Source organism: Bacillus sp. ILBB4, assembly GCF_035064545.1.
Classification (GTDB): Bacteria; Bacillota; Bacilli; order Bacillales; family Bacillaceae_H; genus Priestia.
Window position 1 is genome coordinate 980,024 of the sequence record NZ_JAIQVD010000001.1, and the last position, 57,671, is coordinate 1,037,694.

The 57,671-nt window shown below is 38.9% G+C and carries 59 protein-coding genes, 1 tRNA gene, 1 riboswitch and 4 other annotated features (2 of these 65 running past the window's edge); of the genes, 6 read left to right on the plus strand and 54 right to left on the minus strand.

All coding sequences use genetic code 11. The features are described 5' to 3' along the window. Positions 1-183 (minus strand) — a binding site (T-box leader); it reaches 71 nt to the left of the window's first position. Between the two features lie 324 nt (positions 184-507). From LAV82_RS05220 to LAV82_RS05270, 11 genes are all read right to left on the minus strand, one after another. After that, positions 508-581, minus strand: a tRNA-Arg gene (locus tag LAV82_RS05220). Positions 582-706: 125 nt separating this feature from the next. Further along, the gene (locus LAV82_RS05225; RefSeq protein ID WP_013059377.1) at positions 707-1,219 is read right to left on the minus strand and encodes a metallophosphoesterase; all 513 of its coding nucleotides are present in this window, start codon (positions 1,217-1,219) and stop codon (positions 707-709) included. 15 nt (positions 1,220-1,234) lie between these two features. Continuing rightward, the gene (locus LAV82_RS05230) at positions 1,235-1,828 is read right to left on the minus strand and encodes an XTP/dITP diphosphatase (protein WP_025601437.1); all 594 of its coding nucleotides are present in this window, start codon (positions 1,826-1,828) and stop codon (positions 1,235-1,237) included. Positions 1,829-1,837: 9 nt separating this feature from the next. After that, on the minus strand, positions 1,838-2,584 hold the full coding sequence (gene rph, locus LAV82_RS05235; protein WP_211077237.1) for a ribonuclease PH: 747 nt from the start codon (positions 2,582-2,584) through the stop codon (positions 1,838-1,840). A gap of 134 nt (positions 2,585-2,718) precedes the next feature. Continuing rightward, positions 2,719-3,804, minus strand: coding sequence for a GerMN domain-containing protein (locus LAV82_RS05240; protein WP_025601439.1), 1,086 nt, complete (start codon positions 3,802-3,804; stop codon positions 2,719-2,721). Between the two features lie 113 nt (positions 3,805-3,917). Beyond that, positions 3,918-4,712 carry a glutamate racemase gene (gene racE / locus LAV82_RS05245; RefSeq protein WP_025601441.1) on the minus strand — a complete coding sequence of 265 codons (795 nt, stop codon included), beginning with the start codon at positions 4,710-4,712 and terminating at the stop codon, positions 3,918-3,920. Positions 4,713-4,722: 10 nt separating this feature from the next. Next, the gene (locus LAV82_RS05250) at positions 4,723-5,166 is read right to left on the minus strand and encodes a MarR family winged helix-turn-helix transcriptional regulator (protein WP_013059382.1); all 444 of its coding nucleotides are present in this window, start codon (positions 5,164-5,166) and stop codon (positions 4,723-4,725) included. 211 nt (positions 5,167-5,377) lie between these two features. Beyond that, the gene (locus LAV82_RS05255) at positions 5,378-5,992 is read right to left on the minus strand and encodes a PH domain-containing protein (RefSeq protein ID WP_013059383.1); all 615 of its coding nucleotides are present in this window, start codon (positions 5,990-5,992) and stop codon (positions 5,378-5,380) included. Positions 5,993-6,105: 113 nt separating this feature from the next. Continuing rightward, positions 6,106-7,104 (minus strand): inorganic phosphate transporter, encoded by a 999-nt coding sequence (locus tag LAV82_RS05260; RefSeq protein WP_013059384.1) that lies wholly within the window; start codon positions 7,102-7,104, stop codon positions 6,106-6,108. Between the two features lie 15 nt (positions 7,105-7,119). Next, positions 7,120-7,752, minus strand: coding sequence for a DUF47 domain-containing protein (locus tag LAV82_RS05265; protein WP_029711160.1), 633 nt, complete (start codon positions 7,750-7,752; stop codon positions 7,120-7,122). A 442-nt stretch (positions 7,753-8,194) separates the two neighbouring features. Continuing rightward, positions 8,195-10,213 (minus strand): penicillin-binding transpeptidase domain-containing protein, encoded by a 2,019-nt coding sequence (locus LAV82_RS05270; RefSeq protein WP_211077236.1) that lies wholly within the window; start codon positions 10,211-10,213, stop codon positions 8,195-8,197. A 240-nt stretch (positions 10,214-10,453) separates the two neighbouring features. Here LAV82_RS05270 and LAV82_RS05275 point away from each other — a divergent pair, with 240 nt between their 5' ends. Next, positions 10,454-10,660 (plus strand): hypothetical protein, encoded by a 207-nt coding sequence (locus tag LAV82_RS05275; protein ID WP_013059387.1) that lies wholly within the window; start codon positions 10,454-10,456, stop codon positions 10,658-10,660. Between the two features lie 66 nt (positions 10,661-10,726). On the opposite strand, the gene ssuD is transcribed toward LAV82_RS05275, so the two are convergent. From ssuD to LAV82_RS05340, 13 genes are all read right to left on the minus strand, one after another. Continuing rightward, on the minus strand, positions 10,727-11,851 hold the full coding sequence (gene ssuD, locus LAV82_RS05280; protein ID WP_016765674.1) for an FMNH2-dependent alkanesulfonate monooxygenase: 1,125 nt from the start codon (positions 11,849-11,851) through the stop codon (positions 10,727-10,729). After that, positions 11,848-12,402 (minus strand): NADPH-dependent FMN reductase, encoded by a 555-nt coding sequence (ssuE, locus tag LAV82_RS05285; RefSeq protein WP_499715709.1) that lies wholly within the window; start codon positions 12,400-12,402, stop codon positions 11,848-11,850. Before ssuE ends, ssuD begins: the two co-directional genes overlap by 4 nt. A gap of 69 nt (positions 12,403-12,471) precedes the next feature. Then, a complete protein-coding gene (locus LAV82_RS05290) occupies positions 12,472-13,206 on the minus strand; it encodes an ABC transporter permease (RefSeq protein ID WP_372585231.1) in 735 nt (244 codons plus the stop codon). Positions 13,207-13,336: 130 nt separating this feature from the next. After that, on the minus strand, positions 13,337-14,323 hold the full coding sequence (locus LAV82_RS05295; RefSeq protein ID WP_013059391.1) for an aliphatic sulfonate ABC transporter substrate-binding protein: 987 nt from the start codon (positions 14,321-14,323) through the stop codon (positions 13,337-13,339). A 33-nt stretch (positions 14,324-14,356) separates the two neighbouring features. After that, complete coding sequence (locus LAV82_RS05300; RefSeq protein ID WP_499715739.1) at positions 14,357-15,100, minus strand: ABC transporter ATP-binding protein; 744 nt, start codon at positions 15,098-15,100, stop codon at positions 14,357-14,359. Positions 15,101-15,287: 187 nt separating this feature from the next. Continuing rightward, positions 15,288-16,502: a cation:proton antiporter gene (locus tag LAV82_RS05305; RefSeq protein WP_057233281.1), complete on the minus strand. Its 1,215-nt coding sequence runs from the start codon at positions 16,500-16,502 to the stop codon at positions 15,288-15,290. Continuing rightward, positions 16,503-17,003, minus strand: a complete 501-nt coding sequence (locus LAV82_RS05310; RefSeq protein WP_013085158.1) for a cation:proton antiporter regulatory subunit — start codon at positions 17,001-17,003, stop codon at positions 16,503-16,505. Between the two features lie 148 nt (positions 17,004-17,151). Beyond that, positions 17,152-17,478, minus strand: coding sequence for a hypothetical protein (locus LAV82_RS05315; RefSeq protein WP_057237334.1), 327 nt, complete (start codon positions 17,476-17,478; stop codon positions 17,152-17,154). 203 nt (positions 17,479-17,681) lie between these two features. Then, complete coding sequence (gene gerE / locus LAV82_RS05320) at positions 17,682-17,906, minus strand: spore germination transcription factor GerE (protein ID WP_013059396.1); 225 nt, start codon at positions 17,904-17,906, stop codon at positions 17,682-17,684. A 173-nt stretch (positions 17,907-18,079) separates the two neighbouring features. After that, positions 18,080-18,529 carry an acyl-CoA thioesterase gene (locus LAV82_RS05325; protein WP_057233279.1) on the minus strand — a complete coding sequence of 150 codons (450 nt, stop codon included), beginning with the start codon at positions 18,527-18,529 and terminating at the stop codon, positions 18,080-18,082. 63 nt (positions 18,530-18,592) lie between these two features. Further along, a complete protein-coding gene (gene sdhB, locus LAV82_RS05330) occupies positions 18,593-19,366 on the minus strand; it encodes a succinate dehydrogenase iron-sulfur subunit (RefSeq protein WP_013059398.1) in 774 nt (257 codons plus the stop codon). Positions 19,367-19,369: 3 nt separating this feature from the next. Beyond that, on the minus strand, positions 19,370-21,157 hold the full coding sequence (sdhA, locus tag LAV82_RS05335) for a succinate dehydrogenase flavoprotein subunit (protein ID WP_211077234.1): 1,788 nt from the start codon (positions 21,155-21,157) through the stop codon (positions 19,370-19,372). A 29-nt stretch (positions 21,158-21,186) separates the two neighbouring features. Further along, positions 21,187-21,795, minus strand: a complete 609-nt coding sequence (locus LAV82_RS05340; RefSeq protein ID WP_013059400.1) for a succinate dehydrogenase cytochrome b558 subunit — start codon at positions 21,793-21,795, stop codon at positions 21,187-21,189. A 489-nt stretch (positions 21,796-22,284) separates the two neighbouring features. Here LAV82_RS05340 and LAV82_RS05345 point away from each other — a divergent pair, with 489 nt between their 5' ends. Next, entirely contained in the window at positions 22,285-22,812 is a 528-nt protein-coding gene (locus tag LAV82_RS05345; protein WP_013059401.1) for a YslB family protein, read from the plus strand. A gap of 51 nt (positions 22,813-22,863) precedes the next feature. Here LAV82_RS05345 and LAV82_RS05350 read toward each other — a convergent pair whose 3' ends face one another. The 8 genes from LAV82_RS05350 to LAV82_RS05385 all read right to left on the minus strand — a co-directional run bounded on the left by LAV82_RS05350 (position 22,864) and on the right by LAV82_RS05385 (position 32,186). Further along, the gene (locus tag LAV82_RS05350; protein WP_211077617.1) at positions 22,864-24,096 is read right to left on the minus strand and encodes an aspartate kinase; all 1,233 of its coding nucleotides are present in this window, start codon (positions 24,094-24,096) and stop codon (positions 22,864-22,866) included. A 141-nt stretch (positions 24,097-24,237) separates the two neighbouring features. Then, a riboswitch (Lysine riboswitch) is annotated at positions 24,238-24,415 on the minus strand. Between the two features lie 65 nt (positions 24,416-24,480). Next, positions 24,481-26,247, minus strand: coding sequence for an excinuclease ABC subunit UvrC (gene uvrC / locus LAV82_RS05355; RefSeq protein WP_055992447.1), 1,767 nt, complete (start codon positions 26,245-26,247; stop codon positions 24,481-24,483). A 224-nt stretch (positions 26,248-26,471) separates the two neighbouring features. Beyond that, entirely contained in the window at positions 26,472-26,786 is a 315-nt protein-coding gene (trxA, locus tag LAV82_RS05360) for a thioredoxin (protein WP_013059404.1), read from the minus strand. Positions 26,787-27,131: 345 nt separating this feature from the next. After that, positions 27,132-28,112, minus strand: coding sequence for an electron transfer flavoprotein subunit alpha/FixB family protein (locus LAV82_RS05365; RefSeq protein WP_013085165.1), 981 nt, complete (start codon positions 28,110-28,112; stop codon positions 27,132-27,134). A gap of 33 nt (positions 28,113-28,145) precedes the next feature. Further along, positions 28,146-28,919, minus strand: coding sequence for an electron transfer flavoprotein subunit beta/FixA family protein (locus LAV82_RS05370; RefSeq protein WP_016765685.1), 774 nt, complete (start codon positions 28,917-28,919; stop codon positions 28,146-28,148). Positions 28,920-28,937: 18 nt separating this feature from the next. After that, positions 28,938-29,711 carry an enoyl-CoA hydratase gene (locus tag LAV82_RS05375; RefSeq protein WP_013059407.1) on the minus strand — a complete coding sequence of 258 codons (774 nt, stop codon included), beginning with the start codon at positions 29,709-29,711 and terminating at the stop codon, positions 28,938-28,940. A 79-nt stretch (positions 29,712-29,790) separates the two neighbouring features. Beyond that, positions 29,791-30,375 (minus strand): fatty acid metabolism transcriptional regulator FadR, encoded by a 585-nt coding sequence (gene fadR, locus LAV82_RS05380; RefSeq protein WP_013059408.1) that lies wholly within the window; start codon positions 30,373-30,375, stop codon positions 29,791-29,793. A gap of 113 nt (positions 30,376-30,488) precedes the next feature. Continuing rightward, complete coding sequence (locus tag LAV82_RS05385) at positions 30,489-32,186, minus strand: AMP-binding protein (RefSeq protein ID WP_499715710.1); 1,698 nt, start codon at positions 32,184-32,186, stop codon at positions 30,489-30,491. Positions 32,187-32,398: 212 nt separating this feature from the next. Between LAV82_RS05385 and LAV82_RS05390 the strand changes: the two genes are divergently transcribed. Continuing rightward, complete coding sequence (locus LAV82_RS05390; RefSeq protein ID WP_499715711.1) at positions 32,399-33,505, plus strand: 5-methyltetrahydropteroyltriglutamate--homocysteine S-methyltransferase; 1,107 nt, start codon at positions 32,399-32,401, stop codon at positions 33,503-33,505. Positions 33,506-33,656: 151 nt separating this feature from the next. On the opposite strand, the gene LAV82_RS05395 is transcribed toward LAV82_RS05390, so the two are convergent. The 5 genes from LAV82_RS05395 to zapA form a co-directional block, all read right to left on the minus strand. After that, positions 33,657-34,064 carry a DUF350 domain-containing protein gene (locus LAV82_RS05395; RefSeq protein ID WP_013059411.1) on the minus strand — a complete coding sequence of 136 codons (408 nt, stop codon included), beginning with the start codon at positions 34,062-34,064 and terminating at the stop codon, positions 33,657-33,659. A 181-nt stretch (positions 34,065-34,245) separates the two neighbouring features. Further along, positions 34,246-36,609, minus strand: a complete 2,364-nt coding sequence (locus tag LAV82_RS05400) for an endonuclease MutS2 (protein WP_211077231.1) — start codon at positions 36,607-36,609, stop codon at positions 34,246-34,248. Positions 36,610-36,628: 19 nt separating this feature from the next. Further along, positions 36,629-38,341 carry a DNA polymerase/3'-5' exonuclease PolX gene (gene polX / locus LAV82_RS05405; protein WP_057233269.1) on the minus strand — a complete coding sequence of 571 codons (1,713 nt, stop codon included), beginning with the start codon at positions 38,339-38,341 and terminating at the stop codon, positions 36,629-36,631. A 198-nt stretch (positions 38,342-38,539) separates the two neighbouring features. Beyond that, positions 38,540-39,097 carry a CvpA family protein gene (locus LAV82_RS05410; protein WP_014458067.1) on the minus strand — a complete coding sequence of 186 codons (558 nt, stop codon included), beginning with the start codon at positions 39,095-39,097 and terminating at the stop codon, positions 38,540-38,542. Then, positions 39,094-39,354, minus strand: a complete 261-nt coding sequence (gene zapA, locus LAV82_RS05415) for a cell division protein ZapA (RefSeq protein ID WP_013059415.1) — start codon at positions 39,352-39,354, stop codon at positions 39,094-39,096. The genes LAV82_RS05410 and zapA overlap by 4 nt, the downstream gene beginning before the upstream one ends. 143 nt (positions 39,355-39,497) lie before the next feature. Here zapA and rnhC point away from each other — a divergent pair, with 143 nt between their 5' ends. Beyond that, positions 39,498-40,412: a ribonuclease HIII gene (gene rnhC / locus LAV82_RS05420; protein WP_013059416.1), complete on the plus strand. Its 915-nt coding sequence runs from the start codon at positions 39,498-39,500 to the stop codon at positions 40,410-40,412. 33 nt (positions 40,413-40,445) lie between these two features. Here rnhC and pheT read toward each other — a convergent pair whose 3' ends face one another. The 3 genes from pheT to LAV82_RS05435 form a co-directional block, all read right to left on the minus strand. Continuing rightward, a complete protein-coding gene (gene pheT, locus LAV82_RS05425) occupies positions 40,446-42,860 on the minus strand; it encodes a phenylalanine--tRNA ligase subunit beta (protein WP_499715712.1) in 2,415 nt (804 codons plus the stop codon). Positions 42,861-42,873: 13 nt separating this feature from the next. After that, positions 42,874-43,908 (minus strand): phenylalanine--tRNA ligase subunit alpha, encoded by a 1,035-nt coding sequence (gene pheS, locus LAV82_RS05430; protein WP_014458064.1) that lies wholly within the window; start codon positions 43,906-43,908, stop codon positions 42,874-42,876. Positions 43,909-43,962: 54 nt separating this feature from the next. Then, positions 43,963-44,198, minus strand: a binding site (T-box leader). A gap of 48 nt (positions 44,199-44,246) precedes the next feature. Further along, complete coding sequence (locus tag LAV82_RS05435) at positions 44,247-45,011, minus strand: TrmH family RNA methyltransferase (RefSeq protein ID WP_499715713.1); 765 nt, start codon at positions 45,009-45,011, stop codon at positions 44,247-44,249. Positions 45,012-45,151: 140 nt separating this feature from the next. Between LAV82_RS05435 and sspI the strand changes: the two genes are divergently transcribed. Further along, entirely contained in the window at positions 45,152-45,358 is a 207-nt protein-coding gene (sspI, locus tag LAV82_RS05440; protein ID WP_013059420.1) for a small acid-soluble spore protein SspI, read from the plus strand. A gap of 63 nt (positions 45,359-45,421) precedes the next feature. Here sspI and LAV82_RS05445 read toward each other — a convergent pair whose 3' ends face one another. Both LAV82_RS05445 and LAV82_RS05450 read right to left on the minus strand, forming a co-directional pair. After that, positions 45,422-46,507, minus strand: a complete 1,086-nt coding sequence (locus tag LAV82_RS05445; RefSeq protein ID WP_016765694.1) for a M42 family metallopeptidase — start codon at positions 46,505-46,507, stop codon at positions 45,422-45,424. A gap of 77 nt (positions 46,508-46,584) precedes the next feature. Continuing rightward, a complete protein-coding gene (locus LAV82_RS05450) occupies positions 46,585-47,073 on the minus strand; it encodes a dUTP diphosphatase (protein ID WP_211077228.1) in 489 nt (162 codons plus the stop codon). 132 nt (positions 47,074-47,205) lie between these two features. Here LAV82_RS05450 and LAV82_RS05455 point away from each other — a divergent pair, with 132 nt between their 5' ends. Then, positions 47,206-47,583: a hypothetical protein gene (locus LAV82_RS05455; protein WP_016765696.1), complete on the plus strand. Its 378-nt coding sequence runs from the start codon at positions 47,206-47,208 to the stop codon at positions 47,581-47,583. 18 nt (positions 47,584-47,601) lie between these two features. Here the strand turns inward: LAV82_RS05455 and LAV82_RS05460 are convergent, their stop codons facing one another. The 12 genes from LAV82_RS05460 to LAV82_RS05515 form a co-directional block, all read right to left on the minus strand. Continuing rightward, complete coding sequence (locus tag LAV82_RS05460) at positions 47,602-47,862, minus strand: DUF1294 domain-containing protein (RefSeq protein ID WP_013059424.1); 261 nt, start codon at positions 47,860-47,862, stop codon at positions 47,602-47,604. A gap of 60 nt (positions 47,863-47,922) precedes the next feature. Then, positions 47,923-48,282, minus strand: a complete 360-nt coding sequence (rplT, locus tag LAV82_RS05465) for a 50S ribosomal protein L20 (RefSeq protein WP_013059425.1) — start codon at positions 48,280-48,282, stop codon at positions 47,923-47,925. Between the two features lie 39 nt (positions 48,283-48,321). Continuing rightward, a complete protein-coding gene (gene rpmI, locus LAV82_RS05470; protein WP_013059426.1) occupies positions 48,322-48,522 on the minus strand; it encodes a 50S ribosomal protein L35 in 201 nt (66 codons plus the stop codon). Positions 48,523-48,543: 21 nt separating this feature from the next. After that, positions 48,544-49,047, minus strand: coding sequence for a translation initiation factor IF-3 (infC, locus tag LAV82_RS05475; RefSeq protein ID WP_013059427.1), 504 nt, complete (start codon positions 49,045-49,047; stop codon positions 48,544-48,546). Between the two features lie 69 nt (positions 49,048-49,116). Then, positions 49,117-49,239 (minus strand) — a sequence feature (ribosomal protein L20 leader region). A 171-nt stretch (positions 49,240-49,410) separates the two neighbouring features. After that, positions 49,411-51,369, minus strand: coding sequence for a threonine--tRNA ligase (thrS, locus tag LAV82_RS05480; RefSeq protein WP_194719240.1), 1,959 nt, complete (start codon positions 51,367-51,369; stop codon positions 49,411-49,413). 44 nt (positions 51,370-51,413) lie between these two features. Next, positions 51,414-51,662, minus strand: a binding site (T-box leader). Positions 51,663-51,722: 60 nt separating this feature from the next. After that, positions 51,723-52,583, minus strand: coding sequence for a sporulation protein YtxC (gene ytxC, locus LAV82_RS05485; RefSeq protein WP_013059429.1), 861 nt, complete (start codon positions 52,581-52,583; stop codon positions 51,723-51,725). Positions 52,584-52,679: 96 nt separating this feature from the next. Beyond that, positions 52,680-53,612, minus strand: coding sequence for a primosomal protein DnaI (dnaI, locus tag LAV82_RS05490; protein ID WP_013059430.1), 933 nt, complete (start codon positions 53,610-53,612; stop codon positions 52,680-52,682). Between the two features lie 32 nt (positions 53,613-53,644). Beyond that, on the minus strand, positions 53,645-55,072 hold the full coding sequence (locus LAV82_RS05495) for a replication initiation and membrane attachment family protein (protein ID WP_499715714.1): 1,428 nt from the start codon (positions 55,070-55,072) through the stop codon (positions 53,645-53,647). Positions 55,073-55,144: 72 nt separating this feature from the next. Next, complete coding sequence (gene nrdR, locus LAV82_RS05500) at positions 55,145-55,606, minus strand: transcriptional regulator NrdR (RefSeq protein WP_013059432.1); 462 nt, start codon at positions 55,604-55,606, stop codon at positions 55,145-55,147. 243 nt (positions 55,607-55,849) lie between these two features. Next, positions 55,850-56,236, minus strand: a complete 387-nt coding sequence (locus tag LAV82_RS05505; RefSeq protein ID WP_211077225.1) for a cytosolic protein — start codon at positions 56,234-56,236, stop codon at positions 55,850-55,852. A 93-nt stretch (positions 56,237-56,329) separates the two neighbouring features. Beyond that, the gene (gene speD, locus LAV82_RS05510; RefSeq protein WP_013059434.1) at positions 56,330-56,710 is read right to left on the minus strand and encodes an adenosylmethionine decarboxylase; all 381 of its coding nucleotides are present in this window, start codon (positions 56,708-56,710) and stop codon (positions 56,330-56,332) included. A gap of 424 nt (positions 56,711-57,134) precedes the next feature. Continuing rightward, positions 57,135-57,671, minus strand: partial view of a glyceraldehyde-3-phosphate dehydrogenase gene (locus tag LAV82_RS05515; RefSeq protein ID WP_013059435.1) — the 3' portion only. It continues 495 nt past the right edge of the window; 537 of the gene's 1,032 nt are visible here — the last part of the coding sequence; its start codon lies beyond the right edge, outside the window; its stop codon occupies positions 57,135-57,137.

The window sequence follows — 57,671 nt, forward strand, 5'->3', positions numbered from 1 at the left end:
AATGTATACTGTACATTCTTTTTGATAACGAGTGCTTTGGAAGTACACTCGGTCGCCCTTACTGAATTTCAGGGTGACACTCTGAGGTGAGTTCATTTTGAGTTGGTAACGTCGGCTTCCAGCAACCCGACTCTCTGTTGATACCTAAACATCAAAACTACTTATCCTCTTCAACGTTTTAAAACGCTATATGCTTTTTGAACAATGCTTTACACATCATATTTTAAATTAATTACAATTAATTAAAATTTTTAGAAAACTTATATTTGAGGACTATCTTACGCCCATTTCTATGCATAGTCAACCACTTTTCGAGATTTTTTTAGACAATTTAGACTAAACAGAATATTTGAATGCGTTTTCATTATTGATGTAATAAGGGTTTACAGCAGTTCAAAAAGTTTTTCTGAAACGTTCATTTGTACACACTGAATGAACAAACATTCACTTTGAAGATAAATAAAAAAACCGGCTTTTACTAAAAAGTAAAAGCCGGTTTTTTCCGGACGTCCCAGGAGAGATTCGAACTCCCGACCGACGGCTTAGAAGGCCGTTGCTCTATCCTGCTGAGCTACTGGGACATAATGTTAAAGTGTATCAAAGACAATACTTATTATATTCAAATATAATTTAAAAGTCAACGTTTTTTTGAAATTTTATGAGAAGAGAGGTAAAAAACCTTCTCTTCTCCCTATATTTGGCTATATTATGCTGAAAGTGTACAGGTTAACTGCATGCTAGGAATATGTTTACCGCTTATATCGTAAAACTGCACGGTAGCTTCTGTACCATCCATTACTAGTATAGCATACGTACGCTCTTTTCTCATACGAGGAAGTAACATACTTCCTGGATTAATAAATAAAACTCCGTCCATGAGCTCAGCTCCCGCTATGTGAGAATGCCCAAAACAAACAACGTTTGCCCCGACTTCTCTCGCTTTGTAATGCAAATTCATCATAGACATTTTAACATTATATAAGTGACCGTGTGTAACCAGACACGTAGCTTCTCCAAGCGACTCTACTCGATCATTAACGTAAGATGCATCGTAGTCACAATTTCCTCGAACGCCTAAAAACGCAGACATTTCTTTGCTGTCTTGCGGCAACTCAGAGTCCCCACAATGGATCATCTTATCTACATCAGCATGTCTCTCTCTGATAGTGAGCAGCTCTTCTTGTAACCCGTGGCTATCGCTTACAATTAATAGTTTCACACGTCATCACTCCTTCTAAAATTGCGCATCAATTAGCGGTGCTAGTTTTTTTAACGCATTTGCTCGGTGACTAATCTGATTTTTTTGCTCTTTGGTCAATTCTGCCATAGAGCATCTCCATTTTTCTACAAAGAAAATGGGATCGTACCCAAAACCGTTTTCCCCTCTTTTTTCCTCCAAGATGTGCCCTTCACACGTGCCTTCTACAATTTCGGTTCTCTTTCCGGGCACTGCAATAGCAAGAGCACAATGAAAGCGTGCCGTGCGCTTTTCAAACGGCACGTCATTTAATTTTTGAAGTACCTTCTCTATATTAGCATTATCATCTTTATTTTCACCAGCATAACGCGCGGAATAAACGCCTGGCTCCCCGTTTAAGGCATCAATAGCAAGCCCGGAATCATCGGCAATGACCGGCTTATTTAATGCGGATGAAATGGCCTCTGCTTTTAGCGTGGCATTCTCTGCAAATGTAACGCCCGTTTCTTCCACGTCTTCAATCTCAGGAAAATCAAGAAGCGATTTTACTTTAAATCCCTTCGGTGAGAAAAGTGTTTCAAAATCTTTTACTTTGCCTGCGTTTTTAGTTGCAATAATGATTTCACGCACGTTAATCCCTTACCTTTCTTTAACCGGAATGTAGGCAGCCAGATGATCAAGAACTTCCTTTTGCTGTTCAATCAATTGATAAACACCCTTTTCCCCTAAATCTAGAAGATGGTTTAACTGTTCTCTCGAAAACGTCGATTCCTCTCCCGTTCCCTGTAATTCTACAAACTGTCCGCTTCCTGTCATCACAATATTCATGTCAACTTCCGCTGTCGAATCTTCTTCATAATTTAAATCTAAAATTGAATTTTCTCCATGAATACCTACTGAAGTCGCAGCTAAGTAGTCACGAATAGGAATTTCTGTTAGCTTGTTCCCTTCAACCAGCTTTCCAAACGCTAAAACCATAGCCACAAAAGCACCTGTAATCGATGCCGTTCTTGTACCGCCATCTGCTTGAATAACATCACAATCAATCCAAATTGTCTTTTCTCCGACCTTTTCCAGATCGACTACAGAACGAAGAGCTCGTCCGATTAGACGCTGAATTTCCATTGTTCGTCCTGTGACTTTACCTTTTGATGATTCACGTATATTTCTTTGTGCCGTAGCTCGAGGCAGCATAGAATATTCAGCTGTAATCCATCCTTTTCCTTGTCCACGCATAAAAGGAGGCACTCTGTCGTCTATGCTTGCTGTACAAATAACCTTTGTGTCTCCTACCGAGATTAATACAGATCCTTCTGGATGCTTTAAGTATGAAGTATGAAGAGATACAGGTCTCAATTCATTAAATTCCCTACCGTCCAAACGCATTAAGCATGTCCTCCTATTCATTCATTTATATGTAATATTCTCTTCCATTTTAACTATAAAACAGCGGAAAGAGGTCGCTATTTCAGCAGACCTCTTTCTACTTAGTCCTTTACTAGTATAACAAAAATTTGTTTTTAAAAACTACCTGTGTTCACATTTTTAGGTCTTGAAACTGGTTCCGTTAATTTTTTCCCTTTTTCATCTTTTAGCGTTTTTTTGCCATTCACCTTAATGGCAACGCTGTCTACGGCTTTTTGTTCCGTCAGCGATAACACTAAGGAGTCGAGAACATGCTGAGAAATTTCCGTTCCTTTTAAATTCCCAAAGATGTTTTTATTAAAGTTCAGCGTTAACTCACCGTCCGCATACTTTGGAGCTGCTACGAGCTTTGCATCAGGATTAAAATCTGTCACTAAACCTGATGCAGGTGCAGGTCCTTCTACAAGCTCGTTCACAATTGCAGTGTACATATCTTTGTCATCAGAAGCAATTCGTTTTGTGACAGGAACATAGTAAGTTTGTTTGCCCTCTTGAGCTAAGTAATAAATCGTAACTGGCTTCGTTTGAGTTACGTCAACTACTCCAGTATTATCAAAGTTAATGCCATCTGCTCTGCTCAACCCTTTACTGATTGGCGTATGATTTACAGGCATCTCATCTTTATCATAGCCGTTAATGCGAATTTTAACTTTATTTACGCCTTCAAACTGCGTCAGCGTCCAAGTGACGGCCTGCAGAATACGGAGTTCATCTTCTTTTTTATACTCAGCAAATTCAGGTGAAAAATCTGCTACCATCGTGCCGTCACTTTCCAGCTTTGTCCCTAAAACTCTTGTATCAGCAGGAAGAACCGCTCGGAAATTATTTGGCAATAAGTTTGTGACTGGTCCACCCTCTACTAAATATTCAAGAGACTGTTTAGCGACACCTTTTGATTTAGGAATTTCAAGCGTCTGGGGAACAACGTACCCGTTTTTATCAATTAAGTAGAGTTCTCTTTTGGTAGGCGCAGATGTTTCTGCGGCTTTACTTTGTTTTTTATTAGCTTCCGTTACTTTCGCTTCAGTCGCTAATGATTTTTCATCTTTCACATAGGTGACATCCTTTGGCGGATCAATTTCCTTTGCTGCGTTATCCCCTCCGAAAAGTCCACAGCCGGATAACAATACAGATGTGGTCACCACGGCGGATATGAGAACAAGTTGGGTCTTTTTGGACATTCCTTTCCCTCCTCAGACTGTTTGTACTACTATGTATACGAGCTTTTTTGCATTTTAGACCAGCTCAAAAAAGTTTTTGTCCACAAAAAAAACCGAGCATGATATGCACGGTTTTAAAGCTTGATATGTTCAACATTATATACAGGGTGCTCAAACCATTTAGATGCAATAGATTGAAACAGTTCTGTTGATCCTGTTGTAAAGAAGTAGTGTTCAGGCTCCATGTTTCTAGGAGCTAGTAAATTGCTATAAGAAAGAATAGCACTTACCTCTATTGCCGTTTCTTCGCCAGAACTGATTAACTGAACTCTAGGCCCAATTGCTTCTTGAATAACTGGCTTTAATAACGGATAATGCGTACATCCTAAAATAAGGGTATCCATATCTGTATGATAAAAAGGTTTTAATGTTTCTTTTACAATTCGCTGCGCTTCCGGTCCTTCATAATTACCGCTCTCTACAAGAGGCACAAACAAAGGGCATGCTAAATTTTCCACTTCCACTCTTGTATGAAGAGCTCGGAGTGCATGTGTATAGGCTTGACTTTTCACGGTTCCGTTTGTGCCGATTACACCTATTTTATGATTTTTAGTTACTTTAAGCGCAGCGCGTGATCCTGGTTCAATGACGCCTATAACCGGAATATCGAGCTGTTCTTGAATTTCATCCAGCACAACTGCCGTAGCCGTATTGCACGCAATAACAAGCATTTTAATATCTTTATCTACTAAATAATTAGTCATCTCCCACGTGAAAGCTCGTACTTCTTCACTAGGACGAGGACCGTATGGGCAGCGGGCTGTATCTCCAATGTACATAATTTGTTCTTTCGGAAGCTGTCTCATAATTTCCTTTGCTACCGTTAATCCGCCCACACCTGAATCTATAACACCAATTGGTCTACTCAAAACAATCGCCTCATTTTTCTTTCATTTCATCATGCAATTTTCGTAACGTTACTCGTAAAACTTCCGTTTCACTCGGAGAGAAGTTTGCCAGTACGCCATTTAAATACGTTTGTCGCTTTTCAATTACTTCTTCGATAACACGTGCTCCTTCAGGAAGCAAATGAATACGCACTACGCGGCGGTCTTTTGGATCTTTCACCCGAACCACCAACTTATTTTTTTCCATACGATCTACTAAATCTGTCGTTGTACTACAAGCGAGAAAAATACGATTTGATAAATCGCCAATCGTCATATCTCCACGTTCAAACAGCCACTGCAAAGCAATAAACTGAGGTGGCGTAATCGTATAGTCTTCTAAAATTTCTCTTCCTTTTTGCTTCACAATCGCTGCAATATGTCGAAGTGACTTCTCTAATTCTGCCACTGTATCCTCATTATTTTTTGCTGTCATACCGTAATCCTTTCCACCTATAAGTCTTATTTTCTATTATTTCTTTCAGTTAAACCCGTCTCTATTGTTTCTCTTTTCTATTTTATATTGTGCTCTTTTTTCAGTAATTTTTCAAGGTTAACATAAGGATTCTACAACGTTCATCATAAGTCTACATACTCTCATTCAGCATCAAAAAACAGCTGCTCCATAAAAGGAGCAGCTGTTTCTATTAATTATTGATATACAGCTCGAAAACTGAGCTGAAATCTTTTGTTGTGTAGGCTGTTTTTTTATCTAATAACCAAGAAAACGCAGCTTCGTTAATTTCTTTAAATTCACCAGCAACACTTCCACTTGTATTTCTTGTACTGCTTAGCGTAGAAGAAGCTAGCTGAATACTTTGTTTAGCAAAATCGAGCGCAATTTCATTTTCACGCGTTATTTCAGACATTTTAAACAGCGCTTTATATAAATCTTTTACCTCTTCTATATGCTTTTTGTGTACATCGATAGAAAAAGTCTCCGAGCCAATTTTAAATTTAATTTCCACATCTAAATCGACAGTTCCAGCCGTTTCTAGCATCACGTTTGAAATGTGATTTGTGCTGTAGTTATAACGGCGAAGCATTCGCTTTTTGCTTGTAGCACTTGTTCCATCAAGATGAATGAGCGCTTTATTGGTAAAGCAATATTCATCTGACTTTGATTTGATTAGAAAATAAATTTTTTCTTGTTCTTCATGCATAACGTAATCGTCTGCATCTACCTTGTCATAATCAACTGGCTTAATAACAGAACCAATATCACTTAGCCCCAGTACATCAGCAGCTACTTTTCCAAACATTTCCCCATCTCCCTCTTAAAAACAATTGTATTATTTTCATGTTTTAAGTGTACTGTGCAAATAAGGGGATGTAAATAAAAAAAGGAGCTTCTTAAAAAGAAGCTCCACATTTATTAAAAGAGCAAATTTAAAATCATATAGATAAGTGCAGCTAATGAAGCTGAAATTGGCAATGTGATAACCCATGTAATCACCATGCGCTGTGCAGTTCCCCATTTTACACCTTTCACTCGGTGAGCAGAACCTACACCTAAGATAGAAGATGAAATAACATGAGTAGTACTGACAGGTAGATGAATAAACGTTGCTCCAAAGATAATGGCAGCACCCGTTAAGTCTGCAGCTACTCCATTAACAGGACGAATTTTCATAATTTTACCGCCGACGGTTTTAATGATTTTCCATCCACCAATTGACGTTCCAAGCCCCATTGCGACCGCACAAGCCAGCTGTACCCACCACTGAATCTCAGTACCGCTTTGCATATTGTTAGCAATAAGCGCTAGCGTAATGATACCCATTGCTTTTTGCGCATCATTCGTACCGTGTGTGTAAGATTGTAGGGCTGCAGTCAGGATTTGAACGCGTCGAAAACGCTTATTCGTTTTCGTCAAGTTATGGTTTTTAAACGTTAGCTTGATAATCGTATAGACAATATAACCTACTACAAAGGCTAGAACTGGTGAAATTAGAAGGGCTTCAATGATTTTGATGAAACCTTTGTAATTTAAAGCACCAAATCCAGCAGCTGCAATAGCTGCCCCTGCAATCGATCCAATAATTGCATGAGAAGAACTACTCGGGATACCGAAATACCATGTGATTAGGTTCCACGCGATAGCAGAAATTAGTGCTGCTAAAATAACGACAGAACCGTTTTGAAGCGTATAAGGATCAACGATATCCTTTGTAATCGTTTTGGCTACGCCCGTAAACGTCATAGCACCCACAAAGTTCATGGTTGCGGCTAAAAGAATTGCATGTCGCGGTTTTAAAGCTTTGGTTGAAACAGAAGTCGCAATGGCATTAGCTGTATCGTGAAACCCGTTGATAAAGTCAAAACCAAGTGCACCAACTACAATTAGAATGGTTAATATTAGCATTGAATCCATTATATTATAGCCCCGTTACGCATTCTTCATAATAACTGATTCTAAGTTGTTCGCAACCGTTTGACAATAATCCGCGATTTCTTCTAGCGTTTCATAAATTTCTTTATATTGAATAACTTTAATTGGATCTTTACATGTTGCAAATAATTGTTTTAGTGCACGACGATATAATGTATCACAATGTGACTCATACTCTTTAATTTTAATTGCATGTTCACTAATTTGAAGAAGCTTTTTCTCAGACAACAAATTAATAGTAATTAAAATCTCTTCAGCACAGCCTTGAATATTTTTAACAAATTCAGCTACATATTCATCAAATGTCGTAATTGAATGAATTTCCATTAAAGCAGCAAAGCTGTCGATGCCATCAAGTACATCATCCATGCTCATTGCTAGCTGTAAAATATCTTCACGCTCAATTGGAGTAATAAATGCTTTGTTCAACTCAGTAATCACTGTATGCACGTATTTATCACCTTTTGATTCATACGCTTTTAAAACGTTGGCAAATTCCTTTAGGTCAGATACATTTTGAAGTTCAAAGCTGCCTAAAAACTCTGCTGAGTCCTTAATATTTTGGGCAATGTCCATTAACATTTCAGAAAACTTGTCTTTTTTTCTTTTGATCACGTTGCAATCCTCCATCCAATTTATCGAAACTTTACCACTCGTTTTTTCTCTCTATCTTTTTATATGTGTTCTAGTTTCTTTTTTCATTTAAAGTAATGGATAAAACTTAGCTGTTCATTACTATAACGAGAGAAACCACCTCTCTTGTGTATCAAAAAATTCTAAAAAAACAAACGTTTACCAGAGCAAAAGTCCCAAAAGGTGGTTCTTTTACTTATAGGTTATGCGATTCATTTTTTTACGCCAAGTCAAAAATTACTCCTATTATTGTTAATTGTCAATAACTTTTCAAACACATTTTTTTAGGTCTCTTTACAATACATTAACAATAATACGTTCATTCCTTTTAAAATAAGGGTTTTCAGAGTTTGTATAAAACTGGGATTTACAAAAACTTAACATTACTCCCCTTGTGTAAATAATAAAAGCCAGCTCCTTTAGAACTGGCTTTTATTATTTACTTATTATATTGCTGAAATACATTTTTTACTTTCGGCACGACGTAATGACTTCCGCCTTTATCTTCTACTCCTTCAATCATCATTGAAACGAGTAGGTTTTTCTGTTTTGTATCCACAGCTACAAACCAGCCGTTTTCCTGCCCTTTTTCACCTTGAGTTTTCTTTAATTCTGCCGTTCCAGTTTTTCCAGCCAGGGTTAACCCATCTATCTTTGCAGCATGACCCGTACCGTTCTTATCTTCAATGACATCAACTAAATCCTTTTGAATTAATTGCGCCGTTTCTTTAGATATTACTTGTTTTTTCCATATTCCACTCTCATCACCGTTCATAAGAATAGGCTTTACTATGTTTCCATCGTTTACAATCGATGTATACATCAATGCCAAGTGGAGAGGATTCACTTGCAGTTTCCCCTGGCCATAGCCAGAGTTTGCTAATACTCCCTCATCTTTAATATCTTGATCACCTGCAATTTTAGACGTTTCAAAAGGATAATTAACAGGCATTTTTTGATTGAACCCAAACTGTTTTAAACCACTGTTAAATTTGTCTAAACCTAGCTTCAAAGCAGTCTGCGCAAAATAAATATTATCAGATGTAACATAAGCATCACGTAAATTAACATTCGGCTTGCTTCCCACTCGTGTTACGTAAAAATCCCCCCAGCTTTTATCTTTTTGCCATTTCTTCCCGCTGATTGATATACTTTCGTTTGGATTTACCACACCTTCATCAACCGCTAAAGCTCCAGTGACTAGCTTAAATGTAGATCCCGGAGAATACGTTTTGGTAAAGCGATTCATTAACGGCTTATCCGGGTTCGTTGAAAGGAATTGATACGTATTAGCATCGATTCCAAAAGAAAAAGAATTCGGATCAAAAGCTGGCGTGCTTACAAGACCTAATATTTCTCCCGTTTTAGGTTGAAGAGCAGTAGCTACTCCTTTTTCATCTTTTAACTGTTCATAAAGGGATTTTTGAACATTCGTGTCTACCGTAACTTGAATGCTTTCCCCGTCTTTTGGATTCACTTTTGCAATTTCATTCTTTTTATTACCATCTTTATCTACAGTATAAATCGTGACGCCGTCTCGAGCACGAAGCTTATCTTCATATAAAGACTCTAAGCCAATCATTCCAGCTTTAGACTGAGCATTATAGCCTTCATCTTTATGCTCTTTTAAATATTCCGCTGTGACAGGCACAACGTATCCAACTAAATGAGCACACGCTTCTTCACAAGGATATACGCGCGCATTTACCTTTTTTTGTTGAATGCCTTCTACTTTTTTCAAAGAATTCTCTAAATTAGAGGCGTCTTTTTGACTAACCGTTTTAATAGGAACAAATTGATTCTCTTTCACCCAAGAAGCGCTCAGTGCTTGATTAATACTTTTTTCTGAAAGAGCAAGAGTCTTGCTTAATTGTTGTATAGCTTGCTCACCGCCTTTAGAAAACTGTTGGGGAACAACTCCAACTTGAATCGCTTCTCCGTTTTGAGCTAAATATTTCCCTGAACGATCCATAATTTCTCCACGCACAGCTGACTGAGTAGCTACTCTTACTTGCTCTCCTTGCTTAAGTCCTTTAAAAATCATATTAGGCTTCCAATTAATATACCAATTCTCTCTATCCCCTTGTTTTTCTTGAACCACAGCAGCATTTTCTTCAAATGAGATTTCACCGGCTACAGAGTTCATGTTTACTTCAAAAGGTAAAACAGCTTTATGGTCTTTTATTTCTAAGTCTTCTATTTTACTTGCCTTCACTTTAAGCTTGTCCGCTTCAATTGCATCATAGATATTTTTATATCGATTTACAAAGTCTTTTTCTGAAATCGTCTTTTTAGCATCTTTAGACAAGTATCCATACATGCCTTTAAAATCTTCTTTATTCCACATGGCTACATATTTATCGAATCGATCCTGTGCTTTCTGTTGATCATTTGAGCAACCGGCAGTTATTAATAAGAGAATTGCCATAGTAAAAAATAGCCACCCAATTCGTCTCATGATGATTTTCCCCCTTTTTCCAATACCATTTCTCTATCATATAAAATTTTACATAAACTTTCCATCAGAAAGTTACCACCAGGAATTAATTGGTATTACAACCCACTAAATTTACACATTTACAAAAAAATCAATAGGTAAATAAGAAAAAAATTGAACATTTTGTGAATATTTTGTGTCTTTTTTGGAAAGTATTTGATATAATAATTGTAAGAAGAAAAAGAATAGGAGGCGACTAAAATGAGAAGATTCTTACAGTTTTACTTTATGTTTAGTTCTCTGTTCTGTTTTGGAAGCGTTTTCGTCCTACTTATGTCTCAAGAATATTATTTTGCACCGTTATTCCTCACACTGGGCTGTTTAAATATTTTTCTCTTTAAAGTATATATTCAAGAAAGTCGAAAAGATAAACAAGCTGCACCTGAAAAACCTAAACCAACAATTTAACGAACTCGTCTCTCGGCTGAGATGAATGTAAAAGAAGAACCGGTGAATTTTTCACCGGTTCTTCTTTTATGACGTTGAAGCTTTTGGAAACCTATCGTTTGCAATAATCTCACCGATGCTTTCACTCTTTCCTTCACCGTCATCAATATTTAAAAGCGGGAACAATAACTCTCCTACGTGATAAGCTTCTTCTAAATGCGGATAGCCTGATAAAATAAAAGATTCAATTCCTAAGGCTTCATATTCTTTTATTCGTTTCGCTACATTTTCAGCACTGCCTACTAGTGCAGTTCCTGCACCACCCCGGACGAGTCCTACACCTGCCCATAAGTTAGGGCTAATCGTAAGTTCCTCTCTGGTTCCTCTATGAAGGCTCGCCATTCGCTGCTGCCCGACTGAGTCATACCTAGCAAAAGTACGCTGTGCTGCTTGAATCGTGTCGTCGTCCAAATGCTGAATTAATCGATCGGCTGCTTGCCAAGCTTCTTCTTCCGTTTCCCGTACAATAATATGCAAACGAATCCCAAACTTAACGGTTCTGCCTTCTGCTTCTGCTTGCTTTCTCACAGCCGTTATTTTTTCTCTTACTTGTTCAGGAGGTTCGCCCCACGTTAAATACACGTCAGAATGTTTTGCTGCAACTTTTTGTCCTGCGGGTGAAGATCCGCCAAAATAAATAGGTGGAGAAGGTTTTTGAACAGGTGGATACAACAGCTCACTGTTCTCTACATGAATATGTTTTCCTTCATAATTAACCGTATCTCCAGCCAATAACCCTTTCCACACATCTAAAAATTCATCCGCAGCTTCATAACGTTCATCATGTGATAAGAAAAGGCCATCTCCCGCTAATTCTGCCGGGTCTCCTCCTGCTACTACATTAACTAGTAAACGACCGTTTGAAATCCGATCAAGAGTCGAGGTCATGCGCGCTGCCACGGAAGGCGCCATAATGCCGGGACGTACAGCTACTAAAAATTTCAAACGCTCTGTTTCAGGTATAAGTGAAGCAGCCAATAGCCACGGGTCTTCGCATGATTTCCCCGTTGGAATCAAAACTCCTTCAAACCCTAACCGGTCAGCTGCTTGAGCAACTTGCCGAAAATATGAATAGTCTGCTGAACGACCTCCTCGATTTGTCCCTAAATATCTTCCATCTCCATGGGAAGGAATAAACCATAACATTTTCATGATTCAACACTCCTTTTCGTTTGTTCTAGATGATATCCCAGCTCTTTTAATGAACGTTTAATTCTCGCTTCTGCTTCTTCCGCAATAAACTCAATTTCATTTTCTTTCGTATAGGTCACCTCAGAATCAACAATATAAACTCCATGAATAAGAGCAGTAGCTCCTAAAACGGATAAAGTCGGCTTAAATACATAATCAAGAGCCAGTAGGTGAGCAATGGTTCCCCCTGTAGCTATCGGCAGCACGGTTTTATTGTGCAAACCTTTTTCAGGTATTAAATCTAAAAATGTTTTTAAAATTCCTGTGTAGCTAGCTTTATAGATTGGGCTGACAATAATAACGGCATCAGCATCTGCGACTTTCTTTTGAGCTTCTTGAATCGCAGGGCTAGAAAAGTTAGCATATACTAAGTCTTCAGCGGGCAAGTCACGGACATGCACGGTTTTCACTTCATATTTTTCATCTTGTAGATATAATGCAATATACTCGCTTAAAGCAGCTGACCTTGATTGCTTTGAAGGGCTTCCTGTCATAATTGTAACCTGGCTCATTATCATCTCTCCTTTTCACTTATAAAACTGATAGATTTACAAGGATTAATACGTGTATAAATCCTTATTTTATTTTTCACCTGCGTAGCTGTCTCTCCATTTAAGAAGACGCTTTTCTAATACTCGGACAAATGAATCGGTTAATTTGCCTACAACAGCAAAAATGATAATTCCGACAAAAACTACGTCCGTTTGAGAAAACTGTCTAGCATCCATAATCATGTATCCTACACCTTCACTTGCTCCCATTAATTCAGCAACTACCAGTCCGAGCCATGCAATACCTAAAGACAATCGGACACCAAGTAAAATATTAGGAAGAGCAGCTGGTAAAATGAGTTTTGTGATTTGTTTCCATTTACTAAATTGAAGAACACGAGCAACATCAAATAATTTCGAATCAACGCCGCGAATACCTAGATACGTATTAACATAGATTGGGAAAAATGCACCGTTTGCAATTAGCAATATCTTTGAAATTTCACCAAAGCCAAACCATAAGATAAATAAAGGCGCCAATGCAAGGTGAGGAACAGTTCTAAGCATTTGAATAGATGGATCCATATAGTGCTCCGTTTTCTTTGAGAAACCGACAATTATACCAAATAGTAATCCTAGTCCAGCTCCAACGGCAAAACCTATGGCAGCACGCAAAATACTGATTTGAAGATTAGCTCCGAGTTCCCCGGATACGATGAGCTGTTTGAAAGAAAGTACAATATCAACAGGTGTAGGAAGAACAGTTTTGGATACATAGCCCGCAGAACCAATGATTTGCCACACCACGATAAGCAGAAGTGGCATGACAAGAGAACGAAGGAAAATTCCCTGCTTATTTTTCGCTTCTTCCTTTCTTTTTTTCACTTTTTGCAAGTGAGCTGCTGAAGACTGGACATGTCCTGAAACCACAGATGTTTTACTCATTTTCATCACCTCATTTTTCTTTTAATGCTTTTTCAATAAATGAATTATCAACAACATCTCCAGTATCAATTTTCTTTTTAATAACGCCTAAAGATTGTTGAAAATCAGCTGTTCGCTGTTGTTCTGCAATAATTTCTTTAGAGGTTGGGCGATTATAGGCAGGATTATTTTTTAACACTTGTCTTACTACGTCTTTATCTAGATTTTTTTGCTTTGCTAAAATATCCACAGATTCTTCAAAATGTTCGTTTTGCCATTCAAGCGCTTTTTGATAAACTTGTAAAAACTTAACGACTAACTCTGGATGATCTTTTGCAAAGCCTTCTCTTACAATAGTAAAGCCCGGTGAAGCAACCTTTAATGAATCGCCGTCTGCTAAAATACGAGCTTCATTTTTTAAGTTTTGCAGTGAGATAAACGGTTCCCAGATTGACCATGCATCCACTGACCCATTTTCAAATGCTGGCTGAGCTTCGTCTGGCTGAAGCTGAATAATCTTTACATCACTTGGCTTCAACCCATTCTGGTCAAGAGCTCTGTACAATAAATTAAAACCGCTGCTTCCTTTCGCAACCGCGATCTTTTTACCTTTTAAATCTTTTACGCTTTTAATCTTGCTGTTTTTCCCTACTAAAATGGCATTTCCTTTCAACCCGTCGCTGGAATTAGCAATTTCTAAAAACGGAATGTCTGCGCCTTGACCAGAAATAACCGGTGAATTTCCAACTTGGCCGAAATCCAAATGTCCAGATGCTAAACCTTCAAATTGCGGAGGTCCGCTTTGAAACTCTGTCCATTTAACATTTACACCTATTTTTTTAAATTCTTTTTCAAACCATTTTTGGTTTTGTGCCAGCATTAAAGGGCCTAAGCTTTGTTGGATACCAATATTAATCGTAACGTCTTTTGAATCTGCTCCGCTCGCTTTTTCTTTCGTCCCGCACCCAGCCAATGCGAGGACAAGTACAATAGCTGCAGTTAAAAGTAGCTTTTTCATCTGTTCTGTCTCCTTCTCTGTCTTATTGAATCTTTAATGTTCTCCTGCTTCTTCAAATTCTTTCAGTACTTGCTGCCTTAGCTGCTGAAATGGTAACTCTGTCTTTTTTCGCGGATGACTAATTTCTACTGGAACGACCCGGCTAATTTCTCCTGGTCTGGCACTCATAATCACAATTTTAGTCCCCAAGCAAATGGATTCATCTAAATCATGCGTAACAAAAATCATGGTTGTTTTTTCTTTTTTCCATATGTCTAGCAGCACATCTTGCAAATGAGTGCGAGTGAAAGCATCTAATGCACCGAACGGTTCATCTAACAATAAAACCTCTGGATTTCTTAAAAGAGCACGCGCAATAGCAACTCGTTGAGACATCCCTCCAGATAGTTCTCGAGGATAAGCTTTTTCAAATCCTTTCAGCCTGACAATATCAATTAACTCATCTACGCGGTGCCGAACGTTCGAATCTTTCAAAGATAAGTCAGCCGCTATATTTTGCTCCACATTAAGCCATGGGAACAAGCGGTGTTCTTGAAAGATCATTCCCTGTTTAATGCTAGGTCCGGCTACGTGCTTCCCGTTGATTTCAATACGCCCTTCATAATCCATATCAAGTCCTGCAATCATTTTAAGCAGTGTACTTTTTCCGCATCCGCTCGGACCAATAACGGTAATAAATTCACCTTTATTAATCGTAAGATTTACATTTCGCAATGCTTGAGTTACTTGTTCTCCTTTTTGAAATGAGCGGTTAACCGATTGAATCATGACACTCACAGCAATTCCTCCTCCTTGAATTTTCAAATCAAAAGCTCGTTCATCTAAAAACACAAAAGCTCCTACCTGAAAAAGGTAGGAGCTTTCGGTTGACCGATCAGCCCGTTGCTATATTTAACTGATTTGTTATTGGATTATTTTGAATTTTATCATATTAATCCGATTTGTCAACTGTGTTTTATATATTTTATCCTTTTGATTCTTGAGGATTTGGCTTTTTCCATTTAAATACCGAGTTTAAAAATCCGTATATATGCTTAGACTCCTTCGTTAACAAAGGGCCAATAATAGCTAGAATCAATACATAAAGCGCGGCGAATGGCTGAAGAATTGCGGATAATCCTCCTTCAATTCCAATGTTAGCCATAATGATTGAAAACTCGCCTCGTGACATAATCGTTAATCCAATATTGGTAGAAGCCTTGTGTGACAGCCCGCTTTTTCTTCCTGAGATCATACCAGCTGTAAAGTTACCAATAATCGTAAGCGCAACTGCGCCAAGCGCAAGCCAGCCTGCATCCCACAGCGTGAGAGGATCAATACTTAACCCGAAGCTGAAGAAAAAGATAGCTCCAAAGAAATCACGAAACGGTACGACAAGATGTTCAATACGATCGCGATGTTCCGTTTCAGAAAATACAAGACCAAGCAATAACGCACCAATTGCTTCTGCCACGTGAATTGTTTCTGAGAAGCCTGCCACAAAAAACAATACCGCAAAAACGACGATTATAAAGATTTCGTTTGATGAAATATTTAAAAGTTTATTTAGTAGCGGCGTGGCTTTTCGAGCAATGATAAAGAACAGCATCATATAGCCAAACGCAATTAAAATAGATGTTAAAGATCCAGCAAGCGATCCGTGGTCTCCAAGCACCAGCCCTGAAACGACAGAAAGATAAACGGCTAAGAAAATATCTTCAAACATGATGATCCCTAATATCAGTTCCGTTTCTGGATTCGCTGTCCGTTTTAAATCAACCAATACTTTTGCGACAATTGCGCTGGACGAAATCGTAATAATTCCAGCGATAATCAGCACTTCAAGAAGAGGATTTCCTGTCAGGTATCCATACAATAATCCTAAAGTGAAGTTAATTAAAATATAAATAGATCCTCCCACCGCGATGGACCTGCCTGATTTAATTAGCTTTCCAACTGAAAATTCTAATCCTAAATAAAAGAGTAAAAAGAGAACTCCAATTCTTCCCATGAATTCAATAATCTCTTGGCTTTCAATAAACTTCAAACTGAATGAGCCAAACTCAGGAGCATGGGGACCGACCGCCATGCCCAGCAGAATGAGGAATGGAATAATTGTAAATTTAAATTTATGTGCTAGTATAGCCGCTAAAGCCACTAGTAACAAAGCTGTCCCAACTTCAAATACTAAATGATCCAATTATGAACTACCTCCTTGTGAAAGCAATTCTTTAATGAGCGTTTTTAAATTTCCTCTTTCACCAGAGATGACAAGCGTATCTCCTTCTTCAATTAACGTATCTGGTCCTGGGGTGGATAATTTTTTTTGCGTGTTTTTAATGACGGCGATGATAGTGACATCATAGTTGCTGCGAACGTCAATTTCACCAATTGTTTTACTGTGAGCTTTCGCTTGTTTTTCAACCTTGTACCATTCAATCACTAAGTCATTGAATGCCACTTCAATGGTTTCCATTGCTTTTGGCTTGTAAATCATGCCGCCTAAAATTGCAGCTAGCTGTCTTGATTCCGTATCTGTTAACGTAATGTCAAAAATGCTTTCTTCTAAATCTTTTTGATCGAAGTGGTAGATTTCACGTCGTCCATCATCATGAATGATAACGACTACACGGTTTCCTCCGCTTGTCTCAATTTCAAATTTACGGCCGATTCCTGGTAACTCCGTTTCTTTAATCATCATTGAATGATCACTCCTATAAAGTTTTTAAAAAGAATTTTTAAATTTTGCCGCGTTATTTGCATAGAAAATCCGCATAGCAAATAAGCCTAAGAATAGTTGGTAATTTTAGGTTTGAAGAAAAGGCTGTGGAAATTTCAACCTTTTTTATTTAATTGAGGTAACTTGATTGAAAGATTTTTGGATAAAAAAGTGTTTTCTTGAGGATAAAATACGCAATTTGATGCGTCGGAATGATGAGTTTGGCACTCGTCCATACTAAAGCAAAAGTTACTATCACGCTTTGTATGAGGGATCCTATTTGTTTAACGCTGTGCTTAGCTCCTGGAGACATGTGCACAATATCCGTGTAATGCTGAACCGAACTTTTTGTGACCTTCATTTTTTCAAAGTCGTTATCAATAAATTTATCTGGCAAACTCGCAAAAGGCAAACAGAATATCATGCATAACAATAAGCTCATCCATACATTTTTCATCATCTCACCTCTCTTTCTTCTGAACTAGTATCTCCTTACTTAAAAGTATACGTACTCTGAAATTCAATTTCAAGCAATAAGTTTTTTTTATAAAGATTTACCTTTTTTATAATATTTTCTTAACGTCATTCTTTTTAGATATGTATGCGACACTTAAAAAAATATACAAAAAGCTGGCTTTCTAAGAAGAAAGCCAGCTCATGTTATAGTTCAAGTTCTCCCATTCGAAGGAGTTCTACGACTGCTTGAGAACGCCCCTTGACTCCAAGCTTTTGCATCGCATTAGAAATATGATTTCGAACTGTTTTTTCGCTAATGAATAGTTCACTCGCGATTTCTTTTGTTGTTTTGTCCTGTACTAAAAGCTCGAATACTTCTCGTTCACGCTTTGTAAGTAGCGGTTTAGGTTGAAACTCTTTTTCTTTCAATGTAACCCTCCTTGCCTGATCCTGAGTTGAACTATCGGATGGGTGTAAATTTAGTCAACATATCTTATGTGCGGTATGCCTACGCGGTTACTAGTTTTAGAAAAAATATGCAAAAAACTCTTTTTTACCTTTAAAAAAGAAAAAAGCCTGAAGAAAGAGCCTTCAAGCCATTTTCATATATTTGATAAACACCTTTTCATCTCTTCATTCCAAGGCACGCTTTTTCCCGTTTCTTTAGAAATTTGCACCATTGTTCCTCTCCCGGTGAGTACAACCTCTCTTTGCTCATTTTGAATCATATAGTGTAAATCAACCGACGAACGTCCAATTCTATGAGCTTTTACAAAAACAGATAGCACGTTGCCAAAATACACTTGTTTGACATAATCGCACTGCAAATCAGCCACCACCGGTATCGTTCCCTCATGCTCACTCGTCCACTTTTGCATAAAGCCAATATAGTGAAAGAATTCCGTACGTATTTGTTCAAAATAAACAAAAGGAACCGTATTATTTAAATGCCCAAACATATCTGTTTCCGAAAATCTTACCTTGATCTCCTGCTTAAACGAAAATGACTCTTTCCAATGATCCATGTCTTCAATATACGAAATATTATTCATCTGTATTTCCTCCATTCGTCATAGACAAAATAAAACCTCTCCGCGTGGAGAGGTTTTGAGTGATTATACTTGATCGCTACCAAAGAAACTTCTGAATGCTTGAATTGTTGTATCGCGGTTCAAAGCTGCGATTGAAGTAGTCAATGGAATTCCTTTTGGACATGATTGAACGCAGTTTTGAGAGTTCCCGCAGTTCGCTAGTCCTCCATCACCCATAATCGTCTCTAAACGTTCTCCTTTATTTAACGCACCGGTTGGATGGGCATTAAACAAGCGAACTTGAGAAAGCGGTGCTGGACCGATGAAGTTTGACTTGTCGTTTACGTTTGGACAAGCTTCTAAGCAAACGCCACATGTCATACACTTGGATAACTCATACGCCCACTGACGTTTCTTTTCAGGCATACGCGGTCCTGGACCTAAATCGTATGTGCCATCGATTGGAACCCAGGCTTTTACTTTTTTTAGTGAATCAAACATACGGCTGCGGTCTACTTGCAAGTCACGAACCACAGGAAATGTTTTCATTGGCTGTAAGCGAATTGGCTGTTCTAGTTTATCAACAAGAGCCGTACATGACTGACGAGGTTTACCGTTGATGACCATTGAACAGGCTCCGCATACTTCCTCTAAACAGTTCATTTCCCAGTTTATCGGAGCAACCTCTTTACCTGAAGCATCAACCGGGTTACGTCTGATTTCCATCAGTGCTGAAATAACGTTCATATTCGGACGATACGGAATTTCAAACTCCTGATTGTAAGGAGCAGATTCAGCTGAATCTTGACGTGTAATAATGAAGCGCACTGTCTTTTGGACTGTTTGTTGTTCACTCATTGATTAACGAACCCCCTCTTGTTGTTTTTTTGGTTTTTCATCTTTTTTCTTTGTGTAGTCGCGCTTACGCGGTTTGATTAACGATACATCTACCTTTTCATAATGGAAAGAAGGAGCCGTTTTCTTATCCACAAAAGATGCCATTGTTGTTTTTAAGAATTCTTCATCGTTACGATCTGGGAAATCTGGCTTATAATGAGCACCGCGACTTTCGTTACGGTTGTAAGCTCCTAGCGTTACAACACGTGAAAGCTGAAGCATGTTTTGCAGCTGACGAGTAAATGTTGCCGCTTGATTACTCCATTTAGCCGTATCATTAATGTTAATACGATCATAGCGTTCAATTAATTCTTGAATCTTTTCATCTGTTTTTAACAGTTTGTCATTGTATCGTACGACTGTCACGTTGTCAGTCATCCATTCCCCTAGCTCTTTATGAAGAACGTATGCATTTTCTGTACCTTGAAGATTCATGATATTGTTCCATTTCTCTTCTTCTTCTTTCACATGACGATCATATACGCTTGAAGAAATAGCATCTGCGCTCTTTTCTAAACCATTGATGTATTCAACCGCTTTAGGACCGGCAACCATACCACCATAAATAGCTGATAATAATGAGTTTGCTCCTAAACGGTTCGCTCCGTGCTGTGAATAATCACACTCACCAGCTGCGAATAAGCCAGGAATATTTGTCATTTGATCGTAATCCACCCATAAACCGCCCATTGAATAGTGTACGGCTGGGAAAATTTTCATTGGTACCTTGCGCGGATCATCGCCCATGAATTTTTCATAGATTTCGATGATACCTCCAAGTTTAATGTCTAGCTCTTTTGGATCTTTATGTGAAAGGTCCAGATAAACCATGTTCTCTCCGTTAATTCCTAACTTCTGCGCTACGCAGACGTCAAAAATTTCACGAGTTGCAATATCACGAGGTACTAAGTTACCGTATGCAGGATATTTTTCCTCTAAGAAATACCAAGGTTTACCGTCTTTATATGTCCAAACGCGTCCGCCTTCTCCACGAGCAGATTCACTCATAAGACGAAGCTTATCATCTCCTGGGATAGCAGTTGGATGAATTTGAATAAACTCTCCGTTTGAATAGTATGCACCTTGCTGATACACAATAGATGCCGCTGAACCTGTATTAATAACTGAGTTCGTCGATTTTCCAAAAACAATTCCAGGTCCACCTGTAGCCATAATAACCGCGTCAGCTGGGAACGTTTTAATTTCCATTGATTTTAAATTCTGTGCAGAAATTCCGCGACAGCTGCGCTCATCGTCAAGAACAGCACCTAAGAATTCCCATCCTTCGTACTTTGTCACAAGTCCGGCAACTTCATAGCGACGAACCTGCTCATCTAATGCGTACAATAATTGTTGACCCGTTGTTGCTCCAGCAAAAGCCGTACGGTGATGCTGCGTCCCGCCAAATCGTCTGAAGTCTAACAAACCCTCAGGAGTACGGTTAAACATAACACCCATGCGGTCAAGTAAGTGAATAATGCCAGGAGCTGCTTCACACATTGCTTTTACAGGTGGCTGGTTGGCTAAAAAGTCTCCGCCGTACACTGTGTCATCAAAGTGTTCCCATGGTGAATCCCCTTCACCTTTCGTATTTACGGCTCCGTTGATTCCACCTTGCGCGCAAACTGAGTGAGATCTTTTTACCGGAACTAGTGAAAATAAATCTACTTGCTTGCCAGACTCAGCAATTTTTATTGTTGCCATCAAGCCAGCTAAACCGCCACCGACTACGATGATTTTTCCGTTACTCATCGGAACCCCACTCCTTCAAAACCTTAATTTTATGCAAATGCGAATAATGTACGAACACCTACAAATGTAAGTGCTAAGAAGATTGCTAATGTCACATAAGTTGAAATTCTTTGAGAACGTGGTGTTACAGTTAACCCCCAGCTAACTCCAAATGACCATAGACCGTTTGCAAAGTGGAAGATCGTAGATACAACACCAACTATGTAGAATGCAAGCATTGCCGGGTTGCTTAAAATTCGTTCCATCATTTGAAAATCTACTTCTTTTCCAAGCGCAGCTTGTATTCTGGTTTCCCATACGTGCCATGTGATGAAGATAAGTGTGATTACACCTGAAACACGCTGAAGGATAAACATCCAGTTACGGAAAAACCCATAGTTGTTAACGTTTGTTTTAGCAGTGAATGCGATGTAAAGACCGTATATTGCGTGAAAAACGATTGGTAAGAAAATAATGAAAATTTCTAGAGCATAGCGGAAAGGTAAGCTCTCCATGAAGTGAGCTGCTTGATTAAATGATTCTTCTCCCTTTGTCGCGAAATGATTCACAACTAAATGCTGTGTTAAGAAAATCCCGATTGGTATTACCCCAAGTAATGAATGGATTCTCCGATATTGAAACTCTCTGTTTGCCGCCATCTGCGTAGACCCCCCTTAGTTAAATGAACATAGTTTGTGAAGAACTTTCTTACTCCCACTAGACAAATAGATTAATCGTGAATACAGGAAATGAAAACCTTTGCATTTCCTAATAAAGTATGTGACAGGTTAATTTTACTCCCATCGATTAAGAGCGTCAAGGCAAGATATTTAAATCTTCTATAAAATATAAATTTATAAAATTTTATATTTGTTAACGCTTACTATATTGATGTTACAGATTTTTTCTTTCTATTATAATATTGCTTGCCACAACTAAGTAAGCGTTTACTTTATACTTTTATTGTAAACAAGTTCACAAAACATTTACACAGGTAAAAGTACCCTTTTAAAAGTTATATTATGGATTTTTTATCTTTACATCTAACTCTTTTTACCATAATAAAGATCCTCTTACATTTTATTAAAAAAATGCGTGAGAGGTTTTTTAGATTTGTATATAATAGTAGTAAAGAAAGAGGGGAAAGCATGAGCAATTTACAAACAGAATCACAGCAAGAACTTGAAGAGACGATGGAAACATCAGAACCTAATGTCACAGCTGAAACAGAGAGAACTCTTGATCACGTTTCATATTTCGGATACAGCCTTTTGCGTGACGTGTTAATTCCAGAGCTTCTTGGAGACGAAACGAATACCATTTCATACTGGGCAGGAAAACACCTTGCGCGGAAATACCCATTAAATACAATGGATGAAATCGTCGCTTTTTTTAAAGCAGCTTCCTGGGGAACACTGACGCTTGCAAAAAAAGATAAATATTCACTAGAGCTTGAGTTATCAGGTGATGTGGTCAGCAAAAGATTTCAGCAGGAAACTTGTTCGTTTCATCTTGAGTCAGGATTTGTGGCTGAACAGATTCAGCGGCAAAACAACTGCCTAACAGAAGCCTACTTAACACATAAAGAAAAGAACGGAAAAGTGCTGATTTCCGTGCAGTGGGACCGAAAAGATATTTTACCTACCGAAACACGCGCGGAGCGTTATAAAAAGTAAAAAATACGTATATATAAAAGACGTGGAGATACCACGTCTTTTTTCTCTTCTTTATACTTGCACTGCCTGCTGTTCTTCTAGTTCGAATGCTACGTGAAGCGTCTCAACTGCTTTTACCATATCAGCATGCGGTACAACTGTAGATACTTTAATTTCAGACGTGCTGACCATCTTCACTTCAATTTTCTCTCCTGCCAGCACTTCAAACATTTCAGCTGCAACACCTGGGTTTGAAATCATACCAGATCCGACAATCGACACTTTAGCCAGACCGCTTTCATGTTCGATACGCGTATATCCTAAAGTAGATTTATATTCTTTTAAGACAGCAAGAGCAGCTTCTACGTCTACGGTTTTAATAGAAAATGAGATGGATAGACGATTATTAGCCGTTACGTTTTGAATAATAATGTCCACATTTAACTGTTCTTTTGCTAATGCTGTAAAAATAGTAGAAAGAGTTTGCAACTCGTTGTTTAACCCTTCAATTGTCACGCGTGAAATATTATCTTCAAACGCAATTCCTCTTACGACTAAGTTTTGTTCCATTGAAACTTCCTCCTCAACAATCGTTCCATTCTCGTTTTCTAAGCTTGAACGCACTTCTAGCGGTACCTGATAATTTTTTGCAAACTCAACAGCGCGCGGATGCAGCACCCCTGCTCCCAAATTAGCTAATTCTAACATTTCGTCATATGAAATAGAGTGAAGCTTACGGGCACCTTCTACATAGCGCGGATCTGTCGTAAACACTCCTGTTACATCTGTATAAATATCACATTTTGCTGCTTTTAGCGCCGCGGCAAGAGCTACTGCCGTCGTGTCAGAGCCGCCTCGACCTAATGTTGTAATGCTTCCATCTTCTGAACAGCCTTGGAATCCAGCTACTACTACAATTCGTCCGCTATCTAACTGACGTTGAATACGAGTTGTATCAATGTGCTGGATTCGTGCATTGCTATGAACTGCTTCCGTCTGGATGCCAGCTTGCCAACCTGTTAGCGAAGTTGCTTCATACCCTTTGCATTGAAGGGCCATTGTTAACAGGGAAATCGTCACTTGTTCTCCAGTTGTAAGAAGCATATCCATTTCGCGTTTGCTTGGACTGTCCGTAATATCACTTGCTAATTTCACCAGTGCATCTGTGGTTTTGCCCATTGCCGATACAACAACGACTACTTGGTTACCGCGCTCTGCTTCTTGAATAACTCGGTTTGCTACATGTTGAATACGTTCAACAGAACCAACAGATGTTCCACCAAATTTTTGAACGATTAATGCCATAATTTTGTTCATTCCTTTTCAATAAATTTGCATATGCAGGATGATGAGAAGCTAAATTTTTTTACTCAGACAATAAAAAAAGCAATGAGATGAGCTCTCATTGCTTAACGAACGAAAATTATAAAACATAACCGTCCACTGCCGTGAGATAGCTCTCCAAGAATCTACATCTTGACAATCCTACGTTTATTCAACGCAGAACCAGCAATCATTACTATGAGGTAATGTTCACTTCGGCAAATTTCCCTTTCCGCATCATTCATAAGGGCTCATACCCTTCCTGATACGTACTGATTAAATTTGCACCTCTATCTTCACTTCATTTGATGAAGTGTCGTATGAAATTAGTTAATAGCTTATCAAACATTTTCTATTATTTCAAGACTATTTTTGCAATGTTTCATAAATTTTTTCAGCAATGTTTTGAGGAACACCTGAATTTCGAATATCTTCAACCGTTGCTTCTTTCAATTTTTTCACCGAACCAAAATACTTTAACAAAGCTTTTTTACGCTTTTCTCCCACTCCCGGAATGTCGTCCAGAACAGACTGAAAAGCGGACTTAGAGCGCACTTGACGGTGGAAGGTAATCGCAAAGCGGTGAACTTCATCTTGAATTCGCTGAAGCAAATAAAATTCTTGACTATTGCGTTCAAGCGGTATGATTTGAGGAGGCTCGCCAATCATCAGATTCGAAGTTCTGTGCTTATCATCTTTGACAAGACCTGCTGTAGGCACTAAAAGTCCCAATTCATTTTCGAGAACATCCTGCACCGCAGCCAAATGCCCTTTACCTCCATCTACAACAATTAAATCTGGAAGCGGAAGACCTTCTTTTAATGCTCTGGAATACCTTCTGCGAACCACTTCTCTCATGGAACTGTAATCATCTGGTCCCTGCACGGTCTTAATTTTATATTTACGATATTCTTTCTTTTCCGGCTTCCCATCAACAAAAACAATCATCGCAGAAACTGGGTCTGTTCCTTGAATATTTGAATTATCAAATGCTTCAATCCGATAAGGAGCGGCAATTCCAAGCTCTTCTCCTAACCGTTCAACTGCGCCAACCGTGCGTTCTTCATCTCGTTCAATTAAATAGAATTTTTCACCGAGCGCAATTTTTGCATTTTTACACGCAAGTTCTACTAATTCTTTCTTTTTGCCTCGCTTTGGATGCTGAACCTCTACTTCTACTAATTTCTCAGCCAACTCTGCATCAATCGTTGCTGGAACCATTACTTCTTTTGGCTTAATATTTTTGGCATAAAACTGACCGATAAAAGTTAAGAAATCTTCTTCTGGCTCTTTATAAAAAGGAAACATAGAAACTTCTCGCTCAATTAATTTCCCTTGGCGAATAAAGAAAACTTGAACACACATCCAGCCTTTATCATAAGAATAGCCAAACACATCTCGATTAACAAAATCATTAAACGTTACTTTTTGCTTTTCCATTGTCGCTTCGATATGAGCAATTTGATCTCGATATTCTTTAGCCCGTTCAAAGTCAAGTTCTTCTGAAGCTTTTAACATTTTTTCAGTTAACTCTGTTTTGACATGCTCATATCCACCATTTAAAAAACGCGTGATATTTTCAATAATTTGTTTGTTTTGCTCTTCTTTTACTTCTTTTACGCAAGGAGCTAGGCATTGCCCGATATGGTAATACAAACAAGGTCTGTCTGGCATGGTAGAGCACTTTCTTAATGGATAAATGCGATCAAGAAGCCGCTTTGTTTCATTTGCAGCTTGAACGTTAGGATAAGGACCGAAGTATTTCCCTTTATCTTTTTTTATTTTTCTTGTAATAACAAGTCGGGGCTGTTTTTCAGCTGTAATCTTAATAAAGGGATAACCCTTATCATCTTTAAGCATGATATTGTATTTTGGATCATGCTTTTTAATTAAATTCATTTCTAAAATAAGCGCTTCTAAATTAGAAGATGTGACGATATATTCAAAATCGACAATGTCGTTTACAAGTCGAAGCGTCTTTCCGTCATGAGATCCGGTAAAGTAGGAGCGCACTCGATTTTTTAATACTTTTGCTTTTCCTACGTAAATGACCGTTCCATATTTATCTTTCATCAAGTAGCAGCCGGGCTGATCCGGTAAAATAGCCAGCTTTTCTTTTAAATAATCGTTCATATTTTTCTCCTTCCTCTTCTCTTACTCTGTCCATCTATACATTCGCTTATGAAGCGTAACCTACATTCTTTCCTGCCTTACAATACATGCACATAAGCCGGATTTATGGCGGTGTTCCTTACATCTAGTATAAAACAAACGAACGCATATTCGCTAAATAAAAGTATTCCAAAAAGAGAAAAAGTGGAGAAAAAGAAAAAACCTAGCCTGAGCTAGGTTTTGACTTACGCGTGTTTATTAATTAATTCTGTTAATGCTTCTTTTGGTTGGAAACCAACTACTTGGTCAACTTTCTCTCCATCTTTAAATAATACTAAAGTTGGGATACTCATAACACCAAATTTTCCAGCCGTTTCTTGATTTTCATCAACGTCTACTTTCACGATTTTAACTTTATCGTTAAGTTCGCCATCGATTTCTTCAAGAACTGGAGCAATCATTTTACAAGGGCCACACCATGGTGCCCAAAAGTCAACAAGCACTAGGCCTGATTTAATTTCATCTGTAAAGTTTTTATCTGTAGCATGTGCAATAGCCATTTTAATTCCTCCTAAATATATGCAATATCCAAATTCTACTCACAGTATATCACCTTCAAATAAGGTTTGCTAACTTTTTGCTTACATTTATACTGTTTATTCTCCGCTCTAGTTTGTACAATTCACATAAAAACATACGTAGAAAATTTCGTTTTCCATGAGGTTGAGACATAACGAAATGAATCCCATCTAAAGACGAACAAATAGTATACAAGAGCTGAACTGCTAGAAAGACCCACACACATGAAAGCTACGCTTACCCTAACAAAAAAACGAACCACTAATCAAACATCTTGATCAATGGTTCGTTTTTCACTTCGTCTAAAATACTTTTGTCCCAGCCTCTTACGCAGACTGTACTTTCAGCTTTTTAAATTCTTCCGTTAGCAGAGGCACCACTTCAAATAAATCTCCAACGATTCCGTAATCAGCTACTTTAAAAATATTCGCCTCAGGATCTTTGTTAATGGCAACAATAATTTTTGAATTTGACATGCCGGCCAAATGCTGAATGGCTCCTGAGATTCCGCAGGCAATGTATAAATCTGGTGTGACTACTTTGCCCGTCTGACCGATCTGAAGAGAATAGTCGCAGTAATCTGCATCGCACGCTCCGCGAGATGCCCCAACAGCTCCATTTAACACGTCCGCTAGTTCTTGGAGAGGTCCAAAACCTTCCGTGCTTTTTACCCCTCGACCACCTGCAATCACGACTTTTGCTTCGGATAAATCAACTCCTTGCGTTGCTTTCCGTACAACTTCTTTTACAACTGTACGCAGGTTTTTGATTTCAACATTTAAATCCTCTACATCGCCTGTACGTCCCTCGTCTTTTGCAAGCGGTGAAATATTATTTGGACGAATCGTGACAAACGTAAAAGCATCGGTCATGATTTTCTTTTCAAATGCTTTACCAGAATAAATTGGGCGGGTAAAGACTACTTGATCCCCTCCAACTTCTACATCCGTCACATCGGAGATAAGTCCTTTGTCTAAGCGAGCTGCCAGTTTTGGCGCTAGGTCTTTGCCAAGAGCCGTATGGCCAAATACGATAGCTTCAGGCTGTTCACTTTCAATGATGGCTAATAACGCCTGAGCATAACCATCCGATGTGTAAGCAGCTAAATCTTCATGCTCCGTCACAACAACTTTATTCGCTCCGTACGCAATAAGCTCTTCACTTAAAGCTTTTACGTCCTTTCCTACTAACGCTGCAACAATTTCCCCACCGTCAGCTACAGTAGACGCTGCGGAAATCGCTTCAAACGATACGTTTCGTAATCCCCCATCACGTGCTTCTCCTAGAACTAACACTTTGCGTCCCATTGCAATACCCCCATTGTTTTGACTTTTGACTTATTAAATGACTTTTGCTTCTTTGTGCAGTAAATTGACCAGTTCTGTCACTTGATCTTTTATATCTCCTTGTAATACGCGTCCTGCGTCTTTTTTCGGAGGCAAATAAATTTCAATTGTCTTTGTTTTTGCTTCTACATCATCTTCATCTAAATCTAAATCATCCAATTCCACTTCAACCAACGGTTTCTTCTTCGCTTTCATAATCCCTGGAAGAGATGGATAGCGAGGTTCGTTAAGTCCCTGCTGAGCTGTTACTAGAAGAGGAAGCGACGTTTCGATAACCTCGGAATCGCCTTCCACATCGCGTACAACAGTCACTTTTTCACCTTCGATATCCAATTTTGTAATCGTCGTAATATAAGGGATTTCTAACTGTTCTGCTACGCGCGGCCCCACTTGGCCCGAACCTCCGTCAATCGCTACGTTTCCTGCCAAAATCAAGTCAGGAGATTGTTCTTTTAAGTACTGTGCCAGCAGCCTAGAAGTCGTGTACTGATCGCCATCTTCTATGTCATCTTCCGTATTGATTAAAACCGCTTTATCTGCTCCCATAGCCAAAGCTGTTCGGAGTTCTTTTTCTGATTCTTCCCCTCCTACACTCACGACCGTAATCTCCCCGCCATGCTTTTCCTTTAGCTGAATAGCTTCTTCAACTGCATACTCATCGTAAGGATTAATAATAAATTCAGCCCCATCTTCAACAATTTGACCATTTTTTAATGAAAGTTTCTCCTCTGTATCGAATGTTCTTTTTACTAACACGTAAATATTCATTCAATTCCCCTCCTAAGCTTATTTTCCTAAAAATTTAGGCTGGCGCTTTTCAATAAAAGCGGCTACGCCTTCTTGAGCATCCCGGCTTTTGAATACGCTTCCAAAAAACTGCGCTTCTTTTTTAATGCCGCTGTAGTAAGCATCTGTTTTTACATGCTGAAGCAGCTGCAAGGTAGCTTTAACAGAGATTGGGCTTTTTTTGGCAATTTTTCTAGCAAGTAAAAATGTTTCATTGATAAGCTGACTTTCTTCAAAAGCTGCATTTGCCAATCCTAACTCCACTGCCTCGCTTCCGGATATTGGATCACTTGTCAGCATCATCTCACAAGCCTTATGAACTCCTACATAACGAGGCAATCGCTGAGTCCCTCCAAATCCTGGTATAATTCCTAACTGAAGCTCAGGCAAGCCCAGCTTAGCATTTTCCGTTACCAAACGGATATGGCAGCTCATAGCAAGCTCCAATCCTCCGCCTAAAGCAGCTCCATGAATAGCTGCAATCACTGGTTTTGGGTAATTTTCAATATACTCAAAGAGCTCTTGACCGTTAACAGCAAGCTTCTCGTATTCTTTTTCCTGCTGAAGTGATGTGAATTCTTTTATATCAGCCCCGGCACAAAAGAATTTCCCTTCACCTTTAATAACGATAACCCTTGTCTCTTTACTATCTTCTAAATGTTTTAAAACACTTGAAAGATCTTTTAATAAATCTTGAGACAAAGCGTTAGCAGGTTGTCTATTCAACGTAATGAAGCTTATTGCATCAACAGTTTCAACCTGGATAATCTCCATTTGTTTACGCCACCCTTTCTTTCTATTTTCATTACCTTGCGCTTTTCCCCTCGCAGGGGAGCAGCAGGCTCACTTACGATTATGAGCCGCTGCAGCCGTTTAACAGCAGGGAATGGACTTTATCTACCGATTCTATTAGACCATATCGATGATCGTTCATTACCCATGTTGTAACAGTTTCATCAATCGTTCCAAAAATCATCTGTCGCGCAAGACGAATATCTATATTTTCAGAAAACTCACCCGTTTCGATTCCTGTCTGCAAAATAGAATCAATGAGAGTCAGATAATCTTTTAATACATCGTTAATTTTCAATCTTAAATCCTTGTTCGATTGACGCAGTTCGAGCTGTGTCACTGTAGCTAAATGATGATCCTCCGCTAGAAACGAAAAATGTTTGTCAATTAACACATGAAGTTTTTCTGCCGCGGTTTCAATTCCCGCCAGTTCTTCATAAATTTTTTCTACAAATTGTCCCATCTTCTCTTGAAACAAGGAAATCAAGACATCTTCTTTGTTTTTAAAATATAAATATATCGTACCGTCTGCAACTCCAGCCTGCTTAGCAATTTTAGAAACCTGAGCATTGTGGTATCCGTTTTCTGCTATTACTACTACAGCTGCATCGATAATCTGTTTATACTTTGGCTTATTTCTTCTCAATCTTATACGCTCCTTTAAAATATGAATGATTATTCATTCATATCTTTATAATAAAGAAACCGCAAGTATCTGTCAATTATGTTTCAGTAAAAAAAATCAAAGGCGACGATCGATTACGTCGCCTTTTTATGCTTTTCATTTTCTTCATCAATCAGCGCTCGTCGCAGAATCTTACCGACCGCTGTTTTGGGAAGCTCATTTCGAAATTCATAAAGGCGCGGAACTTTATAAGCAGCTAAATACTTTCTAGAAAACTCATTTAACTCTTCTTCAGTACATCTTACACCATTTTTTAATACAATGTAAGCCTTCACCGTTTCTCCTCTATATGGGTCAGGAACACCCACCACTACAGCTTCTTGAATTTTTTCATGCTCATATAATACTTCTTCAACTTCTCGAGGGTAGATATTATATCCCCCGGCAATAATAATATCTTTCTTCCGATCTACTACATAAAAATAACCTTTATCATCCATATAGCCAACATCACCTGTTAGCAACCATCCGTCTCGCATAACAGCCTCCGTTTCTTCAGGCTGCTTCCAATATCCTTTCATGACCTGAGGACCTTTAACCGCAATTTCTCCTACTTCGCTTACAGCAGCTTCTTTACCTGTTTCAAACGAGAGAATTTTGGCATCTGTGTCTGGCCAAGGCACTCCAATGCTTCCTGGTATTCTCTCTTTCCAAAGAAAATTAGCATGAGTAACAGGAGAGCTTTCTGTTAATCCATATCCTTCCACTAGTTTACCTCCGGTGAGCTTTTCAAACTGCTCCTGCACTTCCACAGGAAGTGGAGCCGAACCGCTCATACATGAATCAATAGAAGATAGGTTGTATTTTGCTAAATCAGGATGGTTTAATAATGCAATGTAAATTGTCGGAGCACCTGGAAATAAAGTAGGCTGCTGCTTATGAATGGTTTTGAGCGTCGTTTTTGCATCAAATTTAGGCAGAAGAACCATCTCATAGTTTTGCAAAACCGATAGAACAAGAACCGTTGTTAAACCATACACATGAAAAAACGGGATAATTCCAAGCACTTTTTCTTCTCCGTGCCTGCAGCGGTATAACCAGTGTGAACACATCGTTGCATTAGCTACCAAGTTTTTATGAGTAAGCATGACTCCTTTTGGAAAACCTGTTGTTCCCCCGGTGTATTGTAAAATCGCGATATCTTCGTCTGAAATTCCCTCAGCGTTACATACTGCGGGAGAGGATTCATTTATAATACGTTTAAATAAATGAGTAGTCTCCGTATGACTCACATCCACGCTTATCTTCTGCTGCTTGCGCTGAATAAATGGATAAATTATGTTTTTGGGAAATGGGAGATAATCTTGAATAGAGGTGATGACTACGTGCTTTATCCTTGTTAACGCTTTCATTTTTACTGCACGCGGATATAGCAAATCGAGTGCAATAATCATGGTCGCTTCTGAATCATTAAGCTGATACTCTAACTCTCTTTCCGTATACAAAGGGTTTGTTTGAACGACTACTCCTCCGGCAAGAAGAACAGCATAAAAGGAAATGACAGCTTGAGGGCAGTTTGGAAGCATAATGGCTACTCTATCCCCTCTTTTTAATCCCAGTTTAATAAGGTAAGATGACAGCTTCAGAGAATCTTGATGCAGCTGGGAAAACGTCATTTTTTTCCCTAGAAAATAGATTGCGCTTTTTTTAGGATCCTTTTGAACTGCTTCTTCAAAAAGCTGTGCTAAATTTTTTTGTTCATAATGAAGCCTAGCAGGTATTTCATCTGGATATTGAGAAAGCCATATCTTTTCGGTGGGTTCCACACGCATCCTCTCCCTCAAAAAAATAAAAAATTAGAATTTTCTAATTAAAATTATAATTCATTCTTTTTTTAGATGCAATCGTTATTGAATGTTCTCTTTCCTACCTAATCACTCTTTCATCCTGCAGCGTAATAAATAAAAATTGGATTTACCTCTGTACATTATCCGAATTTTTTGTATATAATAAAAATTAGATTTTTTTTAAGGAGCTGTATGAATTGACAACAACATTGACTAAAGGACCGTTCAAAGCAGATCACGTTGGAAGCTTTTTGCGTCCCGAGCGTATCAAGCAAGCACGATTACAAGTGGAAAACGGGGAAATGACAAAGAAGCATCTTCGAGCAATTGAAGATGAAGAAATTCGTAAGCTCGTAGAAAAGCAAAAACAAATTGGATTAAAAGCCGTCACAGACGGTGAGTTTCGCCGTGCGTGGTGGCACTTTGATTTTCTGTCAGAGCTTGTTGGCGTAGAACTTTACGAAGCAGAGTCGGGAATTCAGTTTCATGGAGTCCAAACAAAAGCTCACGGTATAAAAGTGACTGGAAAACTAGATTTTAATCACCACCCTATGATTGAAGATTATAAATTTCTTCATCAATCTGCTGGAAAAAAACACGTAGCTAAGTTCACCATTCCAAGTCCTAATATGCTGTTTTTCAGAGGCCATATTGAAGAGTCTGCTTACTCGGATACGGATGTATTTTTTGCTGATTTAGTTAAAACGTATCAAAAAGCCATTCAAGCATTTTATGATGCCGGATGCCGCTACTTACAGTTAGATGATACTGCGTGGGCAGTCTTTTTCTCAGAAAAAGGACAAGAACAAATCGCTTCAAAAGGTTTCACGCCCCAAGAATTACTGAAACGTTTTACGGATGCGATCAATGAATCCATTGCGCATAAGCCAGATGATATGGTCATTACAATGCATATTTGCAGAGGGAATTTCCAGTCTACTTATACAGCAAGCGGCGGTTATGAAAATGCGTCAAAAGCTATTTTCAGTCAGTTAAACGTAGATGGACTATTTTTAGAATTTGATGATGAACGCTCAGGAGGATTCGAACCTCTTCGACATGTAAAGCGAGATGATCTTCAGATTGTCCTTGGTCTTATCACATCAAAATTTGGAGATTTAGAAGATCCTGAAGCAGTGAAAAAAAGAATTGCTGAAGCGGCAGAATTTGTTTCTCTTGATCAAATTTGTTTAAGTCCCCAGTGCGGATTTGCTTCTACAGAAGAAGGAAATTTACTAACTGAAGAACAGCAGTGGGATAAAGTAAAGCACGTGATTTCAATTACTGAAGACGTATGGAAGTAATCATTAAAAAAGCTGACCTGCTTTAAGGTCAGCTTTTTTGCTGTCATCATAATGTTAGGAAAAGCTATATAGATAAATAGATAAGACCAATAAGCATAAACACTCCGCATAAAACGAGTAAAATTTTCGCTAACTTCTCCATGACTCTCTCCTATCCTATCCCTGCTCCTATTACATAGGACATACCGATTGAAATAACAAGTGAAATAAACCCAACGGCTCTGTTATCTTGTTCAATTTCATCATCGATTCGAAATTTTGGCGTCAAAAATTCGAAAATAAAATAGCTGACTAGTAAAAGAACGAACCCATATATTCCCCATCCGAGCATTCTTAACAAGTTGTCATTATGCTCAATCGAATAGCGAAAAATATTAGCTAATCCAAATATCTTCCCACCTGTTGCCATCGCAACAGCCATATTTCCTTTTTGAATCTCTTCCCAATTCTTATACTTAGTAACGAGCTCAAACACAACAAGAAAGACGACAATGCTCAAGACAACCACGCTGTAATAAGCGGCAGATTCAATATACGGGTCTTTCCAAAAATCCCTCATTTTTGCATCACTCCTAATTTATATTACACTTGACGTAATGAACTGACAGGTCTCTTTCCTTTACTTGTATCGTTCTTAAAAGACATAGAAAACCCAGCATAGTCCATGAGCCATGTCGGATTTTCTATCTTCATATATGCTTGTTCAGCGCATCGACTGACACTTTTATTTCAGCGTTCTTTTATTTAAATTCCACAACCGTAACGCCAGAACCTCCTTCAGAAGCCTCTCCGAAACGAATATTTTTAACAGAACGATGATTTTTCAAATATTCCTGTACGCCTTTACGAAGAGCTCCAGTTCCTTTACCGTGGATAATCGAAACGCGCGGATAGTTGGCTAACAAAGCATCATCAATATATTTTTCAACTCGAATCAGCGCATTTTCATAGCGCTCTCCTCTTAAATCCAGTTCTAGATTTACGTGATAATCTTTTCCCTTTACCGTAGCAAGCGGCTTTGTTTCTACAGGTTTTGGGGAACTGATATATTCGAGATCTTTTTCTTTCACCTTCATTTTCATGATCCCCATTTGTACTTGCCATTCATTATTGCTTAGTCGTTCTACAAGCGTTCCTTTTTGTCCCCAGCTTAAGACTTTCACTTCATCTCCAGCTTGAAGAGTGCGCTCTTGTTTTTTCGGCGCAGCTGGTTTCTTTTTACTTTTTTCAAGAGTTGGAACTGCATCTTCTAGACGCTTACGCGCTTCAATCAATTCATGCTCTTTTACAAGCGCATGATTTTTTTGACTCATTTTACGCAAATCGCTAATGATTTTCTCTGCTTCTTCAGATGCTGCTTTAACTGTGGCTTGAGCTTTTTCTTCAGCTTTTTCGTACAGCTTATCTCGTTTTTCATTAAACTCAATAATCTGACTCTGTAACTCTTTATGAAGCTTCTGAGCCTCTTTTCTTAGCTCTTCAGCTTCTTCTAGCTCGTGTTCAGACTGACGGCGGCTATCTTCAAGAGAGGCAATCATATTTTCTACTTTATTTGTTTCTGAGCCAATATAGCCTTTGGCACGTTCAATTACTTCAGCACTTAAACCTAAACGTTTTGAAATCTCAAAAGCATTGCTTCGGCCCGGTACACCAATCAGCAGCTTGTAAGTAGGGCTCAATGTTTCAATATCGAACTCTACGCTAGCATTGACCACTCCTTCACGGTTATAGCCGTACGCTTTTAATTCAGGATAGTGAGTAGTCGCAACTACGCGAGCGCCTCTTTCATATACTTGATCTAAAATCGAAATCGCAAGCGCTGCACCTTCTTGAGGATCCGTTCCTGCTCCCAATTCATCGAACAAGACCAGACTTTCGTGATCTACTTTTTGTAAAATATCTACAATGTTGACCATATGAGATGAAAAGGTACTCAAACTTTGTTCAATCGACTGCTCATCTCCAATATCAGCAAATACGTGCTTAAACACAGCCATTTCCGATCCATCCAGCGCAGGAATCTGCAAACCTGCTTGAGCCATTAACGTAAATAATCCAAGTGTTTTTAACGTTACGGTTTTACCGCCGGTATTTGGCCCTGTAATAACGATAGATGTATATTGATCACCTAGCTCAATATCATTCGCAACGACGTCTTCCTGTGCAATAAGAGGATGTTTTGCCTTCACTAACTTAATATAGCCTCGGTCGTTCATTTTAGGTTTTGAAGCTTTTAGCTCATGGCTATAGCGCCCTTTAGCAAACATGAAGTCCAGCTCACCTAACAGATACACGTTTTGACGGAGTTCATTTGCCACTTCCGCTACCTGAACGGTTAAAGCAATGAGAATACGCTCAATTTCTTGTTTTTCTTTTACTTTTGCTTCTTGAAGCTCATTGTTTAACGTCACAATCGCCTGAGGCTCAATAAATAAAGTTGCTCCAGATGAAGACTGATCGTGCACAATGCCTCCATACGCACTGCGATATTCTTGCTTAACAGGAATAACAAAACGTTCGTTTCGAATGGTAACAATTGCATCTGACAACATTTTTTGAGCGGACGAGGAGCGAATAAGGCTCTCTAGCTTTTCGCGAATACGAGACTCCGTTGAGCGAAGTTTTTGACGAATGCCTCTTAGCTGGTCGCTTGCACCGTCTAGCACTGTACCATTCTCATCAATACTCATTTTAATTGTTTGTTCTACCTCAGGAAGAGGCATTAGTTTTTCGATATGTTCAGTTATAATTGGAAGCTGTAAATCTTCGTCTTCCACTACTTGCTCGATAAATTGCTTGACTTGTCTTGCAGCATAAATAGTGCTTGCTACATCAAGAAGTTCATTAGAGCTTAGCGTTCCCCCAATTTCAGCGCGCTTCACGCTAGATCGAACGTCAAAAATGCCCCCTAGCGGTACGTTGCCACGCAATCGCAGCACGGTTGTAGCTTCATCTGTTGCTTCCTGCCATTTGACTACTTCTTCATACTGAGTCGAGGGAATCAAATTCGCTACTTTTTCTCGGCCTAAAGAAGAAGCTACTTTTTTCTGAAGCTGTTCCTTAACTTTATTAAACTCTAGTACATGAAAAATACGTGATTGCAAAACTGATTCCTCCTGTTGCTTATTTATGTCGATTTAAAAAGGCGGTTAATTCTTTGAGACTATACGTATTTAATACCGTTTCTGGTTTAAGCCAGCCTTTAATTCCCGTAGATATTCCAATTTCCATATGCTCTAGCATGTCTAGATTGTGAGCATCTGTATTAATAGCAATTTTAACTCCTGCCTCTTGGGCTTTTTTTATATGCTCAGCCGCTAAATCTAAACGGTTTGGATTCGCGTTTAGTTCAAGAGCCGTTTTTGTTTCTTTAGCTAATTCAATTAGCATATCAATATCTACATCATATCCGTTGCGGCGACCAATCAAACGACCCGTCGGATGAGCGATTAAATCTACATGAACATTGTTTAACGCTTGCTTTAAGCGATTCATAATTTCTTCGCGTGATTGCGAAAAACTAGAGTGAATGGACGCAATAACAAAATCTAGCTCAGCTAGCATTTCATCATCATAATCAAGTGTTGCATCAGGCAAAATATCCATTTCAATTCCTGCTAGTATTGTAAAATCATCGAACTGTGCGTTTAAACGATTAATTTCTTTACGCTGTTTACGAATGCGTTCAGGCGTTAGACCGTTAGCTACTTTTAAATACTGAGAATGGTCTGTAATCGCCATGTACTCATAGCCTCGCGCGCGACATGCTTCCGCCATTTCTTCAATCGAATACGCCCCGTCGCTCCACGTGGAGTGCATATGCAAATCACCTTTTACGGCACCGTAGGTCACAAGCTTTTGAGGCTTTATAAATGCATCTACTTCCGTTCCATCTTCACGAAGTTCCGGCGGAATAAAAGAGAGCCCAAAATGTTCATAGAATGCTTGTTCAGACTCAAAAGTCATGACTTCGCCTGTCTCGGCATTTTCAACGCCATACTCGCTAATTTTTTCACCGCGTTCTTTTGCTAATTGACGCATACGCACATTATGATCTTTTGATCCTGTAAAATGGTGCAGCGTTGTGGCAAACGCTTTATCTTCTACAAGACGAAAATCGACAGACACATCGTACTCATAGGCTAACGTTACCGATACTTTTGTATCTCCATTTGCAATAATATCCTTCACATTTGGCAGCGATACTAGCTGTTCACGGACAGCATGAGGCTCAGCTGTTGAAATAATAAAATCAAGATCTTTTACGGTTTCCCTCATGCGGCGAATGCTCCCTGCTTGAGAAAAACGCTCAATGCTATGCATATGTTTAAGGGCTTCTAAAATGTCTTCCGCTATTGGAAGCATAAAAGCAAGAGGCAAACGATCAGGACGCTTCCCAAACTCTTCAATAGCAGCGATAATTTTCTCTTCTGTCTTTTTACCAAAACCGCTTAGTCCCTGCACTCGATTTTCCATACAGGCCTGATGCAGTGATTCCATATCTCGAATATCTAGCTCTTTATATAATTTAGCGATTTTTTTACCTCCAAGCCCCGGCAGCTTAAGCAAAGGAATAAGTCCTTCAGGAACTTCTTGCTTTAGTTCTTCTAATACGCTTGACTCATTTGTTTCCATATACTCTGTAATGACTGCAGCCGTTCCTTTTCCAATCCCTTGGAGCTTTGTAAAATCCTCAATCTCTGTCAGCGTTCTTTCGTCCGTTTCTAGCGCTGCAGCTGCTTTTCGAAAAGCAGAAATTTTAAAAGGGTTATCTCCCTTTAATTCCATATATGTAGCAATTGTTTCTAACAATTTAATAATATCCTTTTTATTCATCTCTTTTCACCAGCCTATTATCATAATAACGAAACTTTCAAAAACATGATGAGTGACATATTTACTCTCTCAAATTTTCATATAGACATACTTTTATCCTCGTGAAAACCGCAGATCAGACTGCGATAAAAAAAGAGGGTATCTCAAAAGTATTATGACACTTTCGACACACCCTCTCAACAAGCTATTGTAATTTCATTACATTACACCATACTGAGTCCACAAATCTTGAATCGCAGACGATAAGTATGGAGTATTTTGTACGATATTGATTGCAATTGAAGACTGTTGAATTGGCGTTTGAATTTCACTTACAGGAATCACGGCTCCAATGTATAACAAAATAAAAACGATGATATACACTTCAACGAATCCAAGTGCACCTCCGCCCCATTTATTTAACTGGCGCAGAATTGGCAGTTCGGTTAAAGCCGTTAAAACAGAGCCTGCAAGGCGAAGTACAATGTGAGTAGCAAAAAATAAAATCGCAAATGCAATCATTCGATAAAAAGCGTCTTCTATCGTTCCAGAATCAAATACAAACGATGCGACACTTTGCTGCTGAATATTGTCTGGAAACGGAATCAACAAGCGAAGTCGGCTTGCCAAATCTCCACTAAACATATAAGCGACGATAAACGAAACCGCAAAACTGACAATATGAATGAGCTGCAAAATAAATCCTCTTTTAAGACCTGTTACAAAGCCTAAAAGAAGCAATATAATTAAAATGATATTAAGCATTGACTCAGTCATTCCTCTTTTCCATAAAGTTTTTGTTCAAGTCTCTCATAGTCTTCTTTCAGTTTTATATATTCGTGTACAGCATTTACAGCTGTTAATACTGCTAATTTATTGATATCTAAAGAAGGGTTTTTAGTACTGATTTCACGCATTTTTTCATCCACTATAGAGGCGACAAGTCGAATATGGCTTGTACTTTCGCTACCGACGATGCTGTACTGCTGACCAAAGATGTCAACTGTCGCACGTGTTTTATCTTGTCTTGACACGAGAAAATCCTCCGTTCCACGAAAAATCCTAATCCCTATCATACCACGAAGAAGACTTCAATGGAAACATATCTATATTTAAGCTATCATAAGGGATAGTGCTTATAAAGTAAACTAAAATACCCCGAAAGGAGTGAAGCATTATGTCACATGCTGTTATTAAGGTATCAGCTGATCAAATAGCTAAAATGAAGCTTCATTACACATCCTATTTGCAGCCCAAACTGCCGCAGGGAAGTATGTTTGCGGCTAAAACTCCCGGCTGTTCTATCACTGCGTACCGCTCTGGAAAAGTACTTTTTCAAGGAAAAGAAGCTGAAACAGAAGCGGCTAAGTGGGGAGGCTCTTTAGATGCTGCGAAAAAGGCTCCTGTCTCCCACCTCCCATCAAACTTCAGCTCACTATCGGTCATCGGTTCTGACGAAGTAGGGACGGGAGATTATTTTGGTCCTATGACCGTAGTTGCTGCCTATGTTCAAAAAGAGCAGCTTCCTTTGTTAAAAGAATTAGGAGTACGCGATTCAAAAGAGTTAACGGATGCTAAAATTATTGAAATTGCCAAGCAGCTTGTTTCGTTTATTCCCTATAGTTTGCTTGTTTTACATAACGAAAAGTATAATGCATTTCAAGAAAAAGGCATGTCACAAGGTAAAATGAAAGCTCTGTTACACAACAAAGCTTTATCCAACGTGTTAAAAAAACTGGATCCTGAAAAACCCGATGCCATTTTAATTGACCAGTTTGTCGAAAAAAACACCTATTATAAACACGTGGTAAAGGAAAAAGAAATTATCAAAGAAAATGTCTTTTTCAGCACAAAAGGAGAAAGCGTTCATTTATCTGTAGCTGCTGCTTCCATTATTGCCAGATACGCATTTTTAAAACAAATGGATTTGCTGACGGAAAAGACCGGGATGGTTATTCCTCGCGGAGCTGGCGCACAAGTTGATATCGCCGCTGCTAAAATCATTAAGAAACATGGCGTGAATGCGCTGAACTCTTTAGCTAAAATTCATTTTGCTAATACAGAAAAAGCTCTAAAATTAGCTAAAAAATAAGAGATGTGGAAATCCACATCTCTTTTCTTATTCTTATGAACGAAGCGTTGCACCAAATTCTTTTTCTACAGCTTCTAACACTGCACCATGTGCTTTTGCTACTTCTTCATCAGTTAATGTACGTTCAGGATCTAAGTAACGTAAAGAGAAAGCTACAGATTTCTTGCCTTCTTCCATACGCTCTCCTTCATATAGATCAAATACCGTCACGTCTTTTAAAAGTTCTCCGCCCGCCGCATAGATGACGCGCTGAACTTCTCCTCCAAGAACGTTTTTATCTACAACAAGTGCAATATCACGAGTAATAGATGGGAATCTTGGAATAGCTGAATAACGAACTTCTTCGACATCTGCAGCTAATAGCTCTTGAAGGTGTAATTCAAATACGTATGTTTCACGAAGACCATATTGTTTCTGAGCAACAGGATGAACTTGACCTACGTATCCAATTTCTTTTTCATCTAACCATACAGCCGCTGTACGTCCAGGGTGCATACCGTCTTTTTTAACGGGAGCATATGAGATTCGTTTCTCCAAACCAAGCTGTGCAAATAACCCTTCTAGTACACCTTTAATCACATAGAAATCAACGACTTTCTTTTCACCTTGCCAGCCGTGAGCATGCCACAGACCCGTGATTGCACCAGCTACGCGCTCCTGCTCATCCGGTAATTCTCCTTCACCTTTAGATAAGAACACTGAGCCTGTTTCGTATAGCGCAATAGAATCCGACTGACGAGCATTATTATGCTTCACTGCTTCTAGCAAATGAGGCACTAAGCTTTGACGAAGGATGCTGCGATCTTCGCTCATCGGCATTGCTAAACCAATTGTACTTGTTGCATTTAGTGCAAACTGAGTAGCTTTTCCAGCGCTCGTTAACGAATATGTTGTTGTTTGTGCTAGTCCCGCACCTTCTAAGAAACGGCGAACTTTACGGCGTCCAAGCTGATACTCTGTTAGTTTTCCTGGAGTTGCCACTGTTACAGGAAGCGTTGTAGGAAGGTTGTCATAGCCATACATACGCGCTACTTCCTCGACGATATCTTCTTCAATTGTAATATCGCCTCTACGAGTTGGCACTGTTACAACAATGGTTTCGTCTTCCACTTTGTTTTCAAATTGAAGACGGTTCATAATGTCTTGTACTTCTTCCATTGATAGCTCTGTACCAAGCACATCGTTAATACGTCCAAGTGACACAGCTACAACAGCAGGTTCCACAGTTAGTGTATCCACTTCTACAGTACCATTTACCACTTCACCTGAAGCGTATTCAGCCATTAATTCTGCTGCGCGGTCAGCAGCTACACGCGTACGGTTAGGATCAATTCCTTTTTCAAAACGAGCGCTTGCCTCACTGCGAAGACCGTGGTCTTTTGAAGCTTGGCGAACCGTTAAGCCTTTGAAGTAAGCTGATTCAATGAGAACATTTACCGTATCGTCTTTTACTTCGGAGTTCGCTCCGCCCATTACACCTGCAAGAGCTACCGGCTCACTTCCGTTTGTAATGACAAGCTGATTGCCTTTTAATACGCGCTCTTGGTCATCAAGTGTTACAAACTTCTCGCCTTCTGACGCGTGACGTACAACAATTTCTTTTGAACCAAGACGATCGTAGTCAAAAGCATGCAGAGGCTGGCCGTATTCAAGCAAAATATAGTTGGTAATATCAACAACGTTGTTATGAGGTCGAATACCAGCTGCCATTAAACGCGTTTGCATCCATAATGGTGACGGAGCAATTTTTACGTTTTTCACAACGCGCGCTACGTAAAGCGGATTGTCTTCTTTTGCCTCTACTTTAACGGAAATATGATCAGCTGCTTGCTCATCAGACGTTTGCACGTTTACTGACGGATACTTCACTTCACGACGTAAAATAGCAGCCACTTCATGTGCTACACCTAACATACTTAAGCAGTCTGAACGGTTTGGTGTTAGCCCTAGTTCTAATACTTCATCGTTTAAGTTTAATGCATCTAGTGCATCCGCTCCTACTTCAGCATCGCTTGGGAACACGAAGATGCCTTCTTGATAATCTTTTGCCACAAGCTTGCTTTCAATGCCAAGCTCTTGAAGAGAACAAATCATACCGTTCGATTCTTCACCGCGAAGCTTAGCACGCTTGATTTTAAAGTTACCTGGAAGTACAGCTCCCACTTTTGCAACCGCTACTTTTTGACCTTGTGCCACGTTCGGTGCTCCGCACACGATTTGAACGATTTCTCCTCCGCCAAGATCTACTTGACAGCGGCTTAATTTATCAGCATTTGGATGCTGTTCACGTTCTACAACGTGACCAATTACCACTCCGCTGATGCCTTTATTTAAGTTTTCTACACCTTCAACTTCAATTCCACTTTTTGTGATTTTATCTGCTAACTCTTCTGCCGTTACGCCTGATAAGTCAACATACTCTTGTAACCAACGATAAGATACAAACATCGTAGTCCCTCCTTTATACTTGTTTAAATTGATCTAAGAAACGAACATCATTTGTATAGAAATGACGAATATCATCCACGCCGTGTTTTAACATAGCAATACGCTCTACACCGATTCCAAAAGCAAAACCACGATATTTAGTTGAATCGTATCCAGCCATTTCAAGGACATTTGGGTGAACCATGCCAGCTCCTAAAATTTCAATCCAGCCTGTTTGTTTACATACATTACAGCCTTTACCTCCACATTTTGCACACGATACGTCTACTTCTACAGACGGCTCAGTGAACGGGAAGAAACTTGGACGAAGACGAATTTCACGGTCTGCACCGAACATCTTTTTCACAAATACTTCAAGCGTGCCTTTTAAATCGCTCATACGAATGTTTTCGTCTACTACAAGACCTTCAATTTGCATGAATTGATGAGAATGCGTAGCATCATCGTCATCGCGGCGGTACACTTTGCCCGGGCAAATAATTTTAACAGGTCCTTTGCCTTCATTCTTGTTCATAACACGAGCTTGAACAGTTGATGTATGCGTACGAAGAAGCGTTTCTTCCGTAATATAGAACGTATCTTGCATATCACGTGCTGGGTGACCTTTTGGCAAGTTCAGCGCTTCGAAATTATAGTAGTCCTGCTCTACTTCCGGTCCTTCTGCTACTTCATAGCCCATTCCTAAGAATAAATCTTCTACTTCTTCAACCACGCTTGTTAGCGGGTGATGCGTACCTGCTTTAACAGGGCGTCCTGGCAGCGTTACGTCGATTGTTTCTGAAGCAAGTTTACGCTCTACCTCGGCTGCTTCTAACGCCGTTTGTTTTTCTTCAATTTTAGATGCAATAGCTTCACGCACTTCATTTGCAAGTGCCCCCATTACAGGACGCTCTTCAGCTGAAAGTTTTCCCATACCGCGAAGCACTTCTGTGATAGGGCCTTTCTTTCCTAAATAAGCTACGCGTACGTCGTTTAATTCTTTTAAAGCACTTGCTGCTTCGACTTTTGCAATTGCTTCTTGTTGAAGTTCTTGTAAACGTTCTTTCATCACTTATTCCTCCTTTTAACGTAAAAAATGACAAATAAAAAAACCTCCTCCCAAAAAAGGGACGAGGATTAGTCGCGTTACCACCCTTGTTAACTATATACACAGACGTATACAGTTCACTTCATTCAAGTTAACGGAATCTCCGGAACACCTTTACATCTATGTAAGATGGTCTAAGTGTCAACTCAAGAGGTGAATTCACTTATTACATTTATAAAAATGCTTTCAGTCGCGGCATTTTCTCCCTGCATAAACGGACATAAGCTACTGCTCTCTTTCATCGTTTTTTACATATGTAACTATTGTATTATTATAGTGAAAACACGTTCTCGATGCAACTACATTCCGCGTAAATAATAAAGTAAGATTCCAGAAGCGATGGCAACATTTAGCGACTCGCTCTTTCCATAGATGGGAATGTACAGATTCTGATCCGTTTGTTCCAGCACTTTCTCGCTTACGCCGTTTCCTTCATTTCCCACAATCAGCGCAAATTCGTTTGAAGGTTTTACGCATGAGTAGACCTTTCCATTTTGTAGAGACGTGCCGTAAACTGCTATTCCTCTTTCTTTTAACAGTGAAATCATTTCGAGTAAATCGCCTTTTACAATTGGAAGATGAAAAATAGCTCCTTGCGTTGAACGAACGACTTTTGGGTTGTACACATCCACGCTGCCCTCTCCAACGATAATAGCGTCCACTCCGGCAGCATCAGCGGTTCGAATAATCGTACCTAGGTTACCTGGATCTTGCACCGCATCTAAAAGCAATACTTTCTGTGCTGTATGAATGATTTCTGCATGCGTCGTTTGAAAACACACAGCGATAATCCCTTGAGGTGTTTCGGTGTCAGATAATAATTTGATTATTGCTTCGTTGACAACGGTTATTTCAATACCGTCTATGTTCCACTGTGCTGGCACTTCGATCGATTCGCGTATAATTAGTTCCTTTACACAATCCTTATTTTTGATAGCTTCTTCGACTAAATGAAAGCCTTCTACCATAAAAAGGCCCTGCTTATCACGGTCTTTTTTATTATGCAGCTTTTTCCACGCTTTTACCTGCGGATTTTTAACTGAATCAATTTGTTTCACAAACATAACTCCTTTATCTATATAAAAATAAATAGTTCGATTACATTTTGCTCAATAATCATTAGATAAGTTTCACTTTATTGTACATAGAAATCGCAAAGAAAACAAAAACTATTGGTAACTTTACGATAGCTGAGGTGAAAATGATGGATCTTAATTTACGAAATGCTGTTATTGCAAACGTTTCAGGAAACTCAAAAGAAGAGCTTGAAGCTACAATTTCTGACGCTATTCAAAGCGGCGAAGAAAAAATGCTCCCTGGACTTGGTGTTTTATTTGAGGTGCTTTGGGAAAAGTCTCCAGAATCAGAAAAAGAAGAAATTCTGACAACGCTTGAAAACGGTTTAAAATAAATAGCCTTGTCCTATGTACTATGTACAGCAAAAAGCTCATTCTCCTAGGAGAATGAGCTTTTTTTAATTATACGTAATTGCGTTCACCGTATTTCGGTCTAAGCGTTTAATTACTTCCGCAATTAATTTAACTGCATTTTCATAATCATCACGATGAAGCATCGCTGCATGAGAATGGATATAACGAGTTGCGATCGTAATTGAAAGTGCTGGCACCCCATTAGCTGAAATATGGATAGAACCTGAGTCCGTACCGCCTCCAGCGATTGCATCAAATTGATATGGAATATTTAATTCATCTGCCACATCTACCACTGTATCTCGAAGTCCTTTATGAGAAACCATGGAAGCATCATATAAAATGATTTGCGGACCCTCTCCCATTTTAGAAGATGCTTCTTTATCAGAAACACCAGGTGTATCGCCAGCGATGCCGACATCAACAGCAAATGCAATATCCGGTTCAATAAAGTTAGCGGATGTTTTTGCACCTCGAAGTCCAACTTCTTCTTGCACCGTTCCTACACCATACACAACATTTTCATGTGTTTCATTTTTTAAAGCTTTTAATACATCGATAGCGATTGCACAGCCGATACGGTTATCCCAGGCTTTCGCTAGCAGCATCTTTTCGTTGTTCATAACCGTAAATTCGAAATAAGGCACAACCTGATCACCAGGTTTTACTCCCCACTCCGCTACTTCTTCTCTGCTAGAGGCACCAATATCGATGAACATATCTTTAATGTCAACGGGCTTTTTACGAACTTCTGGAGGCAGGATATGAGGAGGCTTTGAGCCAATAATCCCCGTTACCTCTCCTTTAGATGTAACGATGGTTACGCGTTGAGCAAGCATAACTTGAGACCACCATCCGCCTACCGTTTGAAAACGAATAAAGCCGCGTTCATCAATTTGAGTCACCATAAAGCCTACTTCATCTAAGTGACCGGCTACCATAATTTTAGGCCCTTGTTCGTTGCCCACTTTTTTTGCAATCAAACTGCCTAGCCCATCCGTCGTTACTTCATCTGCATAAGGTGCAATATATTTCTTCATAACCTCACGCGGTTCACGCTCATTGCCAGGAATTCCTTTTGCATCTGTTAGTGCTTTAAGCATCGTCAATGTTTCATCTAACTTTGTCATATGGATTACCCCTTTCATATGTATACCTCTATTATAGCTAAAAAGAGGTTGAAGTAAAATTTCCCATCCCTTTATTTCTAGTATCCTTGTTCTTGGCGTTTAAAATTCACTTCATTTTTTGAGATGTACGCCTTTTCAATATGTTCAGCGGAAAAACCAAACATATCGCCAAGCGTCATGTACGATACAAACATCTCCACAAAGTTTCCTTTCGACTGATCCTGCTCGAAAGCAGCAACTTGTGCAAATACCTGTAAAAATTGTGCTGTTTTTGAATCACTTGCTTTTGCATTTGGTAATTCAGTTAAATCATCGTATCCTTTTTCAATCCCTAAAGAAAGGATAAAATGTACGCCGTCCACAAATTCTTCTAAAATAACAGCGTCTTCAGCCGGAGGTTTGACGCTCCAAAATTTGAAGCAGCGCGTTTCGTTTGCCAGTTCTCCCATTTCGACAAGCAGTGCTAAAAGCTTTCTTGGAATCAAATCTTCCTTATGAAGCTCATGCTTATCCTCTATATGCTGATCCAGCTGGCGCTGCATGGTAAATAGCTGTTGTAAATTCAATGTAATCACTCCTGTAATTATGTATATCTTCTTCTTTTTAAACCAATAAAGAAATTATATCAAAAATCATGAAACTTTTTAGAGACTCGAACGTAAAGTAAGAAAACTGTGCCTTGTAAAGGAGGGAGCGTTATGTTTGTTATTGTTATCGTTCGCGTGTTCATTTTCGCGCTTGTTGCTTACACACTATTAAAGCTGGTTCAGCATTTTCGCAGTCCAAAGCGGAAGCTTGTAGCAGCTCAGGAACATCAGCAATTTTTTGTCGTTGACGAAAAAACGAATATCCGCAAAAATTTTCTACTAACGTATAAAGGTATTTTATTTGAAGGAGAAAAATACAGCAATCCCAATGAACCAGAATCTTTGTCAATTACAATGGTGTTAACAGATCCATCTCGATTACATGAACTGCAAAAACAAGATTTCAAGCTGCTGGAAAGCCACGTACACGACATGTATCCAAATGCTCCTATTCGCTGGAAAAGCCCCGTTCGAGAATTTTTACACTGAGCACAAAATCATTTGTGCTCAGCTGATAACAAAAAAGAAAAGTAAATCAAGAGCAGCAAGAATAGGAAAACCTACTGTAAACGATGTGTGCTTCGTTTTATGACGATAGCAATACATACCAATCAGTCCTCCAAGAGCTCCTCCGATAGCAGCTACCGTCCACAGTGTGCTTTCGGCAATTCTCCACTCATGTCTTTTCGCTTTTTGTTTATCTCTATACATCATTCCTACCCCTACTATATTAATAACAATAAAATAGGTAAGCAGCAGTTCATTCATGATATGTCCTCCGATAGCAAAAAAGCCTCATCATCTAAAGATGACGAGACTTTATATTCATTACTTATCTAAGCCTTTTTTAGCAGCAGTTGCTAATTCAGCAAATGCTTTTTCATCAGCTACAGCTAAGTCAGCAAGCATTTTGCGGTTAACTTCAATACCTGCTAATTTTAAACCGTGCATTAAACGGCTGTAAGAAAGACCGTTCATACGAGCAGCTGCATTAATACGTGTGATCCATAATTTACGGAAGTCACGTTTTTTCTGACGACGGTCACGATAAGCATACATGTGAGATTTCATAACTTGCTGATTAGCAACTTTATATAATCTATGCTTCGAACCGAAGAAACCTTTAGCTAATTTTAAAACTTTTTTACGACGTTTGCGTGTTACTGTACCGCCTTTTACGCGTGGCATAATTGTTTACCTCCTGTATTGTTTCTATCTCAACCCAAATTACTTAATGTTATCTAATAAGTGACGGATACGTTTGAAGTCACCTTTGCTTACTAAAGAACCTTTACGTAATTTACGCTTTTGTTTTGTAGATTTGTTAGCGAATAAATGGCTTGTGTAAGCACGAGCACGTTTTAATTTACCGCTTCCAGTCTTTTTGAAACGCTTTGCAGCGCCACGATGTGTTTTCATTTTTGGCATGGGGTGTTCCTCCTCGTTCTATTACTTTTCGTTTTTAGGTGCCAAGACTAAGAACATGCTGCGGCCTTCCATTTTAGGAGCCGATTCAACTGAACTTACATCTTCGCAAGCTTGTGAAAAACGTTCAAGTACTTTTTGGCCAATCCCTTTATGAGTAATGGCACGACCTTTAAAGCGAATAGACGCTTTCACTTTGTCACCTTTTTCAAGGAACTTGCGTGCGTTACGAAGTTTAGTGTTAAAATCATGTTCATCAATTGTTGGACTTAAACGAACTTCTTTTAAGTTTACAACTTTTTGGTTTTTACGAGCTTCTCTTTCTTTACGTTGTTGCTCGTAGCGGAATTTACCGTAGTCCATAATACGACATACCGGCGGTTTCGCATTTGCAGCAACCATTACTAAGTCAAGATTTACTCGTGAAGCAATTTCTAATGCTTCATTTTTTGATTTAATTCCTAATTGTTCACCGTTTTGATCAATTAGACGAACTTCGCGAGCTCGAATGCCCTCGTTTACCATCATGTCCTTGCTAATAAGTAGCCACCTCCAAGGTTTAATGAGCGAATACGCTTGCTTAGACCGATTATTAACTCACACAAAAAAGTGTGAGTACATACTGCACCCACACTTCTATCGTTTTAATTAAGATACGATGTACCTGCTAACTGCTCTATGCGTCACTCAGGTGAGAAGCGGGTGCTTCTTCTTCTGTATAAACAAGTATTCAATTACTTAAGCTATTATAGTATCAACAAAGACAAAAGTCAATGATTTCGTTCTTTTTTCACAACAAAAATTATTGTATCAAAGGAAAAACATTTATGCAACAGTTTTTTATAAATGTTGCATAAAAAAGCAGAGAATTTCAATTCTCTGCTTTTTTCATTAGCGAGATGCTTCTGCTTTTACATTTTGTAAAAAGGCTTGGAAGTCCACTGTTTCTGAATTCTGCTCACCGTATTTACGTACGTTTACTGCTTTATCCTCTACTTCTTTATCCCCTACAACAAGCATATAAGGAATTTTTTGCATTTGAGCCTCACGGATTTTATAGCCGATTTTCTCATCGCGAGAATCAAGTTCCACACGAATACCCGCCAGCTGAAGCTGTTCTTGCACTTCTTTTGCATACTCAAGGTGAACGGTAGGTGATACCGGAATCACTTGAACTTGTACAGGTGCTAACCACGTTGGAAAAGCTCCTTTGTATTCTTCGATTAAGAAAGCTACAAAACGTTCCATTGTTGACACCACGCCGCGGTGAATAACAACCGGTCGATGTTGTTTTCCGTCTTCTCCTACATACGTTAAATCAAATCGTTCAGGAAGTAAGAAATCCAATTGAACCGTAGATAGCGTCTCTTCTTTACCAAGAGCTGTTTTAACTTGAACGTCTAGTTTTGGACCGTAGAATGCCGCTTCTCCTTCAGCTTCATAATAATCAAGGTCAAGCTCATCCATCGCGTCTTTTAACATGCTTTGTGCTTTTTCCCACATTGCATCATCATCAAAGTATTTTTCTGTATCTGCAGGGTCACGGTAAGATAGACGGAATGAATAATTTTCAAATCCAAAATCTTTATAAACCGCTTCAACTAAGCGAACTACACGAATAAATTCTTCTTTGATTTGGTCGGGACGTACAAAGATATGCGCATCATTTAGTGTCATGCCTCGAACACGCTGAAGTCCTGATAATGCTCCTGACATTTCGTAGCGGTGCATCGTTCCAAGCTCAGCAATACGGATTGGAAGCTCACGATAGCTGTGAATACCTTGTTTGTAAACCATCATGTGATGAGGGCAGTTCATCGGACGAAGAACCAGGTCTTCGTTATCCATTTCCATTGCAGGGAACATGTCATCTTGGTAGTGCTCCCAGTGACCAGACGTTTTGTAAAGTTCTACACTTCCGAGCACTGGAGTGTAAACGTGCTGATAACCAAGGCTTACTTCTTTATCTACGATATAACGCTCGATAATACGGCGGATCGTCGCACCTTTTGGAAGCCATAAAGGCAGACCTTGTCCTACTTTTTGAGAATTTGTAAATAAGTTTAGCTCTTTACCAAGTTTACGGTGGTCACGTTCTTTTGCTTCTTCAAGAAGACGAAGATGCTCGTCTAAATCTGCTTTTGTAAAGAATGCTGTACCGTAAATACGCTGCAGCATTTGATTATCGCTGTCTCCGCGCCAATAAGCACCCGCCACGCTTAATAGTTTAAATTCTTTAATTTTGCCTGTTGACGGCACGTGCACGCCTCGGCAAAGGTCAAAGAATTCGCCTTGTTGGTAAATCGTAACCTTTTCACCTGCTGGAATCGCATCGATCAATTCAAGCTTTAGTTCATCGCCAACTTCTTTAAAAAGTTGAATGGCTTCTTCACGAGAAACTTCTTTTCGTTCAATTTCAATATTTGAATTAACGATTTTTTTCATTTCTTTTTCAATTTTACCTAAATCTTCAGGAGTAATTGATTCTTCCATATCGATGTCATAGTAAAAACCGTTTTCGATAACCGGCCCTACACCTAGCTGTACTTTTGTATCTTTGTACAAACGTTTGATTGCTTGAGCCATTAAATGCGCTGTACTGTGACGCATAATTTCAAGCGCTTCAGGAGCATCTTGCGTAATGATTTCAAGACTGCCATCTTGTTCAATTGGCGTACGTAAATCCAGCAGCTCGCCGTTTACTTTGCCTGCTAATGCTTTCTTCTTTAATCCCGGGCTAATAGAAGCCGCAATATCTTCTGTTGATGATCCTTTTGAATACTCTTTAACAGCTCCATCAGGAAATGTCATTTTGATTACTTCTGACACAACTTTCCACTCCTTTAACATAACTGAATAAACTTTTTGTAAAAACAAAAAACTCGTCCCTTATCAAAAGGGACGAGTTGTGTATACACGCGGTACCACCCTTGTTTCCTCTTCGTATCTTGGATAACCCAAAGAACCCGAAGCGGCTCGAGGTTTTATAACGGAAATTCCGTCAGTAATTACTAGAGGCTCTGCTCGTTTACTACTGAAGTTTAGAGGTGGTAAGAATATATTCCGTGTTAGGAGATTTTCAGCCTGGATCTCCCTCTCTACAAACCGTAAATATACACTCATGTCCTCATCATAACTTGTAACATATAGCTGTTTTTCAATATGCATTTATTATATTCATTTTCAAAATAGAAATCAACCTTTCACGTTATATTTTGCTTTTGATCAAACGGAAATTCATTTTTTTCGTATAACATAACTTTTTCTTGGAAGATATTTTGAATGGTATAAACAAAATCATGATCATGCTGGTCGCTATACAGATGAATAGCAGCTGGAGATAAACTTAGCAAAGGCGCGATAATAGTTGAGTCTATGTATAATGATTCTTGTTCAGATAAAAAGGCCTCTGCTAGAGCTGCACATTCACGTTCAGGAACATATCTACTATTGTGGTCGTACAACACAAACTTGTTTTTATTCAAGTGCATTACATACACATCGCCTGTAGATAACTGTCTTTCATTAGCTGCTTGACGCAGCTGATGAATAAGAATTTGATAGTCTTGTTCAAGCTTATATTCATCAATCGCCAGCTCGGCATAATAGCGCAGCCGCTCTTGATATTCTTTTAAGCGGAATTGGAGAAAAGACTCAAAGGTGAATGTTACATTATGAATGAAGAAGTCTTGAAGAGCCTGGCGGATAAGTAATTCTCTTGGAAGAGAAAATGTTTTTTGCGGAATTTCGCCTCTCTCTCCTTCCATAATCCCCCCCATAATTTGAAGCAGCAAATCTTGCTCTTCCTCTTCTGAATAGAAAAATTGTTCTTTTAATATGTTTACCATCATCTTTTTTTCTTTCTTTTTTAAAATTACGTGGGTTAATACCGGTATCACCATGTCTTGTAAAACGGCCTCTCTATTGTATGTCTCATCAATGACTAAAAGCTGATTATTCACCAGCTTCAAGCACTGTGAACCATATGATAAAGCGCTTCGCTTCGCGCATAAAGACTCATATACAACGACTGCGTCTTCTACATATTTAAAGAATATTTTCATTCCTCATAGCCCCCCTTTGGACACGCTTTATTAATGTATATGGGGCAACATGCAAAAAAATGAGCAAGTCGTTACAAGAAATGTAAAACGACCTGCTCATCTATTTCGTTTATTCTCTCCATTCATTTCAACAGGAATGGCTAGAGACTTAATTCGTTCCATGACACGAGCGGCTTTGAGCTCTTCCTGCTCGCCTCTTTGGGTATAAGTCAAATGATGTTGAAGCTCTTTAAAATTTAAATTCGAGCTGAAAAATGTCGGCAAATTTTCGAGCATACGGAATTGTAAAATGGTTCCGAGCACATCGTCTCGCATCCAGCTCGTTACGGATTCTGCTCCGAGATCATCAAGCATAAGAACCGGTACTTTTTTGACATACTCTATTTTCTCATTGAAACTTTGATCTTGAAACGAACCTTTTAACTCACGCAAAAACTCCGGGACATACAGAATGGTAGATTTCACTTTCTTTTCGGCTAACGCATTGGCAATTGCTCCAAGAAAATACGTTTTCCCCACACCAAACGAACCGTGTAAATATAAAGCTTTCATTTTCTTATTTGGCTCATATTCTCGCACAAAATCTCTTACTAGTTTAATGGCTTCAAATCTTCCCTGCTCAATTTCAATATCAGACATTGTTGCCTGTAAAATTTCTTTAGGCACGTACATACACTGAATAAAAGATTCTTGTTCTTTTCGCTCATCTTCTTGTACTTTTCTAGGACAGCGTTCATACTGTAAATCAATATTACGGCCTTTTACAACCAGCTGAGGGTGGTATCCTTTCACCATGTTGACGCAGCTTTGCAAAGAAGGACACTTGTCACAGCATTTGCTTTGGTCGATAAATTCATGCATCTTCATCAGACCTCGGTCGACCATTTGCTCATCTAACTCATGGCGATGCTCTTGCAAAAATGTTTTAACTTCGGGATTAGACAGGATACTGTTTCTTAATGCTTCTAAGCGTGCTTTAAAATCCTTTTTGTTCACTAACTGATTTAGTGAATCATTGATAGGCTTCATCTTTTTCACCTCACCTCTATCATACCTGCTTTTTATTCTTTATGCTTTTGTTTTAGCTCTTGATCTAACTGCTTGAGCTCTTCTTGTAGCTTTCGTTTTTCTTCTTCAAATCCGTCCACTTCTTTTGAAGGCTGCTTTTTCTCTTCTTTTTCTTCATCGCTCAGCCACTCTGGCACCATTTCTTTACGCACAATTTTTCGTCCAGCCGTTTTTTTATTTTGCTTTGCTTCGGTCCAATTCTGATATTCTTTCTGTTCATTTTTAGCTAAATTCATGGCATCTTGAACAGTTTGTACCTTTTTGCGCGCCCAGTGTCCAGCAATTTTCTCTACATAGCTCTTAGATAATTTCATATCGGATCTTAGCATAACATAGTAAATAAGAACATTTACTACCCCTGGTGAAAGCTTTTGGTTAAACATCACTTCTTCGATCATTTGCAAATCTGCTTTTGAAGGCTCTGCTCCCCCGGAAAACTCGATCAAAAGCTGTCGAGGAGAAGTCACTTCAAGCTGTTGAATGAGCTGCTCTTCCTTTGTCTGCGGCTGCTTTTCCTGCATAGTACGAAGCATAGGCGGCTGAATTTGTTCGCTTAGATTTGGAAGTGCTTCTCCATTTTCAAATTGGTAAAAGGACTGTGCCGCTTTTCTAAGCAATTCAATATCAACTTGATCGTTCTCATTTAGCGAATCGAGCACCACGTTTTTCATTTGAAGAGGATCGATACCGTATAAAAAGGCTAGCTTTTCAATCGCTTGTTTTACTTTAGATGTAATAGACCTTTTCGAAATCATTGAATCTGTTAGACCTGCTAAAAATAAATCAAAATCAAAGGAATCCGGGCTCATCTCAATAGAAGCGCGTTTGGAGGAATCCACAAAGTCCGTTTGAGCATCAGGAGAAAATACATCCTTGCTTTCAGACTGAAAACTTGGAGCCAGCTCTGTTGCTTTAACTGATTTAAATACATCGTTAAATGAATGCGTCACGTCTGTGAACGATTGGTCATCGACGAGTGAATCAGAAAAATAATTTTTTACTTTTTGAAAGATAGATTTTCCGAGTCGGTTATATAAATATACATTTAACACGCCATCGTTAAAAAACTGATGGGGCGTAAGAGGAGGAATGAGCTCATAAATGAACACACGAACATCATTTTCTTCCTTAATATATGTTTTTAACAAACCAATGCCTTCTAATTTTAACCGCTCATGGTAAATAGCTTTCAAATTAATTTGCATCATTGACATTAGATGATGATGCGTAGACTCTTTCCCCCATAAACGATCTTGTTCCAGCTCGCTCCATAGCGTCATATACAGACCAAAGCACGTTGTACCCACCAACGGCTGATAGAGCATGGTTAAAATCTTTCGGTCGTATTCCTGCAGTATGCCGTTCGAACGAACAACATAACGATCGACCGGTATCATTTCTTTCCAATGTTGTTCTTTCATGTCGTTCCCTACCTACTTTTAAAGTAATAGAAATGACAAAAAAAGAGCCTAAAGAATACTTCAATAGCTCTTTTACAGTCGTTCCTTCTTAATTAAATCTTTTAATTCATCAATAAATACATTGATGTCTTTAAATTGTCGGTATACAGAAGCAAATCGAACATAAGAGACTTCATCGATAGCAGCTAATCGCTCCATCACCATTTCTCCTACCACATCTGACTGCACCTCTGATGTACCCTGACTGCGCAGCTCTGTTTCAATATCGTGTACGGTATCTTCTAATTGTTTTAAGCTTACTTGGCGTTTTTCACACGCCTTAATTAACCCTCGAAGGATTTTGTCTTTGCTGAACTCTTCTCTCGCTCCATCTTTTTTTACAACAATTAACGGAAGTTCTTCTACTTTCTCAAAAGTTGTAAAACGATAGTGACACTCTTCGCATTCACGTCTTCTACGAATAGAGCGGCCTTCTTCTACAGGGCGCGAGTCCAGCACTCTCGTTCCATTGTAATGACAGGATGGGCACTTCATATTCTCAGCTCCAATAATAAACCTTGTTTTTCTTTTTATTTTCTCTTATATAAGTTAATTTCCATCTATGTTAGCCGGCTATTCGCCATTTATTATGATTTTTATCATCATTTCCTTTAACAAACACGATGCTGTATTAAAGGATTTGCTTTATTCCATCTTATAGAAAACAAGGCTTGAATACAAGTAAAGGAAAAGGAATTTCCCCATTTTATTTCCTGAAATTCAAAAATGATAAGGAACTTACGAAGAAATAGGAATAAGTTTTTGATCAAAGCTCTTATAAAGCGTACGTACAAGTTCTTTACTAAAACCAAAATCAACCGGCACCACTTTTGATTCTGTTGTAGCAGAAAAATCGATAGCGGTTTCAAGAGGACGTACGTTAATAATAGTAATCACAACAAAAGCTTTTCTTCCTTTTACAACGTTTAAGCTAATTTCTCCTCGCTCTTCATACGCAGCAAGTATCTCTATCCCTTGCATGTGCTTCAACATTTCATAAACTTGCTTAAATGCATTCCCGGCCGTTGTTTTGTAATAATGCGTTTTTAGAGTCGGATCTGAATGGTGATCGCTTGTTTCTACATGATTAGAAAATAAAGATTTAACTGCTTGTACTACCCCCATGTTGTTATCCCCTTTGTTTTTGCGTATTAAAAATTTATATACTAAAAAGAGGTGTGTAATACACCTCTTAACTTACGTAATCAATCGACACTATTAAAGTGCATTCGCTTTAGTTTGTTTTACCTGAACAGGACCCATTCCACGTGGCAATTCAATTGTTTCACGTGTCTGTGCACTTAGAGCATCTGCAATATAATCTGCTGCGATTGTAGGATCTAAATGACCACAAGTATAAACATCGATACTTGCATAACCATGCTCTGGGAAGCTGTGAATCGTTAAATGTGATTCTGAAATAATAACAACGCCACTTACACCTTGAGGTGCAAATTTATGGAACGCTACTTCGCGAACTTCCGCACCAGATTTTAAAGCTGCATCAACAAACGTTTTTTCAATATAATCAATATCATTTAACTTATCGAAATCGCATCCCCATAATTCTGAGATGACATGACGACCCATTGTTTCCATAATGATATTTCCCCCTTTAACAATTTTTAATCGTTAAACATGAAGTTCTTTCGCCATATAGCATGTTAACTACCACGGGGGAAAGTTAGTCCAAAGAGGTCCTAACCCTTTAAGTAGCCACATCACCGAAAGGTACACAAGAAGTTCACGAAACATAGTATACTTTGTTTACATTTATTTTGCAATACGTGTTTTGATTTTATTAAAGATTGTTCTTGCAGATAGACCTATACAAATTACCCCTGTATTCTCGTGAGACAGTGTGTAAAAGCTGCTAAACGACTATTAATTTTTTATTAAAATTGAGGAAAATAAACACCCCTTTGCATGCTTATCTTATTGCTTTTCCCTATTCTTTTGAATAAAAACAAAAAAAAACAGGGCGATAGCTCCCTGTTTTTTTTAAAAGCAATCAATAGCTTTCTTAGCTTACTCTTATTTTTGATCCATTACGCATTTCTGCAGCAATATATCTTACCAAATCGACTACGCGCTGAGAGTAGCCCCACTCGTTATCGTACCAAGCTAACACTTTAATTTTATGATCTTCCATTACGATTGTGGATAGTCCATCTACAATCGCTGAATGAGGATTTGTATTAAAGTCAATTGATACGAGTGGTTCCATTGTTAAATTTAAAATATTCTTTAATGGTCCTTCAGCAGCTTTAATAAACGCTAAATTAACATCTTCCATCGTCACAGGTTTCCTTACATCCACAACTAAATCGACAAGCGATACGTTCGGCGTTGGCACACGAAGCGCCATCCCATGAAGTTTTCCTTTTAAATGAGGAAGAACTAATGAAAGTGCCTTGGCTGCTCCAGTTGTTGTAGGAATAATTGATTGAGCACACGCACGAGCTCTTCGCAAATCTTTATGCGGATTATCGATATTCTTTTGATCATTTGTATATGCATGAACGGTCGTCATTAAACCGTTTTCAATTGTGAACGCTTC

Coding starts and splice junctions, on each gene's coding strand:
- rph (WP_211077237.1), bottom strand. CDS start 2,584: ATGCGTTTGGACGGTAGGGAATTTAATGAATTGAGACCTGTATCTCTT.
- LAV82_RS05240 (WP_025601439.1), bottom strand. CDS start 3,804: ATGTCCAAAAAGACCCAACTTGTTCTCATATCCGCCGTGGTGACCACA.
- LAV82_RS05250 (WP_013059382.1), bottom strand. CDS start 5,166: ATGACAGCAAAAAATAATGAGGATACAGTGGCAGAATTAGAGAAGTCA.
- LAV82_RS05255 (WP_013059383.1), bottom strand. CDS start 5,992: ATGTTTGGAAAAGTAGCTGCTGATGTACTGGGGCTAAGTGATATTGGT.
- LAV82_RS05260 (WP_013059384.1), bottom strand. CDS start 7,104: ATGGATTCAATGCTAATATTAACCATTCTAATTGTAGTTGGTGCACTT.
- LAV82_RS05265 (WP_029711160.1), bottom strand. CDS start 7,752: ATGGAGGATTGCAACGTGATCAAAAGAAAAAAAGACAAGTTTTCTGAA.
- LAV82_RS05270 (WP_211077236.1), bottom strand. CDS start 10,213: ATGAGACGAATTGGGTGGCTATTTTTTACTATGGCAATTCTCTTATTA.
- LAV82_RS05275 (WP_013059387.1), top strand. CDS start 10,454: ATGAGAAGATTCTTACAGTTTTACTTTATGTTTAGTTCTCTGTTCTGT.
- ssuD (WP_016765674.1), bottom strand. CDS start 11,851: ATGAAAATGTTATGGTTTATTCCTTCCCATGGAGATGGAAGATATTTA.
- ssuE (WP_499715709.1), bottom strand. CDS start 12,402: ATGAGCCAGGTTACAATTATGACAGGAAGCCCTTCAAAGCAATCAAGG.
- LAV82_RS05290 (WP_372585231.1), bottom strand. CDS start 13,206: ATGCCACTTCTGCTTATCGTGGTGTGGCAAATCATTGGTTCTGCGGGC.
- LAV82_RS05295 (WP_013059391.1), bottom strand. CDS start 14,323: ATGAAAAAGCTACTTTTAACTGCAGCTATTGTACTTGTCCTCGCATTG.
- LAV82_RS05310 (WP_013085158.1), bottom strand. CDS start 17,003: ATGATGATTAAAGAAACGGAGTTACCAGGAATCGGCCGTAAATTTGAA.
- LAV82_RS05315 (WP_057237334.1), bottom strand. CDS start 17,478: ATGAAAAATGTATGGATGAGCTTATTGTTATGCATGATATTCTGTTTG.
- LAV82_RS05325 (WP_057233279.1), bottom strand. CDS start 18,529: ATGAATAATATTTCGTATATTGAAGACATGGATCATTGGAAAGAGTCA.
- sdhB (WP_013059398.1), bottom strand. CDS start 19,366: ATGAGTGAACAACAAACAGTCCAAAAGACAGTGCGCTTCATTATTACA.
- sdhA (WP_211077234.1), bottom strand. CDS start 21,157: ATGAGTAACGGAAAAATCATCGTAGTCGGTGGCGGTTTAGCTGGCTTG.
- LAV82_RS05340 (WP_013059400.1), bottom strand. CDS start 21,795: ATGGCGGCAAACAGAGAGTTTCAATATCGGAGAATCCATTCATTACTT.
- LAV82_RS05345 (WP_013059401.1), top strand. CDS start 22,285: ATGAGCAATTTACAAACAGAATCACAGCAAGAACTTGAAGAGACGATG.
- LAV82_RS05350 (WP_211077617.1), bottom strand. CDS start 24,096: ATGGCATTAATCGTTCAAAAATTTGGTGGAACATCTGTTGGTTCTGTT.
- uvrC (WP_055992447.1), bottom strand. CDS start 26,247: ATGAACGATTATTTAAAAGAAAAGCTGGCTATTTTACCGGATCAGCCC.
- trxA (WP_013059404.1), bottom strand. CDS start 26,786: ATGGCTATTGCACATGCTACAGATAAAAACTTTACAGATGAAATTAAA.
- LAV82_RS05365 (WP_013085165.1), bottom strand. CDS start 28,112: ATGGGACGCAAAGTGTTAGTTCTAGGAGAAGCACGTGATGGGGGATTA.
- LAV82_RS05370 (WP_016765685.1), bottom strand. CDS start 28,919: ATGAATATTTACGTGTTAGTAAAAAGAACATTCGATACAGAGGAGAAA.
- LAV82_RS05375 (WP_013059407.1), bottom strand. CDS start 29,711: ATGGAGATTATCCAGGTTGAAACTGTTGATGCAATAAGCTTCATTACG.
- LAV82_RS05385 (WP_499715710.1), bottom strand. CDS start 32,186: ATGCGTGTGGAACCCACCGAAAAGATATGGCTTTCTCAATATCCAGAT.
- LAV82_RS05395 (WP_013059411.1), bottom strand. CDS start 34,064: ATGAGGGATTTTTGGAAAGACCCGTATATTGAATCTGCCGCTTATTAC.
- polX (WP_057233269.1), bottom strand. CDS start 38,341: ATGAATAAAAAGGATATTATTAAATTGTTAGAAACAATTGCTACATAT.
- LAV82_RS05410 (WP_014458067.1), bottom strand. CDS start 39,097: ATGACTGAGTCAATGCTTAATATCATTTTAATTATATTGCTTCTTTTA.
- rnhC (WP_013059416.1), top strand. CDS start 39,498: ATGTCACATGCTGTTATTAAGGTATCAGCTGATCAAATAGCTAAAATG.
- pheT (WP_499715712.1), bottom strand. CDS start 42,860: ATGTTTGTATCTTATCGTTGGTTACAAGAGTATGTTGACTTATCAGGC.
- pheS (WP_014458064.1), bottom strand. CDS start 43,908: ATGAAAGAACGTTTACAAGAACTTCAACAAGAAGCAATTGCAAAAGTC.
- LAV82_RS05435 (WP_499715713.1), bottom strand. CDS start 45,011: ATGTTTGTGAAACAAATTGATTCAGTTAAAAATCCGCAGGTAAAAGCG.
- sspI (WP_013059420.1), top strand. CDS start 45,152: ATGGATCTTAATTTACGAAATGCTGTTATTGCAAACGTTTCAGGAAAC.
- LAV82_RS05445 (WP_016765694.1), bottom strand. CDS start 46,507: ATGACAAAGTTAGATGAAACATTGACGATGCTTAAAGCACTAACAGAT.
- LAV82_RS05455 (WP_016765696.1), top strand. CDS start 47,206: ATGTTTGTTATTGTTATCGTTCGCGTGTTCATTTTCGCGCTTGTTGCT.
- LAV82_RS05460 (WP_013059424.1), bottom strand. CDS start 47,862: ATGAATGAACTGCTGCTTACCTATTTTATTGTTATTAATATAGTAGGG.
- rplT (WP_013059425.1), bottom strand. CDS start 48,282: ATGCCACGCGTAAAAGGCGGTACAGTAACACGCAAACGTCGTAAAAAA.
- rpmI (WP_013059426.1), bottom strand. CDS start 48,522: ATGCCAAAAATGAAAACACATCGTGGCGCTGCAAAGCGTTTCAAAAAG.
- infC (WP_013059427.1), bottom strand. CDS start 49,047: ATGATGGTAAACGAGGGCATTCGAGCTCGCGAAGTTCGTCTAATTGAT.
- thrS (WP_194719240.1), bottom strand. CDS start 51,369: ATGTTAAAGGAGTGGAAAGTTGTGTCAGAAGTAATCAAAATGACATTT.
- ytxC (WP_013059429.1), bottom strand. CDS start 52,583: ATGAAAATATTCTTTAAATATGTAGAAGACGCAGTCGTTGTATATGAG.
- dnaI (WP_013059430.1), bottom strand. CDS start 53,612: ATGAAGCCTATCAATGATTCACTAAATCAGTTAGTGAACAAAAAGGAT.
- LAV82_RS05495 (WP_499715714.1), bottom strand. CDS start 55,072: ATGAAAGAACAACATTGGAAAGAAATGATACCGGTCGATCGTTATGTT.
- nrdR (WP_013059432.1), bottom strand. CDS start 55,606: ATGAAGTGCCCATCCTGTCATTACAATGGAACGAGAGTGCTGGACTCG.
- LAV82_RS05505 (WP_211077225.1), bottom strand. CDS start 56,236: ATGGGGGTAGTACAAGCAGTTAAATCTTTATTTTCTAATCATGTAGAA.
- speD (WP_013059434.1), bottom strand. CDS start 56,710: ATGGAAACAATGGGTCGTCATGTCATCTCAGAATTATGGGGATGCGAT.